Annotated in this window: 53 protein-coding genes and 4 pseudogenes (2 of these 57 only partly in view); 30 read left to right on the top strand and 27 right to left on the bottom strand. The window is 71.2% G+C overall.

Going from position 1 to position 56,318, the window contains the following annotated elements:
- From AB0K05_RS23275 to AB0K05_RS23290, 4 genes are all read left to right on the top strand, one after another.
- On the top strand, positions 1-579 hold the end of the coding sequence (locus AB0K05_RS23275; RefSeq protein ID WP_364231548.1) for a prolyl oligopeptidase family serine peptidase. 1,488 nt of this gene lie to the left of the window's left edge; the window shows 579 of its 2,067 coding nt (coding positions 1,489-2,067); its start codon lies beyond the left edge, outside the window; it ends in the stop codon at positions 577-579.
- 91 nt (positions 580-670) lie between these two features.
- Positions 671-2,047 carry an alpha/beta fold hydrolase gene (locus AB0K05_RS23280; RefSeq protein ID WP_364231551.1) on the top strand — a complete coding sequence of 459 codons (1,377 nt, stop codon included), beginning with the start codon at positions 671-673 and terminating at the stop codon, positions 2,045-2,047.
- A 193-nt stretch (positions 2,048-2,240) separates the two neighbouring features.
- The gene (locus tag AB0K05_RS23285; RefSeq protein ID WP_364231554.1) at positions 2,241-2,885 is read left to right on the top strand and encodes a hypothetical protein; all 645 of its coding nucleotides are present in this window, start codon (positions 2,241-2,243) and stop codon (positions 2,883-2,885) included.
- Positions 2,886-2,965: 80 nt separating this feature from the next.
- On the top strand, positions 2,966-3,259 hold the full coding sequence (locus tag AB0K05_RS23290) for a type II toxin-antitoxin system PemK/MazF family toxin (protein ID WP_364231557.1): 294 nt from the start codon (positions 2,966-2,968) through the stop codon (positions 3,257-3,259).
- 167 nt (positions 3,260-3,426) lie between these two features.
- Here the strand turns inward: AB0K05_RS23290 and AB0K05_RS23295 are convergent, their stop codons facing one another.
- Both AB0K05_RS23295 and AB0K05_RS23300 read right to left on the bottom strand, forming a co-directional pair.
- Positions 3,427-5,184 carry an ABC transporter ATP-binding protein gene (locus AB0K05_RS23295; RefSeq protein WP_364231560.1) on the bottom strand — a complete coding sequence of 586 codons (1,758 nt, stop codon included), beginning with the start codon at positions 5,182-5,184 and terminating at the stop codon, positions 3,427-3,429.
- Between the two features lie 803 nt (positions 5,185-5,987).
- Complete coding sequence (locus tag AB0K05_RS23300) at positions 5,988-7,676, bottom strand: ABC transporter ATP-binding protein (RefSeq protein ID WP_364231563.1); 1,689 nt, start codon at positions 7,674-7,676, stop codon at positions 5,988-5,990.
- Between the two features lie 145 nt (positions 7,677-7,821).
- Between AB0K05_RS23300 and AB0K05_RS23305 the strand changes: the two genes are divergently transcribed.
- Positions 7,822-8,442: a phosphotransferase gene (locus tag AB0K05_RS23305; protein WP_148029224.1), complete on the top strand. Its 621-nt coding sequence runs from the start codon at positions 7,822-7,824 to the stop codon at positions 8,440-8,442.
- Positions 8,443-8,492: 50 nt separating this feature from the next.
- Here AB0K05_RS23305 and AB0K05_RS23310 read toward each other — a convergent pair whose 3' ends face one another.
- Positions 8,493-9,992 (bottom strand): ATP-binding protein, encoded by a 1,500-nt coding sequence (locus tag AB0K05_RS23310; RefSeq protein WP_364231566.1) that lies wholly within the window; start codon positions 9,990-9,992, stop codon positions 8,493-8,495.
- Between the two features lie 123 nt (positions 9,993-10,115).
- Here AB0K05_RS23310 and AB0K05_RS23315 point away from each other — a divergent pair, with 123 nt between their 5' ends.
- Positions 10,116-12,839 (top strand): LuxR C-terminal-related transcriptional regulator, encoded by a 2,724-nt coding sequence (locus AB0K05_RS23315; RefSeq protein ID WP_364231569.1) that lies wholly within the window; start codon positions 10,116-10,118, stop codon positions 12,837-12,839.
- Between the two features lie 84 nt (positions 12,840-12,923).
- Positions 12,924-13,793, top strand: coding sequence for an alpha/beta hydrolase (locus tag AB0K05_RS23320; protein WP_364231572.1), 870 nt, complete (start codon positions 12,924-12,926; stop codon positions 13,791-13,793).
- A 37-nt stretch (positions 13,794-13,830) separates the two neighbouring features.
- Here the strand turns inward: AB0K05_RS23320 and AB0K05_RS23325 are convergent, their stop codons facing one another.
- The 5 genes from AB0K05_RS23325 to AB0K05_RS23345 all read right to left on the bottom strand — a co-directional run bounded on the left by AB0K05_RS23325 (position 13,831) and on the right by AB0K05_RS23345 (position 19,343).
- The gene (locus AB0K05_RS23325) at positions 13,831-15,261 is read right to left on the bottom strand and encodes an MFS transporter (protein ID WP_364231575.1); all 1,431 of its coding nucleotides are present in this window, start codon (positions 15,259-15,261) and stop codon (positions 13,831-13,833) included.
- A gap of 71 nt (positions 15,262-15,332) precedes the next feature.
- Positions 15,333-15,821 (bottom strand): MarR family winged helix-turn-helix transcriptional regulator, encoded by a 489-nt coding sequence (locus AB0K05_RS23330; protein ID WP_364231578.1) that lies wholly within the window; start codon positions 15,819-15,821, stop codon positions 15,333-15,335.
- 98 nt (positions 15,822-15,919) lie between these two features.
- Complete coding sequence (locus AB0K05_RS23335) at positions 15,920-16,660, bottom strand: succinate dehydrogenase/fumarate reductase iron-sulfur subunit (protein WP_148029219.1); 741 nt, start codon at positions 16,658-16,660, stop codon at positions 15,920-15,922.
- Positions 16,657-18,582, bottom strand: a complete 1,926-nt coding sequence (locus AB0K05_RS23340; RefSeq protein WP_364231581.1) for a fumarate reductase/succinate dehydrogenase flavoprotein subunit — start codon at positions 18,580-18,582, stop codon at positions 16,657-16,659. Before AB0K05_RS23340 ends, AB0K05_RS23335 begins: the two co-directional genes overlap by 4 nt.
- A complete protein-coding gene (locus tag AB0K05_RS23345) occupies positions 18,579-19,343 on the bottom strand; it encodes a succinate dehydrogenase cytochrome b subunit (protein WP_364231584.1) in 765 nt (254 codons plus the stop codon). Before AB0K05_RS23345 ends, AB0K05_RS23340 begins: the two co-directional genes overlap by 4 nt.
- Before the next feature lie 129 nt (positions 19,344-19,472).
- Between AB0K05_RS23345 and AB0K05_RS23350 the strand changes: the two genes are divergently transcribed.
- The 6 genes and pseudogenes from AB0K05_RS23350 to AB0K05_RS23375 form a co-directional block, all read left to right on the top strand.
- Positions 19,473-20,402: a LysR substrate-binding domain-containing protein gene (locus AB0K05_RS23350; protein ID WP_148034272.1), complete on the top strand. Its 930-nt coding sequence runs from the start codon at positions 19,473-19,475 to the stop codon at positions 20,400-20,402.
- A gap of 32 nt (positions 20,403-20,434) precedes the next feature.
- Positions 20,435-21,565 (top strand): SpoIIE family protein phosphatase, encoded by a 1,131-nt coding sequence (locus tag AB0K05_RS23355; RefSeq protein ID WP_148029216.1) that lies wholly within the window; start codon positions 20,435-20,437, stop codon positions 21,563-21,565.
- Positions 21,562-22,716, top strand: a complete 1,155-nt coding sequence (locus tag AB0K05_RS23360) for an ATP-binding protein (protein ID WP_364231588.1) — start codon at positions 21,562-21,564, stop codon at positions 22,714-22,716. Before AB0K05_RS23355 ends, AB0K05_RS23360 begins: the two co-directional genes overlap by 4 nt.
- Positions 22,709-23,158 carry a response regulator gene (locus AB0K05_RS23365; protein WP_271280052.1) on the top strand — a complete coding sequence of 150 codons (450 nt, stop codon included), beginning with the start codon at positions 22,709-22,711 and terminating at the stop codon, positions 23,156-23,158. The genes AB0K05_RS23360 and AB0K05_RS23365 overlap by 8 nt, the downstream gene beginning before the upstream one ends.
- Positions 23,159-23,349: 191 nt before the next feature.
- A complete protein-coding gene (locus AB0K05_RS23370; RefSeq protein WP_148029213.1) occupies positions 23,350-24,138 on the top strand; it encodes a hypothetical protein in 789 nt (262 codons plus the stop codon).
- A 24-nt stretch (positions 24,139-24,162) separates the two neighbouring features.
- Positions 24,163-24,357, top strand: a pseudogene (locus tag AB0K05_RS23375) (FAD-binding protein); the annotation flags it as partial.
- Positions 24,358-24,360: 3 nt separating this feature from the next.
- On the opposite strand, the pseudogene AB0K05_RS23380 reads toward AB0K05_RS23375, so the two are convergent.
- Positions 24,361-24,714 (bottom strand): annotated as a pseudogene (locus AB0K05_RS23380) (LysR family transcriptional regulator); the annotation flags it as partial.
- A gap of 230 nt (positions 24,715-24,944) precedes the next feature.
- On the opposite strand from AB0K05_RS23380, the gene AB0K05_RS23385 reads away from it, so the two are divergent.
- The 3 genes and pseudogenes from AB0K05_RS23385 to AB0K05_RS23395 all read left to right on the top strand — a co-directional run.
- Entirely contained in the window at positions 24,945-25,853 is a 909-nt protein-coding gene (locus AB0K05_RS23385; protein ID WP_364231591.1) for an EamA family transporter, read from the top strand.
- 25 nt (positions 25,854-25,878) lie between these two features.
- On the top strand, positions 25,879-26,103 hold the full coding sequence (locus AB0K05_RS23390) for a hypothetical protein (protein WP_364231593.1): 225 nt from the start codon (positions 25,879-25,881) through the stop codon (positions 26,101-26,103).
- Positions 26,104-26,112: 9 nt separating this feature from the next.
- Positions 26,113-26,385, top strand: a pseudogene (locus AB0K05_RS23395) (tyrosine-protein phosphatase); the annotation flags it as partial.
- A 319-nt stretch (positions 26,386-26,704) separates the two neighbouring features.
- Here the strand turns inward: AB0K05_RS23395 and hemL are convergent.
- The 7 genes from hemL to AB0K05_RS23430 all read right to left on the bottom strand — a co-directional run bounded on the left by hemL (position 26,705) and on the right by AB0K05_RS23430 (position 34,135).
- Positions 26,705-28,003: a glutamate-1-semialdehyde 2,1-aminomutase gene (gene hemL, locus AB0K05_RS23400; RefSeq protein ID WP_364231596.1), complete on the bottom strand. Its 1,299-nt coding sequence runs from the start codon at positions 28,001-28,003 to the stop codon at positions 26,705-26,707.
- A 10-nt stretch (positions 28,004-28,013) separates the two neighbouring features.
- Positions 28,014-28,643, bottom strand: a complete 630-nt coding sequence (locus AB0K05_RS23405; protein ID WP_148036355.1) for a bifunctional DNA primase/polymerase — start codon at positions 28,641-28,643, stop codon at positions 28,014-28,016.
- Positions 28,644-28,772: 129 nt separating this feature from the next.
- Complete coding sequence (hemB, locus tag AB0K05_RS23410) at positions 28,773-29,756, bottom strand: porphobilinogen synthase (protein WP_148036354.1); 984 nt, start codon at positions 29,754-29,756, stop codon at positions 28,773-28,775.
- Positions 29,753-31,297: a bifunctional uroporphyrinogen-III C-methyltransferase/uroporphyrinogen-III synthase gene (locus AB0K05_RS23415; RefSeq protein ID WP_271274783.1), complete on the bottom strand. Its 1,545-nt coding sequence runs from the start codon at positions 31,295-31,297 to the stop codon at positions 29,753-29,755. The genes hemB and AB0K05_RS23415 overlap by 4 nt, the downstream gene beginning before the upstream one ends.
- Complete coding sequence (hemC, locus tag AB0K05_RS23420) at positions 31,294-32,208, bottom strand: hydroxymethylbilane synthase (RefSeq protein ID WP_271274782.1); 915 nt, start codon at positions 32,206-32,208, stop codon at positions 31,294-31,296. Before hemC ends, AB0K05_RS23415 begins: the two co-directional genes overlap by 4 nt.
- Positions 32,205-33,461 (bottom strand): glutamyl-tRNA reductase, encoded by a 1,257-nt coding sequence (locus tag AB0K05_RS23425; RefSeq protein ID WP_219544838.1) that lies wholly within the window; start codon positions 33,459-33,461, stop codon positions 32,205-32,207. Before AB0K05_RS23425 ends, hemC begins: the two co-directional genes overlap by 4 nt.
- The gene (locus AB0K05_RS23430; protein WP_148036350.1) at positions 33,458-34,135 is read right to left on the bottom strand and encodes a redox-sensing transcriptional repressor Rex; all 678 of its coding nucleotides are present in this window, start codon (positions 34,133-34,135) and stop codon (positions 33,458-33,460) included. Before AB0K05_RS23430 ends, AB0K05_RS23425 begins: the two co-directional genes overlap by 4 nt.
- Before the next feature lie 128 nt (positions 34,136-34,263).
- On the opposite strand from AB0K05_RS23430, the gene AB0K05_RS23435 reads away from it, so the two are divergent.
- Positions 34,264-34,500, top strand: a complete 237-nt coding sequence (locus AB0K05_RS23435; protein ID WP_271274780.1) for a glutaredoxin family protein — start codon at positions 34,264-34,266, stop codon at positions 34,498-34,500.
- An 11-nt stretch (positions 34,501-34,511) separates the two neighbouring features.
- Here the strand turns inward: AB0K05_RS23435 and AB0K05_RS23440 are convergent, their stop codons facing one another.
- Positions 34,512-35,999 (bottom strand): antibiotic biosynthesis monooxygenase, encoded by a 1,488-nt coding sequence (locus AB0K05_RS23440; protein ID WP_364231601.1) that lies wholly within the window; start codon positions 35,997-35,999, stop codon positions 34,512-34,514.
- A gap of 177 nt (positions 36,000-36,176) precedes the next feature.
- Between AB0K05_RS23440 and AB0K05_RS23445 the strand changes: the two genes are divergently transcribed.
- From AB0K05_RS23445 to AB0K05_RS23455, 3 genes are all read left to right on the top strand, one after another.
- Complete coding sequence (locus AB0K05_RS23445) at positions 36,177-36,830, top strand: sigma-70 family RNA polymerase sigma factor (protein ID WP_148036347.1); 654 nt, start codon at positions 36,177-36,179, stop codon at positions 36,828-36,830.
- Positions 36,831-36,896: 66 nt separating this feature from the next.
- Positions 36,897-37,586 carry a DUF5667 domain-containing protein gene (locus AB0K05_RS23450; RefSeq protein ID WP_271274778.1) on the top strand — a complete coding sequence of 230 codons (690 nt, stop codon included), beginning with the start codon at positions 36,897-36,899 and terminating at the stop codon, positions 37,584-37,586.
- A 10-nt stretch (positions 37,587-37,596) separates the two neighbouring features.
- Positions 37,597-38,469, top strand: coding sequence for an HAD-IB family hydrolase (locus AB0K05_RS23455; RefSeq protein WP_148036345.1), 873 nt, complete (start codon positions 37,597-37,599; stop codon positions 38,467-38,469).
- Here the strand turns inward: AB0K05_RS23455 and AB0K05_RS23460 are convergent.
- The 8 genes from AB0K05_RS23460 to AB0K05_RS23495 form a co-directional block, all read right to left on the bottom strand.
- A complete protein-coding gene (locus AB0K05_RS23460) occupies positions 38,466-39,473 on the bottom strand; it encodes an LCP family protein (protein WP_364231604.1) in 1,008 nt (335 codons plus the stop codon). The two genes, AB0K05_RS23455 and AB0K05_RS23460, sit on opposite strands and share 4 nt — an antisense overlap.
- A gap of 2 nt (positions 39,474-39,475) precedes the next feature.
- Positions 39,476-40,060 (bottom strand): RNA polymerase sigma factor, encoded by a 585-nt coding sequence (locus AB0K05_RS23465; RefSeq protein ID WP_148036343.1) that lies wholly within the window; start codon positions 40,058-40,060, stop codon positions 39,476-39,478.
- A 77-nt stretch (positions 40,061-40,137) separates the two neighbouring features.
- Entirely contained in the window at positions 40,138-41,010 is an 873-nt protein-coding gene (locus AB0K05_RS23470) for a lysophospholipid acyltransferase family protein (protein WP_364232104.1), read from the bottom strand.
- A gap of 38 nt (positions 41,011-41,048) precedes the next feature.
- A complete protein-coding gene (locus tag AB0K05_RS23475; protein WP_364231606.1) occupies positions 41,049-42,044 on the bottom strand; it encodes an NAD-dependent epimerase/dehydratase family protein in 996 nt (331 codons plus the stop codon).
- A gap of 22 nt (positions 42,045-42,066) precedes the next feature.
- Positions 42,067-42,165: an AURKAIP1/COX24 domain-containing protein gene (locus tag AB0K05_RS23480; RefSeq protein WP_018654693.1), complete on the bottom strand. Its 99-nt coding sequence runs from the start codon at positions 42,163-42,165 to the stop codon at positions 42,067-42,069.
- 177 nt (positions 42,166-42,342) lie between these two features.
- A complete protein-coding gene (locus AB0K05_RS23485) occupies positions 42,343-42,546 on the bottom strand; it encodes a helix-turn-helix domain-containing protein (protein ID WP_026214222.1) in 204 nt (67 codons plus the stop codon).
- A 312-nt stretch (positions 42,547-42,858) separates the two neighbouring features.
- Positions 42,859-43,641: a phosphatase gene (locus AB0K05_RS23490; RefSeq protein WP_148036340.1), complete on the bottom strand. Its 783-nt coding sequence runs from the start codon at positions 43,639-43,641 to the stop codon at positions 42,859-42,861.
- A gap of 9 nt (positions 43,642-43,650) precedes the next feature.
- On the bottom strand, positions 43,651-44,814 hold the full coding sequence (locus tag AB0K05_RS23495) for an acetoin utilization protein AcuC (protein WP_271274775.1): 1,164 nt from the start codon (positions 44,812-44,814) through the stop codon (positions 43,651-43,653).
- A 107-nt stretch (positions 44,815-44,921) separates the two neighbouring features.
- Between AB0K05_RS23495 and AB0K05_RS23500 the strand changes: the two genes are divergently transcribed.
- The 4 genes from AB0K05_RS23500 (at position 44,922) to AB0K05_RS23515 (ending at position 48,433) form a co-directional block, all read left to right on the top strand.
- Positions 44,922-46,064, top strand: coding sequence for a histidine kinase (locus AB0K05_RS23500; RefSeq protein ID WP_364231610.1), 1,143 nt, complete (start codon positions 44,922-44,924; stop codon positions 46,062-46,064).
- Positions 46,061-46,726, top strand: coding sequence for a response regulator transcription factor (locus AB0K05_RS23505; RefSeq protein WP_271274773.1), 666 nt, complete (start codon positions 46,061-46,063; stop codon positions 46,724-46,726). Before AB0K05_RS23500 ends, AB0K05_RS23505 begins: the two co-directional genes overlap by 4 nt.
- A gap of 79 nt (positions 46,727-46,805) precedes the next feature.
- Positions 46,806-47,696, top strand: a complete 891-nt coding sequence (locus AB0K05_RS23510; protein WP_148036336.1) for an ABC transporter ATP-binding protein — start codon at positions 46,806-46,808, stop codon at positions 47,694-47,696.
- On the top strand, positions 47,693-48,433 hold the full coding sequence (locus AB0K05_RS23515) for an ABC transporter permease (protein WP_271274772.1): 741 nt from the start codon (positions 47,693-47,695) through the stop codon (positions 48,431-48,433). Before AB0K05_RS23510 ends, AB0K05_RS23515 begins: the two co-directional genes overlap by 4 nt.
- Before the next feature lie 7 nt (positions 48,434-48,440).
- On the opposite strand, the gene proC is transcribed toward AB0K05_RS23515, so the two are convergent.
- Positions 48,441-49,235, bottom strand: a complete 795-nt coding sequence (proC, locus tag AB0K05_RS23520) for a pyrroline-5-carboxylate reductase (protein WP_271274771.1) — start codon at positions 49,233-49,235, stop codon at positions 48,441-48,443.
- A 51-nt stretch (positions 49,236-49,286) separates the two neighbouring features.
- Positions 49,287-50,168, bottom strand: coding sequence for a proline dehydrogenase family protein (locus AB0K05_RS23525; protein WP_148036333.1), 882 nt, complete (start codon positions 50,166-50,168; stop codon positions 49,287-49,289).
- Between the two features lie 132 nt (positions 50,169-50,300).
- On the opposite strand from AB0K05_RS23525, the gene AB0K05_RS23530 reads away from it, so the two are divergent.
- From AB0K05_RS23530 to clpB, 6 genes and pseudogenes are all read left to right on the top strand, one after another.
- Entirely contained in the window at positions 50,301-50,759 is a 459-nt protein-coding gene (locus AB0K05_RS23530) for a hypothetical protein (RefSeq protein ID WP_148036332.1), read from the top strand.
- A gap of 151 nt (positions 50,760-50,910) precedes the next feature.
- Positions 50,911-52,782 (top strand): molecular chaperone DnaK, encoded by a 1,872-nt coding sequence (dnaK, locus tag AB0K05_RS23535; protein WP_148036331.1) that lies wholly within the window; start codon positions 50,911-50,913, stop codon positions 52,780-52,782.
- A complete protein-coding gene (gene grpE / locus AB0K05_RS23540) occupies positions 52,779-53,384 on the top strand; it encodes a nucleotide exchange factor GrpE (RefSeq protein WP_219544827.1) in 606 nt (201 codons plus the stop codon). Before dnaK ends, grpE begins: the two co-directional genes overlap by 4 nt.
- Positions 53,385-53,403: 19 nt before the next feature.
- Entirely contained in the window at positions 53,404-54,585 is a 1,182-nt protein-coding gene (gene dnaJ, locus AB0K05_RS23545) for a molecular chaperone DnaJ (RefSeq protein ID WP_148036330.1), read from the top strand.
- A 4-nt stretch (positions 54,586-54,589) separates the two neighbouring features.
- Positions 54,590-54,886: pseudogene (locus AB0K05_RS23550) on the top strand (helix-turn-helix transcriptional regulator); the annotation flags it as partial.
- 54 nt (positions 54,887-54,940) lie between these two features.
- Positions 54,941-56,318, top strand: the 5' portion of a protein-coding gene (gene clpB, locus AB0K05_RS23555) for an ATP-dependent chaperone ClpB (protein ID WP_271274770.1). Its footprint extends 1,193 nt past the window's final position; only the first 1,378 of its 2,571 coding nucleotides appear in the window; it begins with the start codon at positions 54,941-54,943; its stop codon lies beyond the right edge, outside the window.

Consider the following 56,318-nt stretch of genomic DNA (forward strand, 5'->3'; position numbering starts at 1 on the left):
TTCGCCGTGGTCGTGGTCGACGGGCGGGGCACCCCGGGGCGCGGGCCCGCGTTCGAGCGGGAGGTGCTCGGCGACCTGGCCACGCCCGCGCTGGAGGACCAGGTCGACGCTCTTCATGGGGTCGCCGAGCAGTACCCCGACGACCTCGACCTGGAGAAGGTGGCGATCCGCGGATGGTCGTTCGGCGGCTTCCTGGCGGCGCTCGCGGTGCTGCGCAGGCCCGACGTGTTCCACGCGGCGGTGGCGGGGGCGCCGGTGACCGACTGGCGGCTGTACGACACCTGCTACACCGAGCGCTACCTCGGGCATCCCGACGAGCAGCCTGAGGTGTACGACACGTCGTCGCTGTTCGGCGACGCGGCCAAGCTGGAGCGGCCGCTGCTGCTCATCCACGGGCTGGCCGACGACAACGTGGTGGCGGCCCACACGCTGCGCCTGTCGTCGGCGCTGCTGGCGGCGGGCCGGCCGCACACCGTGCTGCCCTTGTCCGGCGTCACCCACATGACGCCGCAGGAGATCGTGGCGGAGAACCTGCTGCTGCTCCAGGTCGACTTCCTGAAGAAGTCGCTGCACCTGTAGCGGGATGACAGACCACGGTCTGATTCGGCCCTCCTAGAACCAGACCGTGGTCCGATGTGGCAGGGCGAGGCGTTCGGCCATCGTGATCGGCATGCTGAAGTCAATCGCGATGGCCCTGACACTGGTGGTCTCGGGCGGCGCGCCCGCACAGGAGACGGCCCCACTCGACTGGGCCCCGTGCCCCGGCGACAAGATCGGCATGGAGTGCGCCGACCTGCGGGTGCCGGTCGACTGGTCCAAGCCCGAGGGGCGGCGGATCACGCTCAAGCTCGGCCGGCTCAAGGCCACCGGCCGGGCCGAGGGCTCCGCGCTCGTCGCCTACGGCGGCCCCGGCGCCCCCGGCATCGCCTACACCGAGCCGATCGTCGACACCTGGGCCGGGCTGCGCAAGCGGATGCACGTCGTGGTGTGGGACACCCGCGGTTACGGCGAGCAGTTCCGCGGCCGGAGCACGGGCCTGCCGTGCGTCTGGACCCGCGTCCCCATCCCTGCCGCGCCGCGCGACGACGCCGAGTGGGGGCGCCTGTCCGACACCAACCGCGGTCTCGCCGAGGCGTGCCGCCACAAGGACCCCGAGCTGTTCGCCAACATGAGCTCCGCCGACCACGCCCGTGACATGGAGGCGATCAGGAAGGCGCTCGGCGACGGCGGGCTCAACTACTACGGCGCCTCCTACGCCGGCTTCTACGGCCAGGCCTACGCCCGCCTCTTCCCCGGCCAGGTCCGCACCATGGTCCTCGACGGCACGTGGAACCACAGCCCGGCCGACTGGGGCAAGGAGGTGGAGGCGATGGCCAGGAGCAACGAGCGGTCGCTGACCCGTTTCTTCGACTGGTGCGCCACCGGCGGCTGCCGCGACGTCCCCCGCAAGTGGCGCTCATTGGTCGCCGGGGCCGACCGCGAGCCGGTCCGCGCCGCCGACGGCGTCGCCTACACGGGCCGCGATCTGCGCTCGTTCGCCGTCTCCTCGGCTCGCCAGGGCCGCGCCGCCTGGCCGGGCCTGGCCGCGGCGATCCGCAAGGCCCACGGCGGCGACGCCTCGGCCTTCCTCCCCGCCCGCGGCGCCCGCTACCCCGACCAGGCCACCGGGGTCACAGAGTGCACCGACTGGCCGCGCCCCACGAGCCGGTCCGCCCTCGACGCCATGACCGCCCGCCTGCGCAAGGCCGCCCCCAACGCGGGCGCCGCCAACACCATGGCCACCGCGGGCCTGGCCTGCGTCGGCTGGCCCGTCCCCGTCACCAACCCGCCCGCCCCACTGCCCAAGACCCTCCCACCCCTCCTGGGCGCCGGCGCCTGGGGCGAGTCCGACGCGGTCACCCGAGCCATGAGCACGGTCCCGGGCAGCGTCACCATCACCCACGACGGCCCCGGCCACACCCTCTACACCTCCAACCCCTGCGCCCGCACCCACATCGACCGCTACCTCACCGACAAGACCCTGCCCCCTACCCCGGCGAAGTGCTGACGGCGGGCCCATGGGCGCAGCCGTCAACCGCGGCTCACCGCCAGACGGCGGATCGAGACCTGGGGCCTTGACTCTGACCAACGGCCGACTTCTATCCACAGGATCCGGCATGCTCATAATCGAACAAGATTTCAATAGCAGGCCGAACGAGGAGGCACGGACTGTGACGTGGCCAGTGCCTACACTGGGAATCGTGTCGGTTCCTTCGCCTCTCCGCGGCCCCGCGGCGGCCATCGCCTATCTCCTGGCGACCGCACGGACCAACGGCATGCGCGTCAACCGCACCAAGCTGGCCAAGCTTCTCTACCTGGCCGACCTCCGTGCCGTCGAGCGTGGCCTCCCTCCGGGCTCTGGTGTGGAGTGGCGCTGGCGTCACCACGGCCCCCACAGTCTTCGTCTCGGCGAAGTGGAGCGCGATCTGCGCGAGGCGGGCGTCATCCTGGTGGAAGAGAGCGCCGACCCGTTCGGCGGCAACCGTGAGAGCGTCGTTCACCTGGTGGACGCACCGCAGCTGGCCATCGACGCGGAGTTCGCCCGGATGGTCGACGGCGTGCTGTCCGACTACGGGCGATGGTCCGCAGGTCAACTCCGCGACCTCACCTACCAGACGCCTCCCATGCAGGAGGCCGTCCAGCAGCACAGACGCGAAGCGCGCCTCGATCTGGCCGGCGGACCGCCACTACCCGATCTGGGATCGGGCCTGGCTCGCCTGCGCCAGTGGGCCAAGGACCATCCCCTCCCCGGCGACGAACCCGGCGGCGTCGAGGACCTCCTCGAAGAGAGCCAGGATCTCGCCGAACCCCGCGCGGAGGCGACCCGGCACCTACTGAAGGAATAGTGCCGGCTCCCTACGTGGCCGGAGGCGTCTACCTCGTCAGCGATAAGACTCTCCGTCTCATCCCTGAGGAAGAGCGGGTTGTGCACGACGAACGCCGTCCCGTGGTCGTGGTCACCGGCGGGCAGTCCAACGGCGACCCCGACTGGCCGTTCGTCCTCGTCTGTCCTGTTTCGAGCTCGACTTCGCGGCGGACCCGATTCGACGTGCAGCTTGCCAGGGGCCAGGGCGGCGTGATCAAGAAGTGCTGGATCCGGGTTCCCGCGGTGCAGCCTCTCATGAAGTCCGTGCCGGAAGATCGGACCGGCACTTTGGACGAGGACGTGCTGACGCAGATACAGGGACGGCTGGCCCAGTATCTCGGCCTGCTCGGCTGACCTTCCGGCGGTCAACAAGCAGTTCTCCATGGCCAAGGCGGGCTGAGCGGACCGTCAGGCACGCTCAGTCCGAGGGGGTTCTCCGAAGGGTTCTTCGTTCATGCCGGACAAAACGAGATGAACTGAACACCCTCGACCGAAGCACCACCTCGGACCTCAGCACCGGCTCAGACCGGAGCGCGGTCCGAGGTGCCGTGCCAGCTTTGCCAGAGAGCGGCGTAGGAGCCGCCTTCCGCCACCAGCTCGTCATGGGAGCCCAGTTCGATGATCCGTCCGTCCTCCACCACCGCCACCCGGTCCGCGTCATGAGCCGTGTAGAGCCGGTGGGCGATGGCGATGACCGTGCGCCCGTCCAGCACCGCCGCCAGCGAGCGCTCCAGGTTCCTGGCGGCCCGCGGGTCGATCAGCGACGTGGCCTCGTCCAGCACCAGCGTGTGCGGGTCGGCGAGCACGAGCCTGGCCAGCGCGAGCTGCTGCGAGTGCGCGGGCGAGATCGCCAGACCGCCGGAGCCGACCTCCGTGTCCAGCCCGTCCGGCAGGCCGAGCACCCAGTCCAGGGCGTCCACGGCCGCGAGCGCCTCACGCACCGACTCCTCGTCGGCGCCGGGCCTGGCGATCACGAGGTTGTCCCGCAGCGTGCCCTTGAACACGTGGTGCTCCTGGGTGACCAAGGCGACGTGCCCGCGCAGCTCGTCCAGCGGCAGGTCCACCAAGGGCACGCCGCCGACCGAGACGGTCCCGGCGCCGGGGCCGTGGATGCCGGCCAGCAGCCTGCCGAGCGTCGACTTCCCCGCGCCCGACGGCCCCACCATGGCCAGCCGCTCGCCGGGCCGCACGGTCAGCGACACGTCGTGCAGCACGTCCCGCCCTTCCCGGTAGGCGTACCTCACCTGGTCGGCGCTCAGCAGCTCACCGGCGGGCCGGGCGCCGGAGGGCTCGCGGTCGTCGGGCACGTTCGCGACCCCGAGCAGCCGTGCCATGGCCGCCCCGCCCACCTGGAGTTCGTCGATCCACATGAGAAACCGGTCGAGGGGGTCGACGAGCTGCTGTGCGTAGAGCGCGGCGGAGGTGACCTGCGCCAGCGTCACCCACTCGGCGCTGTAGAGGAACCCGCCGACGAGCAGCGTCGCCACGAGCGGCACCACATAGCCCAGCTCCACCGACGGAAACCAGACGGTGCGCAGCCCGAGCGTGTAGCGTTCGGCGGCGAACGAACCGGCGATGTCGCGGTCGGCCCGCTCACGCCGCCGCCTCTCCAGGCCGAGCGCCTCCACGGCCCTGGCGCCCTCGACGGTCTCGGCCAGCCCTTCGGTCATCTCCGCGTACGCGGCGTTCTCGCGAAGATAGCCGTCCCTGGCCCGCCGGAGATACCAGCGGGTGGAGAAGAACAGCAGCGGCGCGGCCAGCAGCATCGGCAGCATGAGCAGCGGGCTGACCAGAACGATCGCGCCCATGGTGATGACGAACGTGACGACCGCGATCAGGGTTTCCGGCACCGCGTGCCGCACCGTCCTCGACAGCGAGTCGACGTCGCGCGACGTGCGGGTGAGCAGGTCGCCGGAGCCGGCCCGTTCCACCGTCGACAGCGGCAGGGCCAGCACCCTTTCGACGAACTCCTCGCGCAGCTCCGCCAGCACCTTCTCGCCCAGCCGGGCCGAGGCCAGCACCGCATACCTGACCAGCACGCCCTGCAGCAGCAGGAACCCCGCGACCCCGGCTGCGAACAGCACCACGTTCACCGCGACGCCTCGCTCGACGTCCTCGACCAGCATGCCGAGCTGCCACGGCACCACCAGCCCGGCGACGGCGGCGAGCGCGTGCAGGGCGAGGGCGGTGGCGAGCCGCCGCGGATACTTCAACGTCAACCGCCGCGCGTAGGCGCGCACCTGCTTCCGATCGGCGACCGGAAGAATCTCGCGGGCCATCCCCGTCACCCCTCCCCTCTCAGCTCGACATCCACTTCTCGTCCCACTCCCTGCCGGCCCCCACCCGATCCCTCGGACTCCCGGCCAGCCCCTCCACCCGATCCCTCAGACTCCCGGCCCGGCCTTCGTCCTAACCCACCCCATCCGGCCTCCGCCGAGGCCGAGGCCGGCCCCTGCCCTCACCCCGAGCCGCCCCGTCCCGGCTCCGCAGCCACCCTCCAGCCGTTCACCCAGAGTCACCTCGTCCCGCCTTCGCAGTCACCGCGCCCGCCGCTCACGCGAGCCGACCCGCCCCGTCTTCGCCGCTCTCCCGTTCACCCGGAGCCGCCCCGTCCCATCTCCGCACTCACCGCTCCCCTGTCCACGCGAGCCGACCCGCCTCGCCTCCGCCGCCACCGCTCCGGCCGTTTCACCCGGAGCCCACCCCGTCCTATCTCCGCACTCACCGCTCCCCCGTTCACCCGGAGCCACCCCGTCCCGCCTCCGCAGTCACCGCTCCCGCCGTTCACGCGGGGCCGACCCGCCCTGCCTCCGCCGTCACCGCTCCGGCCGTTTCACCCGGAGCCCACCCCGTCCTATCTCCGCACTTACCGCTCCCCCGTTCACCCGGAGCCGCCCTACCCTGTCTCCGCTCTGCGTCGGGCTCCTCCTGCGGACGCCTAGCCTCCCGACGTGCGACCCTTCGTCTCCCGGGGGCCGTGCCGTCCGCGTAGCCCGTGGTCGGGGGCCGTTTCTCCTCTTCGCCGCTGATCCCTTCAGGATCACCTTTGGAGGTCCGAAACTCCGAAGGGTGCGGGATCTCGTCAGGTCTCCCCTCTTGTGACCGTGGCCGCGTATGCCGGGCAGGTGGTCAGGAGGTCGCGGTGGGTGCCCTCCGCCTGAACCCGGCCGTCCTCGACGTAGATCACGTGATCGACCCGGCCCAGCACCAGCGGGCTGGTCGTGCAGACCAGCGTGGCGCGGCCACGTCGCGCGGCCGCCAGCCGGCCGGCGATGCGCGCCTCGGTGTGGGCGTCGACGGCGCTGGTCGGCTCGACGAGGATGAGCACCTCGGGGTCCGCCAGCAGCGCCCGGGCGAGCCGGAGCCGCTGCTGCTGGCCGCCGGAGAACTCCCGCCCCGCCTCAGCCACCTGCGCGTCGAGCCCGTCGGGCAGCGCCTCGACGATGTCCTCCGCGCACGCCGCGTGCATGGCCCGGCTGATCAGCTCGGGGGTCGCGGTGCCGCGCACGTCCAGCTCGTCCCGGAGTGTCCCGGTGAACAGGCGGGCGCCGTTGTCCGCGACCAGGATGCGCGCCCGGACCTCCTCCACCGGCAGCGACGCCAGGTCGGCGGAGCCGAACGTGACGTCGCCGTCGGAGTAGTGGCCCAGCCGGTCGGCGATGGAGATGGCGTCCTCCGGCCGGGCCGCGGCGAGCGCGGTGAGAGACCCGGGCTGCAGGGTGACACCACTGTGGCTGTCGCGCAGCACGCCGCCCGCGGTGCTGCCCGTGCCGCCGGTCACCTCCGGCTCGATCGACAGGATCCGCACCACCCGGCGGGCGGCGACGTGTCCCTTGGTGAGCCGGTCGGCCGCCTCGGTGATCGTGCGCATCGGCGCGACCAGGAAGACCGCGTACGCGTAGAAGGTGACGAGCTGGCCGACGGTGATCCGGTCGTCGACGGCGAAGGCCGCGCCGACGCTGGTCACGAGCGCGATGAGCAGGCCGGGCAGCACGATCTGGGCGCCTTCGAGCAGCGACTCCACCCGGGCGACGCCGACGCCCGCGTGGCGGGCCCGCTGCGACTCCTCCCGGTAGCGCTCCGCGAACACCTGCTCGCCGCCGATGCCGCGAAGCACCCGCAGCCCGGCGACGATGTCGGCGGACCTGGTGGCCAGGTCGCCGGTCAGGTCGCGCTGCCGTTTCTGCCTGCGGTGCAGGGGCCGCAGCAGCGGCCCGACGGCCGCCGTCATCACGGGCACGCCGATCAGCACCATGAGCCCGAGTACGGGCGAGGTCGAGATGAGGATCACGGTGACCGCGACGATCGCCACGACGGACCCGGTGCCGCGCAGCAGGATGTCCATGGAGCTGCCGATGTGCGCGATGTCGGAGTTGCCGACGCTGACCACCTCGCCGGTCGACAGGCGCTTCGACAGGGTGGCGCCAAGCCTGGCCGCCTGCCGGGTGGTGAGCTGGACCGTGCGGTAGGCGGCCGACAGCCAGTTGTAGACGGCGAACCGGTGCCGCATGATCCCGGTGAACGCCTGCACCAGCCCCAGCCCGAGCAAAATGCCCGACCAGGCGAGCAGCGCGCCGGTGTCCTTCAGCCTGAGCGCGTCGATGCCCATGCCGAGCGCGGCCGGCACCAGCGCCTGCGCCAGCCACCAGGTGGTGGCGAAGGCGATGCCGGCCAGGAGGGCGCGGCTCTGCCGCCGCGCGTTCCACCACAGATAGCGGAACGGGCTGCGGATGTCGGGCAGGCCGGGGTCGGCGTCAGGAAGGGAGCGCATAGCCAGTCAACAGTGGCAAAGTCCCTGGTTGATCGGCAATTGATTTATCCCGCAGCGTGTCGATCACCCGACGTTTCGTACAAGATGGGTCAGTCTGGGCGTGCCCCCTCACACCGACCTCAGGAGTACGCCACAATCGTCTCTCGTGGAGCACGGGTACACCAACAGCACGGTCGGAGACGGCGCTCTCGTCGTCAAGTGCTACCAGGGGCCCGACGCCGCCGTCCGGCTCCGGACGGAGGCGCGGTTCCTGCGGCGGCTGCGCAGACGGATGCCGGTGCCGAAGCTGCACGCGGTGACCGACACGAGCGTGAGCATGCACTACATCCCGGGCGTCCACGGTCAGGACCTGCTCGACGAGGGTCACCCTGTCGAGGTGCTCGCAGAGTGCGGCCGCGCGCTGTCCCGGCTGCACCGGATGGGGTTCGTGCACGGCGACTACGGGCCGCAGAACATGCTGTTCGACCCGGAGACGTTCAAGGCGGTGGCGATCCTCGACTGGGAGTGGGCGCATCCCGGCCGGCCGGTGGAGGATCTGGCGTGGTGCGAGTGGATCGTGCGCGCCCACCATCCGGAGCACGTTCCCCACCTGCGTCACTTCTTCGAGGCGTACGGGGGGCCGGTGCCGTCGTGGGAGGAGCGTCACGCGGCGATGCTCAACCGCTGCCGCAACCTGCTGGACTTCGCCGCGCGGTGGGAGCCGGGCGGCGAGGGCGAGAAACTGTGGCGTCAGCGGATCGACGACACCGCCGACTGGGTCGCCTGACCGTTCCGGCCTCACCGGCCGCGGCAGCCGTCCGGCCCGGCCCGGCTCATTCAGCCTTCCCTGGGCGTGACCACCGGCTCGCGAATCCCGAAGAGCGTTTCCAGGTCGGCGAGGAGCACGTCGCCCCGGGCCCGGGCCGCCTCGATGAGATCCCGGTGGAATCCCGTCAGCGAGAAGATCGCGAGCGTGGCGGCCGAGGTGTCGTGACCGTGCTGTGAGAGCAGCCCCGCGAGCATGTCCAGCCGGTCGAGGTCGGCCATGCCCCTCCTGGTGATCGTCGCCTTCGCCTCGCCGACGAGGCCGACGACCGCTCGCCCGCCTAGCTTGTCCAGCGCGATGACGTCGATCTCGTGCCTGGCCCGGCCCTTCCCGTCGTTGACCACGGTCGAGGTGATCTGACCTGCGGCGCCACGCAGCGCGGTGGCCGTCTGACCCCGCAGCCACCCCCTGGCGCACTCCTCGAAGTGCGGGCCGAGGATCCGGGAGTCGAAGGCGGGTCGCGCCCTGCGCCAGGCCTCCGCTCCCTGCCCGGTCTCCACCAGGTCGCGCTGCGGCACGGTGATCAGGTTGTGGAACCGTACGATGGGGTCGACCACGCTGATCACCGGACGGCGCTCCCACAACGGATCGCTGTCGTACCGCAGGTAACCAGCGGTGACCAGCGCCTCGATGGGGCGAGTCAGCGACGTGCGCGACAGTTCAAGCAAGCCGCCGATCTTGCTGGGACTCGTCGCTCCACCGGCTACCGCGTTGATGATCGCGTAGTGCAGGGAACTGCCGGTGAAGCGGGGGTCCTCGCGGAGCAGATACTCGCTCTCGCTCTCCGAGAACAGCGCCTGGCTGGAGTCTAGAGCCGTGGCCGCGACCCAGTCGTCCACCTCCGCAAGAGACTGCGGCGGTGGCACGTTGGCCAGGTTGCGGTAACCCGGGGAGCCGCCGTAGACGGAGTGCACCCGCAGGGCCGCGTGCGGATCACCGATGCCCCAGTGGCGAGCCATGGTGGACAGGTTGAACGGATGCAGCCGCAGGTCGACGGCGGCGCGACCGCGGAGCGCCTTGGTGCCGGACAAGAGTTCGTTCATCACCGAGAGCGCCGAACCGCACACGATCACCCGGCCGCCCTCCGGCCCCTCCCCCGCCTGCGACCGGTCATCGAGCAGTCGCAGCAGGCCGGGCAGTTCAGGAGAGTGTGCCATCCAGTACGGCAACTCGTCGATCACCAGCAACCCGCCCCGGCCCGCTGTCAACTCGATGGCCGTGGTCAGGAGGGTCTCCCAATCGGCGTCCGCCATGAGCCTGGGGTCGATGCCCGCGTACCGCGCGATCTCCGTCGCGAACCGCCGCCTGGCGAGGACCACGCCCTCTTCCACGACCGCCGTGACGTAGAGACCATGCGCGGTTTCGGCCAGGGCGCGCAGCAGATAGCTCTTCCCCACCCGCCGCCTGCCGGACACCACGGCCAGCCGCAGCCGGCGATCCGGGTGCTCAAGAAAGCTGGTCAACGCCGACCATTCCATCTCGCGGGCCAGTACCCGCTGGGGCTTCTGCATCGTGTGCCACCTCAGTTGTACGCTCTGTAACATACTAATTAAGTCACGCGGCCTCATCGGCGATTTCGCCGACTTTACAGCTGGGCCCTTTTCCGGTTGACAAACGCGAGTCACACTCTGGTCATGTCAGAGGGGCTGCATGGCCGAGCCGCCGAGCTGGACGCCGTGCGGCTGTTGCTCGACGCGGCGCTGGCCGGCGACGGCGGCGCGCTGGTGCTGGCGGGACCGCCGGGCATCGGCAAGACCGCCGTGCTCGGCCGGGCCGCGTCCATGGCCGGTGGGTTCACCGTCCTGCGCGCCCGCGGCGTGCCGCAGGAGTCGCGGCTGGCCGGGTCCGGGCTGCACGCGCTGCTGCGGCCGGTGGCGCGGCTGGTCCGGTCGCCGGTGCTGGCGCGGGCGCTGCGGCGGGGCACGGCCGGGGACGGGATGGCGTTGCCCGCCGCGGTGCTGGAGTTCCTGGCCGAGCTGGCGGCGGCCGAGCCGGTGCTGGTGTGCGTGGACGACCTGCACCTGCTCGACGAGGTCAGCAGGGAGGCGCTGTGCTTCGCGGCCAGGAGGGTGGCGGGCGAGCGGATCGCCTTGCTGCTGGCGGTGCGGGACGCGGCCGGGCTGCCGGAGGACGTGCCCGTGCGGGTGCTGGAAGGCCTGGATCCCGCCGCGTGCCGGGCGCTCGCCCACGAGCTGGCGGCGGGCGCGCTCCCCGACGACCTGCGCACCTGCCTGGCGCGACTGGCCGGAGGCAACCCGCTGGCCTGGCGCGAGCTCGTCGGATCGCTGACGCCCGAGCAGCTCGCCGGGCTGGCCGCGCCGCCCACGGGCCTCCCGCCGGGCGGGCGTCTGCACCGCGCGCACGCCGAACGGCTGGCCCGGCTCCCGGAAGCCACCCGGTTCCTGCTCCTCCTGCTCGCCGCCCATCCGGGGCTGAACGCCGAGACTCTCCGCCGGCGACCCGCCCAGGAGTCCGGCGCCGAGGCGCGGCTGCACCGTGAACTCCTGGCCGCCGGGCCGCCCGCCGTCCTGGCGCCGGCCGAGCGCGCGGGGTTGATCAGGGCGGAGGGCGGGCGGTACGGGTTCGCGGACGAGACGGTGCGTGCCGTCGTCTACGCGGAGGCGCCGCCGGCCCGCAGGCGCGCGGCGCACGCCCTGCTGGGCAGGCTCCTCGACGGCGACCGGCACCGGCTCGCCCGCGCCTGGCACCGCGCGCACGCCCTGGACGGGCCGCCCGATCAGCTCGCCGCCGAGCTGGCCGCCGCCGCGTCCGCCGCCACCGCGCGGGGTTACCCGGGCAGGTCCGCCGCGTACGAGCACGCCGCCGAGCTGACCGGCGTCGAGGAGCGCCGGACGGAGTGGCTGGCCGCGGCCGCCCGCCACGCCTGGGTGTCCGGTGACGTGCCCCGGGCCAGGTGGCTGCTCGCGCAGCCGAGGCACCCTCTGGAGGGCCAGGCCCAGCTCATGCGCGGCAGGCTGGAGCTGCTGAGCGGTCACGCCGACAGCGCCAGGGACAAGCTGCTGACCGCCGCCTCCTGCCTGGTGCAGCGCGACCGGATCGACGGCGTCAAGGCGCTGCTGCACGCGGCCGAGGCCAGCTATCTGACCGGCGACATCCGTACCTTCCACGCCATCGCCGGGCAGGTCGCCCTGCTGCGCCGTCCTGACGACTGCGCGAACGCGCAGCTCATGTTCGAGTATCTGCAGGGGATCGCCGCCACGTTCAGCGGCGACCATCGCGCGGCGGCGGGGCCGCTGCGGCGGGTGGTGCGGCTCGCCCCGGCGGTGCGCAGCCCCGTCCCGCTGGTGTGGGCGTGCGTGGCGAGCCTGCTGCTGGGCGAGGACGCGACCGCGCTGGAGCTGTCGGCGCGCGCGGTCGACACGGCGCGCCGGCGCGGCGCGGTCACGCTCGTGCCGCAACTGCTGGAGTCGGTGGTGCAGGCGCACTTCTGGCTGGGCCGCTACCCGTCGGTGGCCGCGCACGCCGCGGAGGGGCTCCGGCTGGCCGAGGCGTCCGGCCAGCCCAACGCCGCCGCCCAGCATCTCGCCTGGCTGGCGCACGCCGACGCGGTACAGGGCGACGCCGACGCCTGCCGCGACCGCGCCCACCGCGCGCTCGACCTGGCCGAGTCGCACGGCCTGGGCATCGCCGGCGCCCTCGGCACCTGGGCGCTGGCCCACCTCGACCTGGCCGCCGGCAGGCTCGCCGACTCCGCCGCCCGGCTGCGCGGCCACCGCGACAACGACCATGTCGTCGTACGGGTCATGGCCAGCCCGCACTTCATCGAGGCCGCGGCCCGTACAGGCGACGACCGGCGCGCCACGGCGGCGCTGCGGGTGCTGGAGCGGTGGGCCGGGAGCACCAGCAGCCCGGACCGGCGCGCGCTCGTCGCGCGCTGCCGGGCACTGCTCTCCGCGCCCGGCGAGGCGGGCGAGCGTTTCCAGGAGGCCCTGGAGCTGCACCGGCAGGGCGCGTGCCGGTTCGAGACGGCGCGCACCCAGCTCCTGTACGGGGGCGCGCTGCGCAGGGAACGCCGGCCGGGGGCCGCGCGGGAGCACCTGCACGGCGCGCTGGAGACGTTCGAGCGGCTGGGGGCGCGGCTGTGGAGCGAGCGGGCCCGCGCCGAGCTGCGCGCGGCCGGCGAGACCGTGGCCCGCCCGGCGCCCGGCGGCGGCCCCGAGCAGGTGCTGACGGCCCAGCAGCTGCGCATCGCCCGGCTGGTGGCGGAGGGCGCGACGAACCGCGAGGTGGCCGCCCAGCTCTTCCTCAGCCCGCGCACCGTCGACCATCATCTGCGCAACGTGTTCGCCAGGCTGGGCGTGCGGTCCCGGGTGGAGCTGGCGCGGCTGCTGTTCTGACACCGGCGATTCACGCGATGCGGGGACGCGCCGCCCGGTCTGACAATGGCGGCGTTCGCACCCCCCACAGATGGAGTTGCCGACGTGTATCCCCGCAACGCGATCGCCAGACTCGCCGTGGCCGCAGCCCTCGCCTGCGGCGCCCTCACCCTGGCCCAGCCGGCTAGCGCCGCCGGACCGTTCGAGCGCGGCCCGAACCCGACGGACTCCCTCCTGGAGGCGAGCCGCGGCCCGTTCAGCACCTCGGACCAGTCCGTGTCCTCGCTCGTGACCGGGTTCGGCGGCGGTCGCGTCTACTACCCGAACGACACCAGCCAGGGCACGTTCGGCGCGATCGCCATCTCGCCCGGCTACACCGCCTCCTGGTCGAGCCTGTCGTGGCTCGGCCCGCGGATCGCCTCGCACGGCTTCGTGGTCATCGGCATCGAGACCAACAGCCGCTACGACCAGCCGGCCAGCCGCGGCCGCCAGCTCCTGGCCGCGCTCGACTGGCTGGTGGAGGACAGCCCGACCGCCGTGCGCAGCCGCATCGACCCGTCCAGACTGGCGGTGGCGGGCCACTCGATGGGCGGCGGCGGCAGCCTCGAAGCCGCCGAGGACCGCCCCAGCCTGCAGGCGGCCGTGCCGCTGGCCCCGTGGAACCTGACCAAGAACTGGTCGGGCGTCCGCGTCCCCACGATGATCATCGGCGGTGAGAACGACTCGGTCGCCTCGGTCACCACCCACTCCCAGCCGTTCTACGAGAGCATCCCCGCCTCGTCGGAGAAGGCGTATCTGGAGCTGAACGGCGCCAGCCACTTCTTCCCGCAGACCACCAACACCACGATGGCCAAGTCGATGGTCGCCTGGCTGAAGCGCTTCGTGGACGACGACCTCCGCTACGACCCCTTCCTCTGCCCGGCCCCCCGGGGCACCGCCATCGAGGAGTATCGCGACACCTGCCCGCACAGCTGAGCCGCTCTTCGACGGCCTCCCCACCCCGGGGAGGCCGTCAGACCGGCCTGCGCTCCACGAGGTCCTCCGTGGCCGGTGCGGGCGAGCGGAGCACGGTCACCGCGACCACGAGGGCCGACAGCAGCAGGGCGGCCGCGATGCCGAACGCCAGCCGGTAGCCGCCGGTGAGGGCCGCCGCGTCCGTCATGCCCCGGGCCAGCAGGTCCCCCGTGCGGGACGCGGCCATCGTGGACAGCACGGCCACGCCCAGCGCCATGCCGATCTGCTGGGTGGTGTTGAACAGCCCCGAGGCGAGCCCCGCGTCGTCGGCCCTGGCGGCCGACATGCCCAGCGTGGCCAGCGCGGGCAGCACCAGCCCGCCCCCGGCGATCAGCAGCATGGCCGGCAGCAGGTCGGTGACGTACGACGCCTGGACCGGCACCCGGGAGAGCCAGCCCATCGCGGCCATCAGCAGCGCCAGGCCGGCGATGAGCACGGCACGCGCCCCGAACCGCTCGTTCAGCCGCGCGGAGAGGAACAGCGAGATCCCGCCGATCGCGACCGCCGCGGGCAGCATCGCCAGGCCCGTCTCCAGCGCGCTGTAGTCGAGGACCTTCTGCATGTAGAGCGCGACGAGGATCTGGAAGGCGAACATCGCCGACAGGCCCAGCATCTGGGTCAGGTTCGCGCCGGAGACGTTGCGGGAGCGGAAGACGCGCAGCGGCATGAGCGGGGTGCGGGCCGTGGCCTGCCGGACGAAGAAGCCGGCCAGCAGGGCGAGCGACAGCGCTCCCAGGCCCAGCGTGTGGGCCGCCGCCCAGCCGTACTCCTCGATCTTGATGACGGTGTAGATGCCCAGCATCAGGCCGCCGGTGACCAGCGCGGCGCCGAGGGCGTCGGCGCCCGCCGAGAGCCCCGTGCCGCGGTCGGCGGGCAGCACGCGGGCGGCCAGCGCGACGGTGGCCAGCCCGATCGGCAGGTTGATGAAGAAGATCCAGTGCCAGGAGAGCGCGTCGGTGAGCACGCCGCCGAGCACCTGGCCGATGGAGGCGCCGGCCGCGCCGGTGAAGCTGAACACGCCGATCGCCTTGGCCCGCTCGCCCGGCTCGGTGAACAGGGTGACCAGGATGCCGAGGACCACGGCCGCCGCCATGGCGCTGCTCGCGCCCTGCAGGAAGCGGGCGGCGACCAGCATGCCGGGCGTGGTGGCCAGGCCGGCAAGCAGTGACGCGACGGTGAAGAGCGTGTTGCCGGCCAGGAACATCGTCTTGCGGCCGATCAGGTCGCCCAACCGCCCGGCGAGGAGCAACAGGCCGCCAAAGGGGATCAAGTAGGCGTTGACGGTCCAGCTCAGCCCGGCGGGCGTGAAGCCCAGGTCGTGCTGGATGGCCGGCATCGCGACGGTGACGATGCTGCCGTCGAGGATCGTCATCAGGCTCGCCGCGGACAGCACGATCAACGCGAGCCGGCGGTGCGGGGTGGGCGACATGGCCCCTCCTGTTCATGGGAAACAGGGGAGACCTTAACATATAGTTTTGTTGTAGACGATCCTTTACAGAACTACTTCCGGGACTGCCTGGCCCTGCGCGCGCCGGGCGCGACCTCCACCGGGGTGGCGAGATGGCCCTCCGCCAGCCGCTTCATCGCCGACAGGAGCATCTCCCGCTCCTTCTCCGGCAGGGCGTCCAGCGCCTCCCGGTGCACGCCGTCCACGATCCGCTGGCTGTGCCGGGCGACCTCGGCGCCCTTCTGGGTGACCGCGATGATGCGGGCCCGCCGGTCGGTGCTGGAGGGGCGGCGCTCCGCCAGGCCCGCCTTCTCCAGGGCGTCGACGGTGACCACCATGGTCGTCTTGTCCATGTCGCCGATCTCGGCGAGCTGGATCTGCGTGCGCTCCTCTTCCAGGGCGTGGACGAGCACGCAGTGCATGCGCGCGGTCAGGCCGATCTCGGCCAGCGCGGCCGCCATCTTCGTACGCAGCACGTGACTGGTGTGGTCGAGCAGGAACGACAGGTCAGGCTCGGAGCGGCCCGGTGCCATGGCGGTCATGCCGCCAGCCTACTCAACCGTCCCGAACCGGATTATCCCCAACAGGAGCAGGAAAGGGCCGCGCGGTGGGAACCGCGCGGCCCTTCCGGAGAAGCGGGCTACTTGGCGTTGGCCTTGAGGTAGTCGCTGTTCATCTGGGCGATCGTGTCCAGCGGGATGCCCTTCGGGCAGACGGCCGTGCACTCGCCGGTGTTGGTGCAGCCGCCGAAGCCCTCGGCGTCCATCTGGTCCACCATGGCCTTGGCGCGGGACAGGCGCTCGGGCTGGCCCTGCGGGAGCAGGCTCAGGTGGGTGATCTTGGCCGCGGTGAAGAGGGACGCCGACCCGTTGGGGCAGGCCGCGACGCAGGCGCCGCAGCCGATGCAGGTGGCGGCGTCGAAGGCGGCGTCGGCGTCCTCCTTGCGGACGGGCACGCTGTGCGCGTCGGGGGCGGAGCCGGCCGGGACGGAGACGAAGCCGCCGGCCTGGATGATGCGGTCGAAGGAGCTCCGGTCGACGACCAGGTCCTTGATCACGGGGAACGGCGCGGCCCGCCACGGCTCGATGGTGATGGTGGCGCCGTCCTCGAAGTGCCGCATGTGGAGCTGGCAGGTGGTGGTGGCCACCTGCTCGCCGTGCGCGACGCCGTTGATGACCATGCCGCACATGCCGCAGATGCCCTCGCGGCAGTCGTGGTCGAAGGCGATCGGGTCGTCGCCTTCGAGGATGAGCCGCTCGTTCAGCACATCCAGCATTTCGAGGAAGGACATGTCGGGCGAAACATCCTCCACCCGATAAGTCACCATGCGTCCGCGGTCCTTGGGGCCGCTCTGACGCCAGACCTTCAGGGTCAGGTTCACTTGTAGCTCCGCTGGCTCATCTTGACGTACTCGTACTCGAGCGGCTCCTTGTGCAGCACCGGCGTGCCGTCCGGCGAGTGCTCCCACGCCGAGACGTGCGCGAAGTTCTCGTCGTCGCGCAGCGCCTCCCCGTCGGAGTCCTGCGACTCGGCCCGGAAGTGGCCGCCGCACGACTCGCTGCGCACCAGGGCGTCCAGGCACATGAGCTCGGCCAGGTCGAAGAAGTCGGCCACCCGGCCGGCCTTCTCCAGCGTCTGGTTCAGCTCCTCGGCGACGCCGGTGACCTTGACGTTCTCCCAGAACTCCTGGCGCAGCTCAGGGATGCGCTCCAGGGCCTTGCGCAGCGACTCCTCGGTGCGGTCCATGCCGCAGTAGTCCCACATGAGCTTGCCCAGCTCGCGGTGGAAGGAGTCGGGGGTGCGGGTGCCGTTCACCGACATCAGCCGGTCGATCTTCGTGCGCACCGCGACCTCGGCCGCCGCGACGGCCTCCTCGTCGACGTCACCGAACGGCCCGTCGGCCAGGTAGTCGCCGATCGTGGTGGGCAGCACGAAGTAGCCGTCGGCCAGGCCCTGCATCAGCGCGGACGCGCCGAGCCGGTTGGCGCCGTGGTCGGAGAAGTTGGCCTCGCCGATCACGAACAGGCCGGGGATCGTCGACTGCAGGTCGTAGTCCACCCACAGTCCGCCCATCGTGTAGTGGACGGCCGGGTAGATGCGCATCGGCGTCTCGTACGGGTTCTCGCCCGTGATGCGCTCGTACATTTCGAACAGGTTGCCGTACTTCTTCTCCACGGCGTCGCGGCCGAGCCGGCCGATGGCGTCGCGGAAGTCGAGGTAGACGCCCAGGCCGCCGGGTCCGACGCCGCGGCCCTCGTCGCAGACGTTCTTGGCGGCGCGGGAGGCGATGTCACGCGGGACCAGGTTGCCGAAGGCGGGGTAGATCCGCTCCAGGTAGTAGTCGCGTTCGGCGTCCGGGATGTCGCCGGGGGCGCGGGAGTCGTTCTTGCGCAGCGGCACCCACACGCGGCCGTCGTTGCGCAGCGACTCCGACATGAGCGTGAGCTTCGACTGGTGGTCGCCGGAGACCGGGATGCAGGTCGGGTGGATCTGCGTGTAGCAGGGGTTGGCGAAGTACGCGCCGCGCTCGTGCGCCCGCCAGATGGCGGTGGTGTTGCAGCCCTTGGCGTTCGTGGACAGGTAGAACACGTTGCCGTAGCCGCCGGTGGCGAGCACCACGGCGTCGGCGAAGTGCCGCTCGATGTCGCCGGTGACCATGTCGCGCACGATGACGCCCCGCGCCCGGCCGTCGGAGACGATCAGGTCGAGCATCTCGTGCCGGGTGAACATCTCGACGGTCCCGGCCGCGATCTGCCGCTCCAGCGCCTGGTACGCGCCGAGCAGGAGCTGCTGGCCCGTCTGGCCGCGGGCGTAGAAGGTCCGCGACACCTGGGCGCCGCCGAACGAGCGGGTGTCGAGCAGGCCGCCGTACTCGCGGGCGAACGGCACGCCCTGGGCCACGGCCTGGTCGATGATGTTCACCGAGACCTCGGCCAGGCGGTACACGTTCGACTCGCGGGCGCGGAAGTCGCCGCCCTTCACCGTGTCGTAGAACAGGCGGTAGATCGAGTCGCCGTCGCCGCGGTAGTTCTTGGCGGCGTTGATGCCGCCCTGGGCGGCGATGGAGTGGGCGCGCCGGGGCGAGTCCTGGTAGCAGAACGACTTGACGTTGTAGCCGAGCTCGCCGAGCGTCGCGGCGGCGGAACCGCCGGCCAGGCCGGTGCCCACCACGATGACGTCGAGCTTGCGCTTGTTGGCGGGGTTGACCAGGCGGGCGCCGAACTTGCGCTTCTCCCACCGCTCCTCGATGGGACCGGCCGGTGCCTTGGTGTCGCGGATCTCCGCGCCTTCGACGAAATTCACTGGACCACTCCGAACGTGATGGCGAGCGGCGGCGCGAGGAAACCGATGACCAGGACGGCGGAGCCGAGCCCCGCGACCGCGCGCAGCGCCCTGTTCCTGTCGCGGTTGGCCACGCCGAGCGTCTGGAAGGCGCTCCAGATGCCGTGCCGCAGGTGCAGGCCGACCATGGCGACGGCGACGATGTAGAGAAGCGTCACGTACCACCGGGACGGGTCGAACCCGGCGATCATCCGGTCGGCCGGTGAGGAGTCGAAGCCCTTCGGGTTCACCACGCCGAAGGTCAGGTCGAGCAGGTGCCAGACCACGAAGAGCGCGATCGTGATGCCGCCGAACCGCATGATGTGCGTCGCGTACCCCTTGGCCTGCGACTTCTTCCTGGCCGCGTACTTCACCGGCCGGGCCGCGGCCGCGCGGCGGGACAGCGAGATCGCGGCCCACATGTGCAGGACGACCGAGACCACGAGGACGATCTCGACGAGGGTGAGCAGGGTCCGGTACGGGGCGATCGGCTCCAGCAGGGTGCGCAGCGCGAGCGCGTACTCATTGAATGAGTCGCGGCCCGCGAAGATCTTGAGGTTGCCGAGCATGTGGCCGACGAGGAAGAGCACCATGACGGCCCCCGTGACGGCCATGACGGCTTTCTTGCCGTTGGACGAGGTCAGGAATCCGCCAGGCCTCTTGGCTCTGGGCTTCTCTTCACCCTTGGGGGGGATAACGGGCGCGGTGGCGGCGCCGCGCTCTATCGTGGCAGTCACGTTCATCGACGCTAGGTAGCCTGCGATGATCCGTCCAAGTCATGAGGGGCCTGGTTTCGATAGCCAGCGGCTATGATGTCTGGTTTGTACGGCATAAGCACGTTCACCGGGCTGGCCGGTTGCGAGGAAAATCACATGCAGTTCCAGCAGTTGGCGTACTTCGTCACCGTGTCCGAGACCAGGCACTTCACCCACGCGGCTGAGCGGATGCGGGTCGCGCAGCCGTCGCTCAGCAAGCAGATCAAGGCGCTGGAGCACGAGCTGGGCGCGCCGCTGTTCTCCCGGGCGCGCGGCAACGTCACGCTGACCCCGGCCGGGGAGGCGCTGCTGCCGCTGGCCCGCCGGATGCTGGCCGACGCCGACACCGCCAGGCAGGCGGTCGCCGAGCTGGCCGGGCTGCGCCGGGGCCAGGTGCGGCTGGGCGCGACGCCCTCGCTCTGCGCGGGGCTCATGGCCGACGCCCTGGCCCGCTTCCATCACTCGTACCCGGGGATCGGCCTGCTGGTCGAGGAGGGCGGCTCGCGCGACCTGGTGCGCGCGCTGGCGCGCGGCCAGCTCGACATGTCGCTGATCATCATGCCGCTGCAGCACGACGACCCGTCGCTGGTGACGGAGGAGATCCTGCGCGAGAACCTGGTCGTGGCCTCGCCCGCCGCCGAGCGGCCGCGCAAGCCGTACCTGCGCATCGACGAGCTGCGCGGCAGGCCGCTGGTGATGTTCAGGACCGGCTATGACCTGCGCGACGCGACGCTGGCGGCCTGCCGGCAGGCCGGGTTCGAGCCCCGGTTCGCGGTCCAGGGCGGCGAGATGGATGCGGTGCTGCGGTTCGTGGAGGCGGGGCTGGGCGTGGCCGTGGTGCCGTCGATGGTGCTCGACGGGCGGCCGGGGCTGGCCGGCACGCCGCTGGCGCCGCCCGGGCTGAGCCGGACCATCGCGCTGGCGCACCGCAAGGACGTGGAACCGATCAGGGCCGCGCAGGCGTTCCGGGCGACGCTTCTCTCTTACGTGATCGAAGCAGGGCAGGAAGGCACCCTTCCACAAGGGGTCGAGCTCATCGCAGAATGAGCAGCACGGCCTCAATCTGCGGAAGGGCGTGCGTGACCGCGACTCTGAACGAAACGCTGACGCTGCTCCTGGTCGAGGACGACGCGGGAGACGCGTTCCTCGTGGAGGAGTTGCTGAAGCAGGCCGAGGCGCCGCCCCGGATCACCTGGGTGCGGAGCCTGGAGGAGACGAAGGCCCAGCTCGGCCCGCAGATCCAGTGCGTGCTCGTCGACCTCTCGCTGCCCGACGCGACCGGCCTGGAGGCGCTGGAGCACGTGCTCGACCTGGCGCCGCACGCCGCGGTGCTGGTGCTGACGGGGTTACGCGACGTTCACGTCGGGGTCGCGGCGGTGCAGGCGGGCGCCCAGGACTACCTGGTGAAGCAGGACGTCGACGCCCGGCTGCTGGCCAGGGCCATCCGCTACGCCATGGAGCGCAAGCGCGCCGACCTGGCCCAGCGCCGGCTGGTGGAGGCGGAGCTGACCGCCAAGGAGAACGCCCGCCTGGAGAACGGCCTGCTGCCCGTGCCGCTGCTGCGCACCCGCGAGCTGCGCCACGCCACCCGCTACCTGCCCGGCTCGCAGGGGCAGCGGCTGGCCGGCGACTTCCTGGACACGGTGCAGACGCCCGACGGCTCGGTCCACGTGATCGTCGGCGACGTGTGCGGCCACGGGCCCGACGAGGCCGCGCTCGGGGTGGCGCTGCGCATCGCCTGGCGCACCCTCGTCCTCGCCGGGCAGACCGGCGACCTGCTGCTGCGCACGCTCGACACGCTGCTGCGGGCCGAGCGCAGGGCCCCGGAGATCTTCACCACGCTCTGCATGGCCACGATCGCGCCCGACCTGGCGAGCGCCCGGATGCGGGTGGCCGGCCACCCGCCCCCGGTGCTGGTGCGCGGCGGGGTGGTCGAGGTCGTCGAGGGCGCGCCGTCCGGCCCGCCGCTCGGCATCTTCCCGGACGCCCAGTGGGCGGTGCTCGACGTGCCGCTGGGCGAGCGCTGGTCGATGATGCTCTACACCGACGGGCTGATCGAGGCCGCCGTCGGCGGCGAGCTGCTCGGCGTGGAGGGGCTCGTCGAGCTGGTACGGCTGCACGGCGCGATCGACATCGACCGGCTCATCGGCGAGGTCGGGACTCTCAAGGACGATCTGGCGGCCGTGATCGTCAGCAGGGGCGAGACATGAGCATCAATCCGCTTCCCCCCGCCAAGCCGCCGACCGGCGTCGGCAGGGTGCCGATAGCGCGCTGGTTCGTCTTCGCCGGGGCGGCCACCGCGGTGGCGTTCCTGGCCGGCGTGGCGCTCATCATGCTGTTGATCGCCCAGGCGCGCGAGCTGGCCCCCAAGCCTGAGGTGGCCGCGCAGATCGACCGGCTCAACGTCGCGCTCGTGGTGCTGTTCGTGGTGATCCTGGTCGCCGGCGTGGCGCTGGCGTTCATCGTGCGCTTCACCGTGCTCGACCCCATCGCCCGGCTGACCGAGCAGGTGCGCACGGTCGCGGGCGGCGACTTCGACCACCGGCTCGGGGTCGAGCGGCCCGCGGAGCTGGCCGAGCTGTCGAGCCACATCGACTCCATGCGCAGGCGCATCCTGTCGGCCTGGCGCACCGCCTCCGACCAGGCCGACGAGCTGCGCCGCTCCAACGGCGAGCTGGAGCAGTTCGCGTACGTGGCCAGCCACGACCTCCAGGAGCCGCTGCGCAAGGTGGCGAGCTTCACCCAGATGCTGGAGCAGCGGTACGAGAACGAGCTGGACGATCGGGCCAGGCAGTACATCCACTACGCGGTCGACGGCGCCAAGCGCATGCAACTGCTCATCAACGACCTGCTCGACTTCTCCCGCGTGGGCCGGGTGGGCGGCGAGAAGGCGCCCATGGACAGCGGCGTGGCGGTGCGGGCGGCGCTGGACAACCTGTCGGCGGCCATCGAGGACGCCGGGGCCACGGTCACCACGGGCGAGCTGCCCCGGGTGACGGGCAGTCCGAGCCAGCTCACCCAGCTGTTCCAGAACCTCATCGAGAACGCGGTCAAGTTCCGCGGCGACGAGCCGCCGCACGTCCGGATCGAGGCGGTCGAGAGAGACGGCATGTGGGAGTTCAGCTGCTCCGACAACGGCATCGGGGTCGATCCCAAGTACGCCGACCGCATCTTCCTGATCTTCCAGCGGCTGCACCCGCGCGACGTCTACGCCGGCACCGGCATCGGCCTGGCGCTCTGCCGCAAGATCGTCGACTATCACGGCGGCCGGCTCTGGCTCGACGGCGACTCGGGCGAGACCGGCGGCCGCGGCACCACGTTCCGCTGGACGCTGCCCGCCGCCGGTGACGACGATGCCTGACTGGCGGCCTGTCGAGGTGCTCCTGGTGGAGGACGACCAGGGCGACGTGCTGATCACCCGGGAGGCGTTCGACCTCGGCAAACTGCGCAACCGCCTGCACGTGGTGGGCGACGGCGAGCAGGCGATGGCGTTCCTGCGCCAGGAGGGGGCCCACGCGGGCGCGCCGAGGCCGGACCTCGTCCTGCTCGACCTCAACCTGCCCAGGAAGAGCGGCCTGGAGGTGCTCAGGGAGGTGAAGGCCGACCCGGTACTCAGGACGATCCCTGTGGTCGTCCTGACGACGTCGAAGGCCGAAGAGGACGTCGTCCGGAGTTACCGGCTGCACGCCAATGCATACGTGGCTAAACCCGTAGATTTTGGGCAATTCATAAGGGTTGTCCGTCAAATCGATAACTTTTTTGTGACTGTGGTGAAGTTGCCTTACCAGGGACAGCGCCCCTGACGGGATACGTGACAGGAATCACAGCCTGAGCAGGAGAAAGTGAGTGACCGTCCTCACAAATCGCGATGCGCTCGTCGTAACGTATGCCACACCAACTGCGCGCCCGCGCGGCATAGTCACCGCCGAACGCGCCTAGAAGAACGACCCGGACCCCAGGCGTGCGGGGTCCGCGGGAGGTGGAGAGGTCCGCGATGACCCAGACGACGCCCGATGCCCCAGCGAGAAAGCAGCGTGCCCAGGTCAAGGTGCGCACGCTGCGCACCGACCGGTGGTGGCTCACCCCGCTGCTGGTATTCCTCGGGCTCAGCTCATTTCTGATCTACGGTGTGTGGGCGATCCTCGACACGAGCAACTTCGCCGAACCCTACATCGCCCCCTTCGCCGCACCCTGTCTGACCACGCAGGAGGTCTGTGACGGCGCGCGGCTGTTCGGGTGGGCGCCCGTCGGCGACTGGTACGCGCTCCCGCCGGGGCTGCTGATCCTCGGCCTGCCGGGCGGGTTCCGGCTGACGTGCTACTACTACCGCAAGTCCTACTACCGCTCGTTCTGGCTGTCGCCCGCCGCGTGCGCGGTGCAGGAGCCGCACGGGAAGTACACCGGTGAGACCCGCTTCCCGCTGATCATGCAGAACATCCACCGCTACTTCTTCTACTTCGCGCTCCTGATCGGCGCCATCCTCACCTACGACGCCGTGCTGGCCGTCGTGCACAAGCCGATCGGCCTCGGCAGCTGGATCCTGATGCTCAACGCCGTGCTCATCCTCGGCTACACGCTCGGCTGCCACTCCTGCCGTCACATCACCGCGGGCCGGCTCAACCACTTCTCCCGTCACCCGCTCCGCTACCGGGCCTGGACCTTCGTCTCCAAGCTCAACGCCAAGCACCAGCAGTGGGCGTGGGCCTCGATGTTCTCCGTCATGGGCGCCGACCTCTACGTCCGCCTGGTGGCCAAGGGCATCATCGCCTTCCCGTTCGCGTAAGGATCAGTTCAAGTGGATAACTCGATCAACATCGAGCGTCACGAGTACGACGTGGTCGTCATCGGCGCGGGAGGCGCCGGGCTGCGTGCCGCCATCGAGGCCCGCCAGCAGGGCAAGCGCACGGCGATCGTGTGCAAGTCGCTGTTCGGCAAGGCCCACACCGTCATGGCCGAGGGCGGGGCCGCCGCCGCGATGGGGAACGTCAACTCCGACGACAACTCGGTGGCGCTGCCGGAGCTCGGCGAGGGTGAGCGGCATCAGGCCGCGGGCGGCGGTCGGGAACGCGCCCACGTTGAGCCGGCCGACGACCTGGCCGCGCAGCGCCTCGAAGTCGGCCTCGGCGGTCTCGACCAGGGCGAGGATGCGCTCGGCGTGTTCGGCGAGCAGCCCGGCGGCGTCCGTCAGCCGCACCCCACGCCCGTTGCGCTCGACCAGCCGCGCGCCGGTCTCCCGCTCCAGCTTGGCTATCTGCTGCGACACGGCGGAGGGGGTGACCATCAGCGCGTCGGCGGCGGCTCCGACGGAGCCGTAGACGTGCACGGCGTGGAGGGCCTTGAGCCGGTTGAGGTCCAACATGTAAGCGAGTCTAAAGCGTTAAGCGTAGAAAGTCTCGCTTGTCCTTCACTCTGTAGCGTTGGAAAATAGTTGCATGCGAATCCTTAAGCCGAAGCAGAAGTCGTTCCAGTCCACCTCGTACCTGAAGACCCTCGCCGAGCAGGCCCGCGAGCAGCGCGCCGCCCGGGTCCGCAAGACCGCCTAGATCCCCGCGTGAACCCCGGGGCCGAGCCGCGATCCACAGGATCGCCGTGAACACGCTGAGACCCCCTCATCTGGCGCTCGCCATCGGGCTGGCCGCCGTCTGGGGGGTCAACTTCGTCGTCATGCAGGTGGGGCTGGAACACTTCCCGCCCCTGCTGTACGCGGGCCTGCGGTTCGCGATGGCGGCCTTCCCCGCCCTGCTCCTGGTCGGCCGCCCGGCCGTGCCCTGGCGCTGGATCGCCGCGGTCGCCGCGACGACAGGCGCCGGCCAGTTCGCCCTGCTGCTCGTGGGCATGCGGGCCGGCATGCCGGCCGGGCTGACCTCGCTGGTCCTGCAGATGCAGGTGCTGTTCACGATCCTGTTCGCGGTGACGCTCCTCGGCGAGCGCCTCACCGCGCGCCGGGTGACGGGCCTGGCCGTCGCGTTCGGCGGCCTGGCCCTGGTGGCGCTCGACTTCGGCGCCTCCGGCCCGATCGGCGCCTTCGCCCTGTGCGTCGCCGCCGCCGCGGCCTGGGGTCTCGGCAACATCGCCCAGCGCAAGGCCGCCCCGCCCGACTCGCTGCGCTTCATGGTCTGGGTCAGCGCCCTGTCGTCGCCGCCGCTCCTGCTCCTGTCACTCTGGCTGGAGGGCGTCCCCACCCTGACGGCCCCGCTGGAGGGCTGGCTGTCCCTCCTGTACGTGGCCTTCGTCTCGACACTCGTCGGCTTCGGCGTCTGGGGCTTCCTCCTGCGCCGCTACGACGCCTCCACCGTCGCCCCCTACACGCTCCTCGTGCCGGTCTTCGGCATGACCTCGGCCGCCCTCTTCACCGGCGAACCCTTCACCTGGCTCCGCATCGCCGCCGCCGTCCTCATCGTCACCGGCGTCCTGTACGCGGGCACCCGCCCACGCCGGCTGACGGCAGAGCCGGCGGGCCGCTCGGAGGTCACCCCCGCGAACTCCGGCAGAACATAGTCGGCGCTGTGCGCATCTATCTGGCATGGGCGATATCGATGTCGACCCGGCGCCCACGGATCGGCACCTCGACTGGGACGGCTGCATCAACCACGCGACCTCGGCGGTATCCCGGTCCCCGGGGGCGGGACCACCCGGCGGAAGGCCGGCGGGTCTCGTCACCGTGCGCGTGCCGCTGGACGACGCGGACGACTCCGCGTTCTGGGCTCATGTACGGGACGACGAGCTGGACGGGTCGCCCCTCTGCTAACGGCCGTTCCTGGAACGTAAGGCATCGCGGTGCGCCGAGGCCGTCGCCGCCGTCGCCCGTGCCCAGCCGGGCGGCGTCCTCGTCCACTGCGGCATCGGCCACGACCGGACCGGGCTGGTCACCATGCTGCTGCTCGCCCTGGCCGACGTCGACCCCGGCGACATCGCCGCCGAGCTGAGCGCCCCGCGCCTGCCACCGTTGTTCGCCGCTCTGGGGATGGATGACCAGAACGATCTGATCCAGGACATCCTGGACCGCAAGAACACCACGGCCCGTGCCGCCCTGCCGGCCGTCCTGGACGAGACAACCTGGGCGACCGCTTCCACGCTGGGTACGTGCTCCACCTCGGTGACACGAACCCGTCGTCGGGCGACCGGATCTTCTTCACCCCGCTGTCGGCGCTCTGGGAGCATGCGGCACCAACGAGTCTCACCCCGCCGTTTCCTGCCTCACGTGTTCCGGTCAGACCCGCCTCACACTCGGGGGTGCAGGGGGCCGGGAGGCCCCTTGCCAAGGGGAGCTGGGCTCCCCGCTGAGAGGAGCCCGAGCTCGGTGGCGCGGAGCGCCTGGGGGGCGAGGACCTTGGCCGGGAGGGCCTCTGTCACGTGCGGGTCAGGGCCGCGGCGGCGGCCTTGGCGGCGGCCGGGAGGGCGTCGGCCACCAGGCTCAGCGCGTCGTCGTCGTGGGAGGCGGACAGGAACCACGCCTCGTACGCCGACGGCGGCAGGTAGACGCCCTGGTCCAGCATCGAGTGGAAGAACGCCTTGTAGGCCGCGGTGCTCTGGGTCTGGGCGTCGGCGAAGTCGGTGACCTGCCGGTCGGTGAAGAAGATGGAGAACAGGTTGCCCGCCGTCTGCAGCCGGTGCGGCACGCCGGCGGCCGTCAGCGCCGAGGTGGCGGCCTCGGCGACGGCGCGGGCGGCGGCGCCGACCTCGGCGTAGGCGGCGTCGTCGAGCGCGCGCAGTGTGGCCAGCCCGGCGGCGCAGGCCAGCGGGTTGCCCGACAGGGTGCCCGCCTGGTAGACGGGACCCTCCGGAGCCAGATGCGCCATGACGTCGGCGCGCCCGCCGAACGCCGCCGCCGGGAGCCCGCCGCCCATGACCTTGCCGAACGTCATCAGGTCGGCGTCGACCGGGTCCAGCCCGTACCATCCGGAGCGCGAGACGCGGAAGCCCGTCAGGACCTCGTCCACGATGAGCAGCGCCCCGTGGCGGGTGCACAGCTCGCGCAGGCGGCTGTTGAAGCCGTCGAGCGGCGGCACGATGCCCATGTTGGCCGGGCACGCCTCGGTGATGACGCAGGCGATCTCCGCCGCCTCGAAGGCCTGTTCGACCAGGTCAATCGCGTTGTAGGGCAGCACGATCGTGTCGGCCGCCGAGGCGCCGGTCACGCCAGGCGTGTCGGGCAGCCCGAACGTGGCCACCCCCGACCCGGCCGACGCCAGCAGCGCGTCGACGTGACCGTGGTAGCAGCCCGCGAACTTGACGACCTTGGACCGGCCGGTGAACCCGCGGGCCAGCCGCACCGCGCTCATCGTCGCCTCGGTGCCGGAGCTGACCAGCCGCACCTTCTCCACGGGCGCCACCCGGGCCACGATCTCCTCGGCCAGCTCGACCTCTCCCGGGGTCGCGGTCCCGTACGAGAAGCCGCGCGAGGCCGCCTCGGCCACCGCCTCCACGACCGCGGGGTGCCGGTGACCCAGGATCATCGGACCCCACGAGCACACCAGGTCGACGTAGCGGTTGCCGTCGGCGTCGGTGATGTAGGGCCCCTGGCCGGAGACCATGAAGCGCGGCGTGCCGCCGACCGCGCCGAACGCGCGGACCGGAGAGTTCACCCCGCCCGGCACGACGGCGCTGGCGCGGGCGAACAGATCGTCGGAGTTCTTTGTACGGCTCACGCGAAACAGGTTAGTCGGCGAGCCACTCCAGCACGCGGAGCGGGTCGGGGAGCGGGCGGCCGTCGGGGGTGCGCAGCCAGGAGACGGGCTGTCCGGTGGTGAGGGTGGACGGCGGGGCGAGGACGTAGCTGTCGCGGCAGTGCCAGCGCAGGCCAGGCGTGTCCTCGATGGTGGCCGGGTCGCAGTCGAGCTGACAGGACCACCACTCGTCCTCGTCGTCGGGGTTGCCGCGGGTGGCCACATAGAACAGGACCCGGTCGCCGTTGGCGGCGACCGGGCCTGAGGGAGCTCCGGCGGCGTCGATCCTGGCGAGGGCCGACAGGCCGGTGGAGAGCGGCACGTCGAACACGTCGAACACGCGGCCGGTGGGCAGGATGACGTTGGCCTCGGGGTCGTTGCGCCACCAGCGGGTGAGCTGCGCCGTGTCGGTCGTGGCCTGCATGTTCCAGGCGGGCGACAGCGGGTGGGCGCCCGGGTCGGGACAGCCGACGCGGTCACACGAGCAGGCGCGGGGGCCGTTGCGCAGCGGGTGAGCGCCCGGCACGGCCGGCCATCCCAGAGCGGCGTAGCCGAGGACGGCGTCGAGCCGCGAATGCCGCGGCTTCCTTCTGGTACGGCGAGCCAGAGGTACCCCCACCATGGTGTCTCCCGTCGAAGTCACCGTGCCTGAGGCAGTCCCGTCTCCTGGCCTGGCGCACACGCGGGACACACCAGCACGTCTTATGGCACTCTAACGCACACGTCTCAGGACATGACCCGAACCCCATGGTTAGAGGCGGCGTGCCACCTCGGTCGCCCAGTAAGTGAGGATCAGGTCGGCCCCGGCGCGCTTGATCGACACCAGCGACTCCATGATCATGCGGTCGCGGTCGACCCAGCCGTTGGCGGCGGCGGCCTCGATCATCGCGTACTCGCCGCTCACCTGGTAGGCGGCGACGGGCACGTCCACCTCGTCACGGAAGCGGCGGATGACGTCGAGGTAGGCGAGCGCGGGCTTCACCATGACGGCGTCGGCCCCTTCGGCCAGGTCGAGCCTGGCCTCGCGGAGCGCCTCCTCCAGCGGGCCCGCCGGGTCCTGCTGGTGACTGGCCCGGTCGCCGAACTGGGGCGCGCACTCGGCGGCGTCCCTGAACGGCCCATAGAAGGCCGAGGCGTACTTGGCCGTGTAGGCGAGGATCGGGACGCCGGTGAACCCGTCGGCGTCGAGCGCCGCCCTGATGACCCCGACCTGGCCGTCCATCATGCCGCTCGGCGCCACCATCTGGGAGCCGGCCCTGACCTGCGCGACCGCGATGGACGCGTAGCGCTCCAGGGTGGCGTCGTTGTCGACCTCGCCGCTCTCGGTGAGGATGCCGCAGTGGCCGTTGTCGGTGAACTCGTCGAGGCAGGTGTCGGCCATCACCACGATGGCGTCGCCGACCTCGGCGCTCACGTCGCGCAGCGCCACCTGCAGGATGCCGTCGGGGTCGTCGGCGGCCGAGCCGCGGGCGTCCTTGACGGCGGGCACGCCGAACAGGATCAGCCCGCCGACGCCGGCCTCGGCCGCGTCGAGCGCGGCCTTCCGCAGCGAGTCGCGGCTGTGCTGGTAGACGCCGGGCATGGAGCCGACCGGGTGGGGCTCCGCGATGCCCTCCTTGACGAACAGGGGCAGGATCAGGTCGGCGGGGTGCAGGCGGGTGCCGGCCACCATCCTGCGCAGCGCCGGGGTGCGGCGCAGCCTGCGCGGGCGGGCGACGGGGAACTCGGCGCTCACTTGGCCCTCCTTCTGGCGCCCCTGCGGTTCTGGGACGGCTTGCGCGGGGTGTCGCCGGCGGAGAGCGCCGCCGACCGCTGCTTGGCGCCGAACTCCGCCAGCGCTGTCGCCAGGGCCGAGGCGGAGGGCTTGCTCGCCATGACGTCCACGCGCAGCCCGAACTCCTCGGCCGTCTTGGCCGTCTGCGGCCCGATCACGGCGATGATCGTGACGTTGTGCGGCTTGCCGGCGATGCCGACGAGGTTGCGTACGGTCGAGGACGAGGTGAACAGCACGGCGTCGAAACCGCCGCCCTTGATCGCCTCGCGGATCGGGGCGGGCGGCGGCGCGGCCCGCACGGTGCGGTAGGCGGTGACGTCGTCGCACTCCCAGCCGAGCTCGGTGAGCCCGGCGACGAGCGTGTCGGTCGAGATGTCGGCCCTGGGCAGCAGCACCCGGTTGATCGGGTCGAGCATCGAGTCGTACGGCGGCCACTCGTCCACGAGCCCTTCCGACGACTGCTCGCCGGAGGGCAGCAGGTCGGGCCGGACGCCGAACTCGATCAGCGCCCGCGCGGTGGCGTCGCCGACCGCGGCGACCTTGAGCCCGGCGAAGGCACGCGCGTCGAGCCCGTACTCCTCGAACTTCTCCCGCACCGCCTTGACGGCGTTGGCGCTGGTGAAGGCCACCCACTCGTAGCGGCCGGTGACCAGGCCCTTGATGGCGCGGTCCATCTGCTGCGGGGTGCGCGGCGGCTCGACCGAGATGGTCGGCACCTCCTCCGGCACCGCGCCGTACGAGACGAGCTGCTCGGACAGGGCCTGGGACTGCTCCCTCGTGCGCGGGACCAGCACCCGCCAGCCGAACAGCGGCTTGGTCTCGAACCACGACAGCGTGTCGCGCATGCGGACGGCCTCGCCCACCGTGATCAGGGCGGGCTCGGCCAGCGCGGCGTGCTTGAGGTCGGCCTGCAGCCTGCCGAGGGTGGACACCACGGTGTGCTGCTCGGTGGTGGTGCCTGAAGCGGTGACGGCCACCGGAGTGGTGTCGGGCCTGCCCCCGCCGATCAGCGCCTTGCCGATGGCCACGGCCTCGGGCAGGCCGTTGTAGATGACGAGCGTGCCGGGGCAGGCGGCGTGGGAGGCCCAGTCCTGCTCCCGGGCGGCGTCGACGACGCGGAACTCCGGCGTCGACATCGCGGAGGGGATGCCCGCGTAGGCGAGCACGGCGGTCGCTGACGGCACGCCGGGCACGATCTCGAAGTCCACCTCAGCCGCGGCGCAGGCCGCGACCTCCTCGGAGACCGAGGAGAACAGCATCGGGTCGCCCTCGCACAGGCGCACGACGAGCCGGCCGGCGGCGGCGTGGCCGAGGTAGTCGCCCTCGGTCACCTCCACCTCGGGCCGGCTGTGACGGAGCAGGGACCGGTGGGCCTCCACACCCGGCACGACGACGTCTGCCTTGCCGAGCAGCTCGGCGCCACGCAGCGTGAGGAGGTTGGGATCACCGGGCCCGGCGCCAACGAACGCGACGAAACCGGAGGTAGGACTATCGGAGCTCAATGGGAATGCTCCCCCATCAATCTGTCGGCCCCTTCGCGAAGCATCTCGGCCGCGAGCCGGCGACCCAGATCTTCCGCCTCCGAAGGAGAGCCGGCGGTGGACTTGCGCACCGCCTGACGGCCGTCGACAGCGACGACCGCGGCGGTCAGGTTGAGAGTCTGCCCGTCATCGAGCCCGAAAGCACCCACAGGGGCAGAGCAGCCCGCTTCGAGCGCGGCCAGGATGGCCCGCTCGGCGGCCACCGCGGAGCGGGTCCGCGGGTCGTCGAGCTGACCGAGGAACTCGACCATGTCGGCCCGGTCGGCGAGGCACTCCACGGCCAGCGAGCCCTGGCCCGGGGCGGGCAGCACCCGGTCGACCTCGAAGATCTCGGCGATCTCGGCGGTCCGCCCGATCCTGGTGAGACCGGCCGAGGCGAGCACGACCGCGTCCAGCTCGCCGGCGGCGATCTTGCCGATGCGGGTCTCGGCGTTGCCGCGGATCGGCACGTACTCCAGGTCGGGACGGAGCGCGCGGAGCATGGCGACGCGGCGCGGCGAGCCCGTGCCGACGCGGGCGCCCGACGGCAGGTCGGCGAACTTGGCCGGGCCGACGAGCGCGTCGCGGTGGTCGTGGCGGGTGGGGAGCGCGGCCAGCTCGATACGCGGGTCGGGCTTGGTCGGCAGGTCCTTCAGGGAGTGGACGGCGAAGTCGATCTCGCCTTCGAGCAGCTTGTCGCGCAGCGCGCTGACGAACACGCCGGTGCCGCCGAGCTGGGCCAGGTGGGCCTTGCTCACGTCGCCGAACGTCGTGACGCCGACGAGCTCGATGGCGCGTCCGGTGTGTTCTGTGTAGGCGTCGGCGACCATCCGCGACTGCGTCGTGGCCATCAGGCTGCGACGGGTGCCCAGCTTCAAGGGCTGCGGGGTCACAGCTCTACCTCCCTTACGGCTTCGGGCATCTTCGGATCCAGGTCGAACAGCTCGCGCAGCGCTTCCGCATAATGATCGCCTCCAGGAGAGGTGGCGAGCCGCTTGACACGCACAGTGGGCTCGTGCAGCAGCTTGTCGACGACCCTCTGCACGGTCAGGGTCACCTCGTCCCTGGTCTTCTCGTCCAGGCCGGGCACCCTCATCATGAGCCTGCCCAGCTCGGACTCGACCACCCCCGCGGCCTTGCTGCGCAGCGCCACCACCGTCGGGGTGACGCGGGAGGCGCGGGCGGCGTCGAGGTAGGCGGTCAGCTCCTCGGCGAGGAGCCAGCGCGCGGAACGCACCGCGTCGCCCTCACGGTAGCCGATGCCTGACTCGTGGATGGTCTCCAGGTCGACCAGGGTGACGCCTGGGACGGCACGGACGGCCGGGTCGATGTCGTGGGGCAGCGCCAGGTCGAGCAGGAACGCGCCGCGCGTCACCATGTCGGCGGTGATCACGTGGCGGCCGGCGCCGGTGCAGGTGATGACGAGGTCGGCGTCGGCCAGCTCGCGGCCGACCGCGCCGAACTCCACCGCCCGGCCGCCGACGGACGCGGCCAGCCGGGCGCCGCGCTCGTACGTACGATTGGCGATGACGATGTCGGTCACCCCTGCGCGCGCGAGCGTCACGGCGGCCAGGGAGCTCATCGAGCCCGCGCCGACCACCAGCGCGCGCCGTCCGGCCAGCTCGCCGGCCAGCGCCAGGCCGGCGCTCACCAGGGAGGCGCCGGCCTTGTCGATGCCGGTCTCGGTCTGGGCCCGCTTGCCGACCCGCAGCGCGTGCTGGGCCAGTTCGTTCAGGGTGGCGCCGACGGTGCCGTGCTTCTGGGCGAGCTTGAGCGCCTGGCGCACCTGGCCGAGGATCTGACCCTCGCCGACCACCATCGAGTCGAGGCCGCACACGACGGAGAACAGGTGCTCGACGGCCTGCTCCTCGTAGTGCACGTAAAGGTGCGGGGTCAGCTCGTCGACGGGCACGCCGGAGTGGCGGCTGAGCAGCCCGGTGACGGCGGAGACGGCCGCGTGGAAGCGGTCGACGGCGGTGTAGACCTCGACCCTGTTGCAGGTCGAGACCACGAAGGTCTCCGCCACGCACAGGTCTTCCTGCACGTCGTGCAGCAGCTTGGTCAGCGCGTCGCCGGTCACGGACACGCGTTCCAGCATGGCCACCGGGGCGGTCCGGTGGCTCAGGCCGATCGCCAGAACGCTCATTGCGTGTCCACTGCCATGAGTGGCCCCCCAGCCTTGCGTTGCTCGTGGAACGCCAGAATCTGCAGCTCGATGGAAAGGTCGACCTTCCGGACGTCGACGGTGTCCGGGACGGTGAGGACCACCGGAGCGAAGTTGAGGATGCTGGTGACGCCAGCGGCAACCACACGATCGCACACTTCCTGTGCCGCCGCCGCCGGTGTAGCCAGAACCACGATCGAGACTCCACGCCGCTTGATCGCGGCTTCTAGCGCATCAATATGTTCAACATTCAACCCCGCAATGGTGTCGCCCACGACTTCGGGGTCGGCGTCGAACATCGCGGCGACGCGGAAACCCCTGGAGACGAAGCCGCCGTAGTTGGCCAGCGCGCGGCCGAGGTTGCCGATGCCGACGATGGCGACGGCCCAGTCTTGGGTCAGGCCCAGCTCACGGGAGATCTGGTAGACGAGGTACTCCACGTCGTAGCCGACGCCGCGGGTGCCGTAGGAGCCCAGGTGCGACAGGTCCTTGCGGAGCTTGGCCGAGTTGACCCCGGCCGCGGAGGCGAGGTCCTCCGAGCTGACCGTCGCGATCCCCCGCTCCGCCATCAAGTGCAGCGCCCGCAGGTACAACGGCAGCCTGGCGACCGTAGCCTCGGGGATGCCGCGATCGCGGGGGTGGGACGGACTCTTCACCTGCGGGAGCTCCAGGGGAACGGGCGGCGGTGAGCCGCGTGGCGGGATGGAACCGTCTTTCAGGTTAATCCCTTTGTGAACCGATGCACAAAGTCAGCGCTCTGGCAAGGGGCGCTACGGTGGGTGACATGCATCGCATCACCCTCATCGGCAAGCCTGGCTGTCACCTGTGCGAGGACGCCCGGGAGATCATCGCCCGGGTCGCCGGCGAGCTGGGCGTACCGTGGTCCGAGGTGAACATCGAGACCTCCGACGAGCTGCGCGAGCGCTACTGGGAGATGATCCCGGTGACCCTGGTCGACGGTGTCCAGCACGACTTCTGGCGCGTCTCCGAAGACCGGCTGCGCGCGGCCCTGGCCGACTAGAACATCACCGACTAGAACATCACCGTCGGCAGCGGCACGACCTTGGCCGCGCTGATGTCCAGCTCGATGACGTTGGTGGCGAGCACCATCGCCTGACGCTCGCTGACGAACCGCTCGACGTGCGGCTGGCGCTGGTGGTCGCGGTAGGCCACCTCGTCGCGGTAGATCTCGTAGACGATGCGCTGCAGGGGCGCCGACTTGACCGCGTGGCAGGCGTACACCAGCGTGTCGGGCTCGCCCCTGCGCACCGCCTCGACGGTCTGCTCGGCCAGCCGGTCGAACGCGGCGCCGACGCCGTCCATGAGCGTGAAGACGGTGAGCATGCCGTAGATGTTCGGCGACAGCCTCCCGGAGGAGCCCTGCCCGGCCGGCTGGGCGGAGGGCTGGAGGGTGGGCTGCGGGCCGGTCACCGGCACGCGCGGCGCGAACACGTCGGCCCCCGGGTAGAAGGCGCCGGTGGCGGGCCCGTCGGCGGCCATCGGCGAGGACTGGGGCGGCCTCGCGTGGTCCGTGCGGCCGTTCATCACGTATCCGGTCGAGGGGCCGGCGTCGGCCGGCGGCATGCGGGCCGCGTAGCCGGTCTCGGGCGGGCCCATGCGCCCGGTCTCCCCCGTGGACGGGCCCCGGCCGCCCGACGTCATCCGGGCCGCGTAGTCGGTCTCCCCCGTCGCGCGGTACTCGGCCACCAGGTCGCCCAGCCCCGACCGGCGCGGCCGCGGCGGGACCTGGGCGTGCCCCTGCGGGCTCGCGGTGACGGGCTCGGGCTCCGTCCGCCGCCCCACCGGCCGCCGCTCCTCCAGCGGCTCGTCGTCGAAGTCGTCGTCGTCCTCGTACGGGGCCAGCGGGCGCAGCACCGTGTACCAGATCGCGGCGGCGGCGACGACCAGCAGCACGGTCGTGAACACGCCGGGCACCGAGAACCGCATCGCGCCCACCAGGGCCAGCCCGGACGGCACGACGACCAGCGACGCGTGCAGGTTGTCGGTGTCGTACTCGTCGCCGTCGCGCCACCGCAGCGCGGCGATCACCACGCCGGCCGCCATGATCAGGGCGGTCAGCACGTGCGCGCCGATCAGCAGGTAGTGGGGGAATATCGCCCAGTGGGCGCCCCCCGTGGGGAGGGTCTTGCCCATCTCGTCGGAGATGAGCGGGTCGACCATGAGGATCACCGAGGCCGTGAGCGTGTAGGCGATGCCGAACAGCCACGCCACGAACCTCGGCGGCGTCTTCTCCGCCAGGAGCTGAACCAGCCCGACCGCCATCCAGAGCGGCGCCACCAGCGACCCGGTCAGCTGGTAGATCCTGAACGTCGCGGCCCCGAACCCGACCAGATGTCCGATCCCGATCACGCCGAGTGACAGGCACAGCGCCGCGGCCGCGACGGTCCAGGCGATCAACCAGCCCTCTGGCTCCTCACGCAGCCGCCTGACCAGGGCGCCGGTGGCGATGGCGGCCAAGAGCGAACCTGCGAAAGCGATGACGGCGACGAGGATCTCCATGGTGTCTCCCATGCTGCCGGACAAAGCCTCCGAGCCGGTAGCCGAAGAGGGAACGGGTTGGACCACACCGTATCTGCCGCTTACTGGAAGTCATGCCATGGGCAAGTGGATTGTGCAATTTCCGGTTGATTTCTAGAGTGTTCGAGCACGCCGCACCCTTACCCGTAGGGATTCCGGATGCCTGACTCATGGCCGTTCTCCGGGTTGCTCGCGCCGGCCGTCGCCGCGCCCGCCCGGACGACCGAGCCTGACGTGCGCGAAAACCGTGACACGACCGCCGCCGACGACGACCTGCGCACCCTGGTGCTGCATGCCAAGACCGGAGATTCGGACGCCTTTGGCACGCTCTACGACCGATATGTGGACCTCGTCTACCGCTACATCTATTTCCGGGTCGGCTCCCACCCGCTCGCCGAGGACCTGACCAGCGAGACCTTCCTGCGCGCGCTCCGCCGGATCACCGACTTCACCTGGCAGGGCCGCGACTTCGGCGCCTGGCTCGTGACGATCGCCAGGAACCTGGTGACCGACCATTACAAATCCGGCCGCTACCGGCTGGAGATCTCCACCGGCGAGGTGCTCGACGTCCCGCTCGACGGGGCCCACATCCCGGAGAACGCGGTGGTGAACGCCATCATCAACGACCGGGTGCTGCGCGCGGTCCGCGATCTCAATCCGGAACAGCAGGAGTGCGTGGTGCTGCGTTTCCTGCACGGCCTGTCCCTCGCGGAGACCGCGCTGATCATGGGGAAGAAGAGTGGAGCGATCAAAGCGCTGCAGTTCCGGGCCGTGCGCGCGCTGGCCAGAGCGCTCAAGCACGACCTTGCGTAACCCGCTGCCACGCACCGTCGTTAGGCAGGTGTCACGGCAACGCCGCCAGGCGTCGAGGGAGCGGTCATGAACAGGGCGCGCAGATCGCGCGAACGGGTGCTCGGCCATCTCACCGAGCTGAGCGGGCTCCCGCTCGGCGGTGGTCCCGACCCGGCCTTCCGCGAGCGCCTGCGCGCCGATCTCGCCTCCGCCGACCGTGCCTCCTCCCGTGCCGCCTCCCGTGCGGTCTTGCGTGCCGCCACGCCCGCCTCCGGCCCGCCGCCGCGGCGCGGCAGGCACGCGCACCGGCGGCCCCGGCGCAGGCGCCCCTGGCTCGGGCAGCTCGCCTCCGCCGGGGTGGCCGTCACCATGATGGTGTCGATGATCTCCACCTACCGGGCGGTGCCCGGCGACACGCTGTACCCGCTCAAGCGCGCCGCCGAGAGCACGCTCGTCCGTCTCAGCACCGACGACGTGGTACGGGCCGAGCGCGAACTGGTGTCGGCCAACACCCGCGCCAGGGAGGTCGCCCAGCTGCTCGGCGAGGCCGGTGAGGGCCCGCTGGTGGGCCGGACGCTCAAGGAGATGGAGCAGTCGACCCGCGCGGGCGTCACCCGGCTGGAACGGGCCGAACCCCGCTCCCCCAAGATCAGCGAGTTCGCCGAAGAGCAGAAGAACATGGTCGAGCCGATGATCGAGCAACTCGACGGTGACGAGCACGACCAGGCCGTCGGGTACCTCGACTACATCGAAGGTCTCGTGCCCCCATCTGGGTAAGCTGAAGCGCATGTGGCGGGTAATACGACGACGGCACGGTGCCCAGGCCGAGATCGCCGGCGAGGCCGCGGCGGCGGCAGCGGTCGTCGTGCCGCCGGCCGAGCCCGATCTGGAGGCGGCGGCCTTCTTCGACGTCGACAACACCATGATGCGCGGCGCCTCCATCTACCACTTCGCCAGGGGCCTGGCCACCCGCGGCATGTTCGACACCGGCGACCTGTTCAAGTTCGCGATCGGCCAGGCGGCGTTCCGGCTGCGCGGCAGCGAGAACCCCGAGCACATCGCGGTCGCCCGCGAGACCGCGCTGGCGTTCGTCGCGGGCGCGAAGGTCGACGACGTGGTGCGGCTCGGCGAGGAGATCTACGACGAGGTCATGGCCGACCGCATCTGGGCCGGCACCCGCTCGCTCGCGCAGAGCCACCTCGACCGCGGCCAGCGCGTGTGGCTGGTGACCGCCACCCCCGTCGAGCTGGCCCGCGTGATCGCCCAGCGGCTGGGCCTGACCGGCGCGCTCGGCACCGTCGCCGAGACCAGCGAGGGCGTCTACACCGGCCGCCTGGTCGGCGACCTGCTCCACGGCCCGGCCAAGGCCGAGGCGGTGCGCGCGCTGGCCCGCCGCGAGGGCCTCGACCTGACGCGCTGCACCGCCTACAGCGACTCCTCCAACGACCTGCCGATGCTGTCGCTGGTCGGCAACCCGGTGGCCATCAACCCCGACAGCGAGCTGCGCGAGCACGCCAAGAAGCACGACTGGCCGATCAAGGACTTCCGCACCGGCCGGAAGGCGACGCTGACCGCGCTGCCCATCGCGGCCGGGCTGGGCGCGGTGGCCGGCGGGGTCGCCGCCGGCATCGCGCTGCGCAGGCTCTACCGCGACCGCTAGCGCAGCGAGGCGAACAACTTCTCCGCCTCGGGCTGCTTCCAGGCGATCCTGTTCCGGTCCTCCGGGTGGGGGATCCACGGCACCGTGACCAGCTTGACGGTGCTGTCGTGCAGGCTCATGGCGATCCCGATCATCCGTTCGACGTCGAGCTCGGTGTCGGTCGTGACCGACTCGGCCACCACGGACGCCAGCCTCTTGAGCTTGGCGGGCTCGTCCAGGACCTGCCCGGCCTTCTTCGCCATGGCCCGGATGACGGTCTGCTGGCGCTTGATCCGGGCGATGTCGGAGCCGTCGCCGACGGAGCGCAACCGCATGTAGCCGACGGCCCGCTCGCCGTCCAGCAGGCTCTTGCCCGCCGGGAGCGTCAGCTTGGCCTTCGGATCGTCGACGGCCCGCTTCAGCGTCACCTCGATGCCGCCGAGCGCGTCGACGAGCCGCCCGAACCCGGCGAAGTCCACCTCCGCCATGTGGTCGATCCGCACGTCCGTCAGGCTCTCCACGGCCTTCACGGTGCAGGTCAGCCCTCCCCTGTTGTACGCGGAGTTGATCAGGTCGGTGCGGGCGGGCGCCGATCCGCAGGCGGGAAGCTGGACGAGCGAGTCGCGCGGGATGCTGACCGCCGTGGTCCGCTTCCTGTCGGCGGGCAGGTGCAGCAGGATGATCGAGTCGGTGCGCCCCTTGTCGTCGGCCATGCGCGGGGCCGACCCCTTGTCGGTGCCCACCAGCAGCACGTTCAGCGCCTCCGTCACCTTGGCGGGTCGCGCTCCCACCGGATGCTGCGCCGTCCGCCGCAAGTCCCCGAGCAGCAGCGCCGGCACCGCCACGGCGGCGACCGTGGCCACGGTGGCGACGGCGACCAGCCCGGCGGCCATCCAGCCGAACCACCGGCGGCGCGGCCGGCCCTCCACCGCGCCCAGCAGCCGCTCCCGCTGGCGCACCAGCGTCGCCGGGGGTTCGTGCTCCAGCCGCCTGCCGAAGTCCCTGAGCAGCTTGAGGTCGTCCATCGTCACTCCTCTCCCAGCATCGGATTGGTGTCGCCGAGCGCCGCGCGGACCTTCCGCCTGCCCCTGTTGAGGCGGGAGCGCACGGTGCCGATCGGGACGCCGAGCGCCCGCGCGGCTTCCTCGTACGTGAGATCGCCCCAGGCGATGAGCAGCAGCACGTCGCGGTCCTTGGCGGGCAGCGCGGCCAGGGCGCTGGCGAGCCCGGGACCGGCGGCCTGCGCGGTCACCCCGGCGGCCACCCGGTCGGCCGGCGACTCCACGTCCGGTTCGACGGGGGCGCGCCGCAGGGCCCGGTAGCGGGCGGCCTCGGTGCGGTGGTGCCGGGAGACGAGCTTGGTGAGGATGCCGAACAGCCACGGTCTGGCGTCCGCGTGGGCGAGGTCGTAGCTGCCTCGGCGGGAGAAGGCCACCAGGAACGTCTCGCCGACGAGGTCCTCGGCGGGACCGCCGGGGCCCAGGCGGCGTGAGACGTACCTGTAGAGCATGCCGGAGTAGCGGTCGAACAGCTCGGCGAAGGCCTCGGGTTCGGTCAGCGAGGCGCTGATGAGCTCGGCGTCCGCATCCCGGGTGGCGGGTTGAGTGATCATCTCCGCCCTTCTGTGGGGGATCGGTCGGAGATGTCTTGCCACAACCCGCCGTCCGGGTTCACGCCGGGCGGCCGTCGCTAGAGGAAGGGCGGGAAGGCGTGGCCGCGGCGCAGCCTGAGCTGGTCGAGCATCTGCTGGATGACCTCGCGGACGCGGTCGGTGAGGTTGAACACCAGCATCGGGTCGTCGGCCGCGCCGGGATCGTACTCGTCCGTACGGATCGGCTCGCCGAACTCGATCAGCCACTTCGACGGCAGCGGCACCAGCCCGAGCGGGCCCAGCAGCGGGAAGAACGGGGTGATCGGCACATAGGGCAGCCCGAGCAGCCGCGACAGGAACGGCACCTCGCCGATCTTCGGGTAGATCTCCTCCGAGCCCACGATCGCCGTAGGCACGATCGGCACCCCGGCCCTGATGGCGGAGGCGACGAAGCCGCCGCGGCCGAACCGCTGCAGCTTGTAGCGCTCGGAGAACGGCTTGCCGACGCCCTTGAAGCCCTCGGGGAACACCCCGACCAGCTCGCCCTTGCGCAGCAGCCGGTCGGCGTCCTCGGGGCAGGCGAGCGTGTGGCCCGTCTTGCGCGACAGGTGGCTGAGCAGCGGCAGCTGGTAGACCAGGTCGGCGCCGAGCAGCCGCAGCGCCCTGCCCGCCTCGTCGTGCAGGGCGACCTGCATCATCAGCGCGTCGACCGGGAGGGTGCCGGCGTGGTTGGCCACGACCAGCGCGCCGCCCTCCACGGGGACGTTCGCCACCTCCAGCGCCTCGACCCTGAACCAGTGGTGGTAGATCGGCCGCAGCAGCTCCAGCAGCACCTTGTCGGTCAGCTCGGCGTCGTAGCCGAACTCGTCCACCTCGTAGTCGCCGGTCAGCCGCCGCCGCAGGAACTCCAGCAGCCCGGCGAGCGGGCCGTCGTCGCCGGCGTCGCGGGGATAGGACGGGGCGGCGCTGATCGGGACGACCGTGGCGTCCTCCGCCTCGTGGGGAACGCTCACCAGCGGGCACCTCCGACGGCGTGCAGCCCCCGCGAGCTCAGGAAGTCGTCGAACGCCGCCGCGGTGGTGAACTTGGGCCGCCAGCCCAGCTCCGACTCCAGCGCGCCGGTGTCGACCGCGCGGCCGTGGCGCATCAGGCGGAGCTGCTCGGGCGAGTACTCCACCAGCCCGGCGCCGCGCGCGACGTTGCCCAGCAGCTGGAACGCGGGCGACGGCATCGCCAGGGCCGGCCGCCCGGCCCGGCGCACGCACTGCGACAGCAGCAGCACGCCGGCCCCGGCCACGTTGAACGTGCCGGGGTGGTCTTCGGTCGCCGTCCGGCGCAGCACCTCGACCGCGTCATCCTCGTGGACGAACTGCAGCCGCGGGTCGAAGCCGAGCACCGTCGGCAGCACCGGCTGGGTGAAATATCGGGTCAGCGGCGAGTCGACGCCCGGGCCCATGAAGTTGACGAAACGCAGCAGCGAAACGCTGACGTCGGGACGCCGGCGCGCGAAACCCCGCACGTAGCCCTCGACCTCCACGGCGTCCTTGGCGTAGCCGTGGCTCGGGCTGTCGGGCGGCTCCAGGTCCTCGGTGAACACCGCGGGGTCACGGGGCGAGGAGCCGTAGACGGCCGTGGTGGAGCGGACCACCACGCGCCGCACGGTCGCCGACCGCTGGCAGGCGCCGAGCAGCTGCATGGTGCCGATGACGTTGTGCTCTTTCATGGCTGCCCGGCCGGTGCTCCTGGACGGAGCGCTCACCAGGCTCATGTGCACGACGGTGTCGACGTCGGCGGCCGCGAACACCCCGGCGATGTCGGGGCTGCGCAGATCCACCCGGACGAACTCGGTCCGGCCGAGGGGGATGCCGCCGTCTCGGGTGAGCGAGGGGGGCGGCACGGTGTCCACTCCGATGACACGACTGATGTCAGGATCGGCGGCCAGAACGCTCGCCACCCGGGCGCCGATGTGGCGCGAGACCCCGGTGACGAGCACGGTGTGGGTCATCTGCGCCTCGCAGCTGCGTCGTCTACTTCTTGTTACGCCGCTGGATGCGCGTCTTCTTGAGCAGCTTGCGGTGCTTCTTCTTGGCCATCCGCTTGCGGCGCTTCTTGATCACAGAGCCCACGGGACCCCCAGGTCTTGGTAGCACGTCGAAAACAGCGTGCGAGCGCACGCAGGCTCACAGACTACCGGCGATCCATGGTAGATCGCCCCTTGGGGGTGAAAGCCCGGCCGCGCGCCGCGGCCGGGTCTCTCCCGCGACTGCATTCACGGCATGCCGCGGCACACCGCTACTCGTGACTCATCCGGCCTCGATGTAGGCCTCGCGAAGATAGTCGTGCACCGCCTGCTCCGGCACCCGGAACGAGCGGCCGACACGGATGGCCGGCAACTCTCCCGAGTGCACCAGTCGGTAGACAGTCATCTTCGACACTCGCATGACTGTGGCCACTTCAGCCACTGTCAGGAACTTCACCTCACTGAGAGGTCTTTCGCCTGCACCCATCGGACGCCTCTTCCGCACGTGTTTCCGGGTTATCCCCACTGGTGCCATTGCTCACGCACGTGTACTGCTGTCAGCGTAAGTCGGGACTCCGAGTGCGCAAACCCCCTAGTTTCTCAGCCGATGGATCCGCCTGTCAGGCGAATCCGCGAAAATGCTGGCCAGCCGCCCTCTTCAGCCGCCCGCACACCCGTTGGACCTGTCCAAACGGTCACCTATAAGAGTCGCCCACGCCTCATCAAAAGTTGGCAAAGTGACAGTGAGTCCCTGGGAATGCAGGGGCGAAACGACGGTATGAGGATGACCGATTTCAACTCATAGGGCAGCTGTGACTCGTGTGACGAGGCGCTCCGTGAGCGGTGCGTAGTAGCGGGGTAGCACGTTGTCGTCCAAGGGCACCACCACTTCGATCTTGCCCTCGGCCTCCCCCACGAAGAGGCCGGGGTCGTTGCTGTCGGCGAATGCCACAGTGGGCACTCCCGCCTCTCCCGCTGCCCCTGCCCACCCGTGGTCGGCGATAACCAGATCAGGCCTCTCGTCTCCCAGCTCGGCCAGCATGTGCTCCATCGGGGCCGCGTCGTGGGTGTGCACGAACGCGCCCTTGTCGTCGAGCATGGCGACGTCGCCGAGATAGCGGAGCCGGCGCGGGCGGCCGAACCCGGACCCCGCGTAGGTCCAGCCCTCGGCCGGGCACAGCAGCGTCGCCCCGCGCTCCAGCGCCAGCCGCGCCAGCGGCAGGTGGATGGCCAGCAGCCCGGTGGGGTGGCCGGTGGCGAACAGCAGCCGCGGGCCGGGCCGCGACAGCGCGGCGGCGATCCGGTCGGCCATGGCGTCGAGCGCGTCGACGGTGAGGTCGGGGTCGATCGTGTCCTGGCCCCAGCGGTGGCCCGGGTCGGCGACCACGCCCGCGGCCTTGGCCATGAGCGCGAGCACGTCGCGGAAGCGCCACGGCTGCTCGAACGTCAGCCCCAGCATGTAGTAGGGGTCGCGGTTGGCGAGCGAGCTGTAGTGGTCCAGGTTGTTCTCGCGGGAGGTCGCGACCTCCCCGGCGATGCGGGTCTGGACGAGATGCTCGCGGAGTCGATCGCGGCTCAGCACTGGTCTTCCTTAGGGCATCGGATCGAGGCCGTGCAGCGGGAACACCGCGTTTCTGGTCGCCATGATCGCACGGTCGATGGGGTCCGCTGGATCATAACCACCGGATAGATCCTGGAATTCCGGGGTCCGTCCGTCGGTCATGGTCAGCGGCGGCAGCTCGCCCGTGCGCTCGCGTACGAGACGCCGCCAGGCCTCGCTGGTCGGCGTGGCCGGGTCGATCGGGTGGCCGGCGACCTCGGCGATCAGGTGGGTCCAGATCCTGGGCACCACCTGGACCAACTCGTAGCCCCCGCCGCCGGTCGCGATCCAGCGGCCGCCCGCCGTCTCGTGGGCCAGCCGGTGGAGGTAGGCGTAGGCGGTGCGCTGGCCGTCGACGCTCAGCATCAGATGGGCGAGCGGGTCGAGCGCGTGGCTGTCGCAGCCGTGCTGGGTGACCAGGATGTCAGGCCGGAACTCGCGCAGCAGCGGCGGCACCACCGAGTCGAAGGCGCGCAGCCAGCCGGTGTCGCCGCAGCCCGCCGGGAGCGCCACGTTGACGGCGGTGCCGTCGGCGCCGGTCTCGCCGGGGAACCCGGTGCCGGGGAAGAGCGTGCGCGGGCTCTCGTGCAGGCTGATCGTCAGCACCCGCGGGTCGTCGTAGAACAGCGCCTGCACGCCGTCGCCGTGGTGGACGTCGACGTCCACGTAGGCGACACGGCCCGCGCCCTGCCGCAGCAGCCAGGCGATGGCCAGGGCGGGGTCGTTGTAGACGCAGAACCCGCTGGCCGTGGCGGCCATCGCGTGGTGCAGCCCGCCTGCCACGTTGACCGCGTGCCCGGCCGTACCCTCCCAGACCGCGCGGGCGGCGGCGAGCGAGGCGCCGGCGATCAGCGCGGACGCCTCGTGGACGCCCGCGAAGGCGGGGTTGTCGGAGGTGCCGAGCCCCGCCGACAGGTCGGGCCGGCCGGTGGCCGAGACGCGCTTGACGGCCTCGATGTAGCCGGGGTCGTGCACCATCGCCAGCTCGTCGTCGGTGGCGGGGGCGCACGGCGCGACCTCGACCTTGTCGAGCACGCCGAGCTCCCTGGCCAGCGCCATCGTCAGCTCGACCCGGACGGGCGCCAGCGGATGGTCGGGGCCGAAGTCGTAGGAGATGAGGGCGTCGTCCCAGATGACCCGCGCCGGCTGGCTCATGCATGCTCCCGTTTCCCTCGCCTTGAGGTGACGTTACCGCAGCGTCAACGGCAGGCGTCCAGACACCTCCCCCGGCAATGGCGGAGAAAATTCCGTAACATCGGATCATGGGCGTTCGGCAGCGGGCCCGGGACGCGTGGTTGTTCTTACGACGCCCACGGGTCTTCGACGTCACGCTCGTGGTCGTGCTCGCCGCGCCGGGGGTCGTCGCCGCCCTCGCCATCTGGCTGACCCGGGGCGAGGGCCTGATCTTCGCCACGCTCTACCTGATCACCGTCCCGGTCCTGCTGATGCGGCGCGAGCGGCCGGTCCTGACCGCCGCCCTGCTGCTCGGGCTGGACATCACCGCCACCTTCCTCGGGGTCGCCTCCGGCAGTCCGATCCTGCTGATCGGCCTCTACAGCCTGGGCCGTTACCTGGACGGGCGCAGGGCCGCGATCGCCGGCGGCGCCGGCGCCCTCCTGTACGCGGCCGCGCTGATCCTCGTGGCCAGGCCGTCCCCGGCGGCCGACCCTCTGGGGATCCTGCTGGCAGGCCTGTTCACTGTCGGGATTCCGGTAGGGCTGGGCCAGTTCGTCCGGATCCGCGCGGAGCTGCGCGAGCGGGCGCAGCGGGAGGCGGCCGACTCGGCGGTGCGGGCCGAGCGGCGGCGCATCGCCCGTGAGCTGCACGACGTGGTGGCCCACCACCTGAGCGTGATCAACGCGCTGGTGGGCGGCGCCAGGGCCACGCTCCCGCCGGAGCAGGAGGTCGCCCGTGACGCCCTCCAGGGCGCCGAGCAGACGGCCCGCCAGGCGCTGGCCGAGATGCGCCAGCTCCTCGACGTGCTGCGGGCCGACGGCGGCGGCGGCGCCGACGCGGCGACCGGGGTGGGCACCGACCGGCTGCCCGCGCTGGTCGAGGAGGCGGGGACCGCGGGGCTGCCCGCCCGCCTGACCGTGCGGGGCGAGCCGGTGGCGCTGCCCACCGCGGTCGACCACGCGGTCTACCGGATCGTGCAGGAGGCGCTCACCAACACGCGCAAGCACTCGGTGGGCGCCCGCGCGACCGTGCGCCTGTCGTACGAGAGCGCGGCGATCGAGGTCGAGGTGCTCGACGACGGCGCGTCCAAGCAGCCGGCCGCCCCGGCCGGGTTCGGGCTCGGCGGCATGGCCGAGCGCGTGGCGCTGTGCGGCGGGCGGTTGTCGACCGGCCCCCGTGAGGAAGGCGGTTTCCGCGTGCACGCGCGCATCCCCCTGGAGAAGACGTGATCTCTGTGTTGCTGGTGGACGACCACGCGCTGGTCCGCAAGGGCTTCCGGCTGATGCTGGACGCGCAGCCGGACCTGACCGTGGTGGGCGAGGCGGGCGACGGCGCGGAGGCCGTGCGGCTCAGCGCTGAACTGCGGCCCGACGTGGTGGTGATGGACCTGCACATGCCCGGCCTGGACGGGGTGCGCGCCACGGAGCTGATCATCGGCGGGCAGCCCGGCGTGCGGGTGCTCGCGCTGAGCACCTTCGACCTGGACGAGAACGTGGTCGCGGCGCTGCGCGCGGGCGCCTGCGGGTTCCTGCCCAAGGACGTCTCGCCGGAGGAGCTGGTCGAGGGCGTGCGGGTGGTGCACAGCGGGGAGGCGGCACTCGCGCCCCGGCTGCTCACCCGGCTGATCGGCACGTTCGTGCGGGCTCCCGAGCCCCGGCGCTCCGCGTCGCGCGGGGCCGGCAGGCTGGACGCGCTCACCGACCGCGAGCGGGAGATCCTGACGCTGATCGCGCGCGGCCTGTCCAACGCGGAGATCGCCGCCGGGCTGGGCGTCTCCCCGTCCACGATCAAGAACCACGTGACGAGCCTGTTCGCCAAGATCGAGGTGCGCGACCGCGCCCAGGCGGTGATCGTGGCGTACGAGGCCGCGCTGGTCAGCCCGGGAGAGTAGGACCACGGTCCTATGGGGCCGGGCCGGAACCGTACCTCGGGCCGACGATAACGATCTTCAGGGCGATCATGCTGGGTCCATGACCGCGATTCGGGCAACCAACCTGAGCAAGCGCTACGGCAAGACCATGGCGGTGACCGACCTGTCGTTCGACGTGGAGCCCGGCCGGGTGACCGGGTTCCTGGGGCCCAACGGCGCGGGCAAGTCGACGACGATGCGCATGGTCCTCGGCCTCGACCACCCGTCGGGCGGGTCCGTGCTGGTCGACGGCAAGCCCTACCAGGAGCTGCGCCACCCGCTGCGCAAGGTGGGCGCGCTGCTCGACGCCAAGGCCGTCCACGGCGGGCGCAGCGCCCGCAACCACCTGCTGGCCATCGCGCAGAGCAACGGCATCCCGGCCGCCCGGGTCGAGGAGGTGCTGGAGCTCGTCGGGCTGGGCAACGTCGCCGGACGCCGCGTCGGCGGCTTCTCGCTGGGCATGTCGCAGCGGCTCGGCATCGCCGCGGCCCTGCTCGGCGACCCGGAGATCCTGCTCTTCGACGAGCCGGTCAACGGGCTCGACCCCGACGGCATCCTGTGGATCCGCACGTTGATGCGCGGGCTCGCCGCCGAGGGCCGCACGGTCTTCGTCTCCAGCCATCTGATGAGCGAGATGTCGCAGACCGCCGACCATCTGATCGTCATCGGCAAGGGCCGGCTGATCGCCGACACGAGCGTGCCGGAGTTCATCGGGCGCAGCTCGCAGGGCTACGTGCTGGTGCGCTCGCCCCGGCTGGCCGAGGTGGCCGAGCTGGTCAAGGTGGGCGAGCTCCACACCGACCACCTGCGGGTGACCGGGGTGTCGCCGCTGGAGATCGGCACGATGACCGCCAGGGCGGGGCTGCCGCTGGAGGAGCTGACGTTCGTCAAGCCCTCGCTCGAAGCCGCCTACATGGAGCTCACCAAAGACAGCTTGGAGTACACGTCATGACCGATGTCCTCCGGTCCGAGTGGACCAAGATCCGATCGGTGCGGTCCACGCTGTGGACCCTCGCCACCACCGTCGTGCTGATGCTGGGCGTCTCCGCCCTTCTCAGCGCCTCGGTCAGGAGCACGGCCGACGGGCCGGTCCCGGGCGAGCAGGCGATGATCGTCAGTTTGCAGGGCGCGTCGCTCGCCGCGCTGGCCATGGCCACCCTGGGTGTTCTGGTGATCTCCGGCGAATACCGCACCGGGGCCATCCGCACCTCGCTGATGGCCGTGCCCCGGCGGATGAGCCTGCTGACCGGCAAGATCGTGGTGTTCACGGCGGTCTCGCTGGTCGTCTGCCTGCTCGCGTCGGCCGGCGCGATCGGCGTCGGCTTGGCGATCTTCCAGCCGGCCTCCGTCGAAGCGGGCGAGATGGCGCGGTCGGCGCTCGGGTCCTCCCTCTACCTGACCGCGTGCGGGCTGTTCGGGCTGGGGCTGGGCACGCTGATCCGGCACACGCCGGGCGCGATCGTGTCGGCCATCGCGCTGATACTGGTGCTGCCCCCGCTGACCACCCAGCTCCCCGGCGAGTGGGGCAGGACCGTGTCCGAACACTTCACCACGAACGCCGGCGCGCTGATCGTGTCCGGCCAGAGCACCGGCTCCCTGGGCCCGTGGAGCGGGTTCGCGGTCTACCTCGTCTGGGTCGCCGCGGCCATGCTGGCGGGCGCCGTGCTGATGCGGCGGCGCGACGCCTGACCTCGGGTCAGCCCGACGCGAGCTCGCGGCCCCGGTCGCGGGCCGCTTCGATGGCCGCCAGGAAGGCCGCGCGCACGCTGTGGCGCTCCAGCTCGGCGATGGCCGCGATCGTGGTGCCGCCCGGGGAGGTGACCGCCTCGCGCAGGATCACCGGGTGCTCGCCCGAGTCGCGGAGCATGACGGCCGCGCCCACGATCGACTGGGTGACCATGTCGAGCGCCGCCGCCCGGGGCATGCCCAGCAGGATCCCGGCGTCGACCATGGCCTCCACCAGGTAGAAGAAGTAGGCCGGCCCGCTGCCCGACAGCGCCGTGGCGGCGTCCTGCTGCGACTCGGGGATGCGCAGCACCTTGCCGACCGGCCGCAGCAGGTCTTCGGTGCGCCGCAGATGGTCCTCCCCCGCGTACGCGCCCGCGGAGATCACGCTCATCGCCTCGTCGAACTTGATGGGCGTGTTGGACATGACCCTGACCACCGGCGTCTCGTGCCCCAGCCGCTGCTCCACGAAGGCCGTGGTGATGCCGGCCGCGGCGCTGATCACCAGGCGGTCGGCGGGCAGGTGGGGGGCGATCTCGTCGAGCAGCGCGCCCATGTCCTGCGGCTTGACCGCCAGGATGAGCGTGCCGGCCGACTTGGCGGCCTCGGCGTTGGAGACGGCGCGCACCCCGTAGGTCTCGGCCAGCGCCCGCGCCCGCTCCGGCCGGCGCACCGTGGCCAGCACGTCGCCCGGCTTGAACCCGGCCCGCAGCATCCCGGACAGCAGGGCCTCGCCCATCTTGCCGGTGCCGAGAATCGCGATCATCAGATGCCCCTCACGCATTAGACGCCGGTCGCAGCCTACCGGCGTCTCCGGTCAGCCCCGCGACAGCAGCGACCGGGCGAAGAACGCCAGGTTGGCGGGGCGTTCGGCGAGCCTGCGCATGAGGTAGGCATACCAGTCGGCGCCGTACGGGACGTAGACCCGCATCCGGGCGCCCTGCGCGGCCAGCCTCTCCTGCTCGTCCGGGCGCACCCCGTACAGCATCTGATACTCGAACCCGTGGTGGTCGCGCCCCTCCAGCACGGCCAGGGTGGCGGCGATGCCGATCAGCCGCGGATCGTGGGTGGCGACCATCGGATAGCCGGTGCCGCCCATCAGCACCCTGAGGCAGCGCGCGTACGAGCGGTCGATGTCGGCCGCCGAGGTGTAGGCGCCCGGCGCGGTGTAGGCCCCCTTGCACAGCCGCACCCTGGCCCCGTCCAGCTTGACGCAGCGCTCGGCCGAGTCGCGCAGGTAGGCCTGCACCACCACGCCCACGCCGGGGTGCTCCTTGCGCAGGGTGGTGTGGATGGAGTGGAGGCCGGGGATGGTGTCGTGCTCCTCGGCGTCGAGGGTCAGCGTGATGCCCCGCAGCGCGGCGGACTCGCAGATGGTGGCGGCGTTGTCGAGCGCGAGCTGCTCCGACAGCCGCAGCCCGAGCGCGGTGAGCTTGACCGACACGTCGGCGCCTTCGGGCAGCACCCGCAGCAGCTCCAGATAGGCCCGGACGGCACCCTCCGCCTGCGCCCTGTCGTGGACGTCCTCGCCCAGGTGGTCGACGGTGACGAGCAGGCCCCTGCGGGTCAGCTCGGCGACCGTGCGGGCGATGTCGTCGGCGACGTAGCGCCTGACCACGTCGCGGGTCAGCGGCGAGGTGGAGATGACGCGCTCGGCGCGCGCGCTCCGGGAGACGGCGAGTAGAGCCTGACGCAGCACGGCTCAACACTACTCACCGCGCCTGCGCCTGCCGCCCACTCCGGTGTCGCCGTACGGCCTGATTTCCCAAGGGGCCTCCACAACGGGGTCAACCGGCTGAACCGGAGGCCTGTCACATCCGTCGTAGGGGTTATGCGCACAGCGACAGCGACTCTCATCGCCGGATGTCTCGTCCTCGCCGCCGGGTGCGGCGCCGAGCGGCCCGCCGAGCAGGCCGCGTCCCCCGGGCCTGACACGCCGGTGTCCAGCACACCCGTGGCCGACGTGGTCACGACCACCCCGCCGGCCACGCCCAAGCCGGTCAAGCCGACGGGCGACGCGCTCAACCCGCGCAAGGTGCGCTTCACCGAGGCGACGCCGGTGTCGAAGGGGCGCCAGGTGCGGCTCACGTGGTGGTCAGGGGTGGAGCCGTGCACGGTGCTCCACCGGGTGAAGGTCAAGGAGACGAAGAAGCGGGTGACGGTCACCCTGTACGAGGGCACGTCGCCGAAGGCGAAGAACGTCTCCTGCATCATGATCGCCATCGAGAAGAGCACGACGGTCAAGCTCAAGTCCCCGCTGGGCAAGCGGAAGATCGTGAGCGGCGTATGACGGGGTAAGCGGGAACCCCTAGGGGAGATCTCAGGGGAACAGAACGCCCTTGTCAGGGGTTGAGTCGAGTACGCTCAAGGCGTTTGACAAAGCACGCCTCCATTCGTAGGTTGAGCGTAACCGACTCAACTTTGACTACAAGGACGTACTCATGGCACGTGCGGTAGGTATCGACCTGGGGACGACCAACTCCGTCGTCTCGATTCTCGAGGGCGGTGAGCCCACCGTCATCGCCAACGCGCAGGGCTCGCGGACCACGCCGTCCGTGGTCGCGTTCGCGAAGAACGGCGAGGTCCTGGTCGGCGAGGTCGCCAAGCGACAGGCCGTCACCAACGTGGACCGGACGATCCGGTCCGTCAAGCGGGAGATGGGCACCAACTGGTCCCAGGAGATCGACGGCAAGAAGTTCTCCCCGCAGCAGATCAGCGCCTTCGTCCTGCAGAAGCTCAAGCAGGACGCCGAGGCCTACCTGGGCGAGAAGATCACCGACGCGGTGGTCACCGTCCCGGCCTACTTCAACGACGCCCAGCGCCAGGCCACCAAGGAGGCCGGCACGGTCGCGGGCCTCAACGTGCTGCGCATCATCAACGAGCCGACCGCGGCCGCGCTCGCGTACGGCCTCGACAAGGAGGAAGACCAGACGATCCTGGTCTTCGACCTGGGCGGCGGCACCTTCGACGTGTCCCTGCTCGACGTCGGCCAGGAAGACGGCCACGGGTTCGTCGAGGTCAAGGCCACCAGCGGCGACAACCACCTCGGTGGTGACGACTGGGACCAGCGCGTCGTCGACGAGCTCGTCAAGCGCTTCCAGAACGCTCACGGCGTCGACCTGTCCAAGGACAAGATGGCTCTCCAGCGCCTGCGCGAGGCCGCGGAGAAGGCCAAGATCGAGCTGTCGGCCCAGTCCGAGACCTCGATCAACCTGCCCTACATCACCGCCTCCTCCGAGGGCCCGCTGCACCTCGACGAGAAGCTGACCCGCGCCGAGTTCCAGCGGCTCACCGCCGACCTGCTCGAGCGCTGCAAGGGCCCGTTCCACCAGGTCATCAAGGACGCCGGCATCAAGGTCTCCGACATCGCCCACGTGGTGCTGGTCGGCGGCTCGACCCGGATGCCCGCCGTCACCGACCTGGTCAAGGAGCTGACCGGCGGCAAGGAGCCCAACAAGGGCGTCAACCCGGACGAGGTCGTCGCCATCGGCGCCGCCCTGCAGGCCGGTGTGCTCAAGGGCGAGGTCAAGGACGTCCTGCTGCTCGACGTTACCCCGCTGTCGCTGGGCATCGAGACCAAGGGCGGCATCTTCACCAAGATCATCGAGCGCAACACGACGATCCCGACCAAGCGCTCCGAGGTCTTCACCACGGCCGAGGACAACCAGCCGTCGGTGCAGATCCAGGTGTTCCAGGGCGAGCGCGAGATCGCGGCCTACAACAAGAAGCTGGCCACGTTCGAGCTCACCGGCATCGCGCCGGCGCCCCGCGGCATCCCGCAGATCGAGGTCACCTTCGACATCGACGCCAACGGCATCGTCAACGTCTCCGCCAAGGACCTGGGCACGGGCAAGGAGCAGACGATGACGATCACCGGCGGCTCCGCGCTGCCGAAGGACGACATCGACCGCATGATGCGCGAGGCCGAGTCGTACGCGGAGGAGGACCGCAAGCGCCGCGAGGAGGCCGAGGTCCGCAACAACGCCGACGGGCTCGCCTACCAGACCGAGAAGTTCCTGCGAGAGAACGACGACAAGGTCCCCGGCGACATCAAGACCGAGGTCAACGACGCGCTCGCCGAGCTGAAGAAGGCTCTGGAGGGCACCGACACCGACACGATCCGCAACTCGGCGGAGAAGCTCGCCACGGTCAGCCAGAAGATGGGTTCGGCGATCTACGCGCAGAGCCAGGGCCAGACCGCGGGCGGCCCCGAGGGCGCTCCCCAGGACGCGTCCGCCACCCAGGAGCAGAAGGCCGACGACGACGTCGTCGAGGCCGAGATCGTGGATGACGAGCCGAAGAAGGACAAGTGAGGCCGTTGCGTGAGAACGGGCACGAAGAGCCGGTGATCCGCGACAACCGCAAGATCGACCCGGAGACGGGGGAGGTAAGGGTGCGAGCCGAGAACGATTCGGCCAAGCAGGACCAGCAGCAGGCGCCGGCGGAGTCCGCTCCGGCCGACGCCGAGCTCCAGGCCCAGCTGGACGAGCGGACGGCCGACCTGCAACGTGTTCAGGCCGAGTACCAGAACTACCGCCGTCGCGTGGAGCGCGACCGGGTGGCCGTGCGAGAGCAGGCCACCGCCAACGTCCTCTCGGAGCTGCTGCCCGTGCTCGACGACATCGGCAGGGCCCGCGACCACGGTGAGCTCACCGGCGGCTTCGCGGCGGTGGCCGAGTCGCTGGAGGCGGTGCTCACCAAGCTGGGGCTCAGCCCGTTCGGTCAGAAGGGCGACCCGTTCGACCCGGTGATCCACGAGGCGCTGATGCACAGCTACTCGCCCGAGGTGACCGAGCCGACCGCGGTCGAGGTGCTGCAGCTCGGCTACCAGATGGGCGACCGGGTGCTGCGCCCGGCGCGCGTGGCCGTGGCCGAGCCGGGCGACTCACCCGCGTCCGATGACGACGACAACTGACGAGGACGAAGGGCCGTAGATGAGCACCAAGGACTACCTGGAGAAGGACTACTACGCCGTCCTTGGTGTGCCCAAGTCAGCCACCGCCGACGAGATCAAGAAGGCGTACCGGAAGCTGGCCAGGCAGTACCACCCCGACACCAACCAGGGCGACACGGCCAAGGAGAAGAAGTTCAAGGAAGTCTCCGAGGCCTACGACGTCCTGTCCGACAGCAAGCGCCGCAAGGAGTACGACGAGGCGCGCACGCTGTTCGGCTCCGGGGTGGGCGGCCAGCGTCCGGGTGGTGGCGGCGGCGGTTTCCCGTTCGACTTCGGCGACCTGTTCGGCGGCACCGGTCAGCAGACCTCCGGCCAGGGGGCGGGCGACCGCTTCAGCGACCTGTTCGGCGGGCTGTTCAACCGGGGCGGCACGACCCGCCCCGGCACCGCCACCAGGCCGCGCCGCGGGCAGGACATCGAGTCGGAGGTGACGCTGTCGTTCACGGAGGCCGCCGAGGGCACCACGGTGTCGCTCAGGCTGACCAGCTCGGCGGCCTGCACCGCGTGCAGCGGGACCGGCGCCAAGGCCGGCACCACCCCGCGGGTCTGCCCGACCTGCGAGGGCACCGGCGCGGCCAGCCGCAACCTGGGCAACTTCGCCTTCTCCGAGCCGTGCCGCGACTGCAAGGGCCGCGGGCTGCTCGTGGACGACCCCTGCCCCGTCTGCGAGGGCAACGGCCGGGCCAAGAGCACCCGCACGATCCAGGCGCGCATCCCCGCGGGGGTGGCCGACGGGCAGCGGGTCAGGCTCAAGGCCAAGGGCGCACCGGGCGAGAACGGCGGCCCATCCGGCGATCTCTACATCGTGACGCACGTCAAGCCGCACACCGTCTTCGGCAGGTCGGGTGACAACCTGACCGTCACGGTCCCCGTGACGTTCTCGGAGGCGGCGCTAGGCGCCGAGATCAAGGTGCCGACGCTCAAGGGACTGCCGGTGACACTGCGCATCCCCTCGGGCACGCCGAACGGGCGCACGTTCCGCATCCGCGGCCGGGGTGTCACGCGCAAGGACGGCACCAAGGGCGACCTGCTCGCCAGCGTCGAGGTCATGGTGCCGAAGACGCTCGACGACAAGTCTCGTGAGCTGCTCACGGAGTTCAACACCGCCACAGCGGCCGAGGACCCGCGGGCCGATCTCATCTTGAGAGCCAGAAGCGAGTGAGCCCATGGACGCCAACTACTTCGACCTGTCGGACGACACTCCTGTTTACGTGATCTCGGTGGCCGCGCAGCTGTCGGGTCTGCATCCGCAGACCCTTCGGCAGTACGACCGGCTCGGTCTGGTCTGTCCGGGCCGTACGGCGGGGCGCGGCCGCCTCTACTCCACAAGAGACATCATCCAGCTGCGCGAGGTCCAGCGCCTCTCCCAGGAGGAGGGCATCAACCTCGCCGGCATCAAGCGGATCCTGGAGCTGGAGAACGAGTCGTTGCGGCTGCGTGAGGAGGTTCACCGCCTCCGCGCCGAGCTACAGATGATCAAGGCGCTGATCCGTTACGAGCTGCCACCGGGGGCGTAGATGGAATACAAGCTCACTCAGAAGAGTCAGGAGGCGCTCTCGGGCGCCATGCGGCGGGCCGCCGCCGAGGGCAACCCCGAGATCTCCCCGCTTCACCTGCTGACCACGCTGCTCTCGCAGACGGGCGGCACCGCCGTCCCGCTGCTGGAGGCGGTCAGCGCCGACTGGCGGACGCTGCGGGCCAAGGCCGAGGAGCAGCTCGCGGCGCTGCCCAAGGCTCAGGGCGCGACCGTGGGGGCGCCGACGAGCTCCCGCCACCTGCTCACGGTGATGAACACCGCCGCCCAGCACGCCAAGCGGCTGGAAGACCAGTACGTGTCGACCGAGCACCTGCTGGTGGGCCTCGCCGCCGACGGCGGCCAGGCCGCCGACCTGCTGAAGTCCGCGGGCGCCACCCCGCAGGCGCTGCTCGACGCGTTCGAGAAGGTACGCGGCCACGCCCGGGTCACCAGTGAGACGCCCGAGGACACCTACCAGGCGCTCGAGAAGTACGGCATCGACCTGACCGGGCAGGCCCGCTCGGGCAAGCTCGACCCGGTCATCGGCCGCGACTCGGAGATCCGCCGGGTGGTGCAGGTGCTCAGCCGGCGCACCAAGAACAACCCGGTGCTGATCGGCGAGCCCGGCGTCGGCAAGACGGCCGTGGTCGAGGGCCTGGCCCAGCGGATCGTGGCCGGCGACGTGCCGGAGTCGCTGCGCAACAAGCGGCTGATCGGGCTCGACCTGGGCGCGATGGTGGCGGGCGCGAAGTACCGCGGCGAGTTCGAGGAGCGGCTCAAGGCCGTGCTCGCCGAGATCAAGGAGAGCGACGGCCAGGTCGTCACGTTCATCGACGAGCTCCACACCGTCGTCGGCGCGGGAGCCGCCGAGGGCGCGATGGACGCGGGCAACATGCTCAAGCCGATGCTGGCCCGCGGCGAGCTGCGGATGATCGGCGCGACCACGCTCGACGAGTACCGCGAGCGCATCGAGAAGGACCCTGCGCTGGAGCGCCGCTTCCAGCAGGTGTACGTGGGCGAGCCGACGGTGGAGGACACCATCGCGATCCTGCGCGGGCTGAAGGGCCGCTACGAGGCCCATCACCAGGTGCAGATCGCCGACAGCGCGCTCGTCGCCGCCGCAGCGCTCTCCGACCGCTACATCACCAGCAGGTTCCTGCCCGACAAGGCCATCGACCTGGTCGACGAGGCCGCCTCCCGGCTGCGCATGGAGATCGACTCCCGTCCGGTGGAGATCGACCAGCTCCAGCGGACCGTCGACCGGATGAAGATGGAGGAGCTGGCGCTCTCCAAGGAGACCGACGAGGCGTCCGTACAACGCCTGGAGCGGCTCCACCAGGAGCTGGCCGACCGCCAGGAGGAGCTGAACGCCCTGGTCG

The organism is Nonomuraea sp. NPDC049486 (assembly GCF_040676925.1).
Classification (GTDB): Bacteria; Actinomycetota; Actinomycetes; order Streptosporangiales; family Streptosporangiaceae; genus Nonomuraea; species Nonomuraea ferruginea.

Excerpts from the sequence above, each read along its gene's own strand:
- AB0K05_RS23280 (WP_364231551.1), top strand. The coding sequence starts at position 671 with ATGCTGAAGTCAATCGCGATGGCCCTGACACTGGTGGTCTCGGGCGGC.
- AB0K05_RS23295 (WP_364231560.1), bottom strand. The coding sequence starts at position 5,184 with ATGGCCCGCGAGATTCTTCCGGTCGCCGATCGGAAGCAGGTGCGCGCC.
- AB0K05_RS23300 (WP_364231563.1), bottom strand. The coding sequence starts at position 7,676 with ATGCGCTCCCTTCCTGACGCCGACCCCGGCCTGCCCGACATCCGCAGC.
- AB0K05_RS23310 (WP_364231566.1), bottom strand. The coding sequence starts at position 9,992 with ATGCAGAAGCCCCAGCGGGTACTGGCCCGCGAGATGGAATGGTCGGCG.
- AB0K05_RS23315 (WP_364231569.1), top strand. The coding sequence starts at position 10,116 with ATGTCAGAGGGGCTGCATGGCCGAGCCGCCGAGCTGGACGCCGTGCGG.
- AB0K05_RS23325 (WP_364231575.1), bottom strand. The coding sequence starts at position 15,261 with ATGTCGCCCACCCCGCACCGCCGGCTCGCGTTGATCGTGCTGTCCGCG.
- AB0K05_RS23330 (WP_364231578.1), bottom strand. The coding sequence starts at position 15,821 with ATGACCGCCATGGCACCGGGCCGCTCCGAGCCTGACCTGTCGTTCCTG.
- AB0K05_RS23345 (WP_364231584.1), bottom strand. The coding sequence starts at position 19,343 with ATGAACGTGACTGCCACGATAGAGCGCGGCGCCGCCACCGCGCCCGTT.
- AB0K05_RS23350 (WP_148034272.1), top strand. The coding sequence starts at position 19,473 with ATGCAGTTCCAGCAGTTGGCGTACTTCGTCACCGTGTCCGAGACCAGG.
- AB0K05_RS23360 (WP_364231588.1), top strand. The coding sequence starts at position 21,562 with ATGAGCATCAATCCGCTTCCCCCCGCCAAGCCGCCGACCGGCGTCGGC.
- AB0K05_RS23365 (WP_271280052.1), top strand. The coding sequence starts at position 22,709 with ATGCCTGACTGGCGGCCTGTCGAGGTGCTCCTGGTGGAGGACGACCAG.
- AB0K05_RS23370 (WP_148029213.1), top strand. The coding sequence starts at position 23,350 with ATGACCCAGACGACGCCCGATGCCCCAGCGAGAAAGCAGCGTGCCCAG.
- AB0K05_RS23390 (WP_364231593.1), top strand. The coding sequence starts at position 25,879 with ATGGGCGATATCGATGTCGACCCGGCGCCCACGGATCGGCACCTCGAC.
- AB0K05_RS23405 (WP_148036355.1), bottom strand. The coding sequence starts at position 28,643 with ATGGTGGGGGTACCTCTGGCTCGCCGTACCAGAAGGAAGCCGCGGCAT.
- AB0K05_RS23425 (WP_219544838.1), bottom strand. The coding sequence starts at position 33,461 with ATGAGCGTTCTGGCGATCGGCCTGAGCCACCGGACCGCCCCGGTGGCC.
- AB0K05_RS23435 (WP_271274780.1), top strand. The coding sequence starts at position 34,264 with ATGCATCGCATCACCCTCATCGGCAAGCCTGGCTGTCACCTGTGCGAG.
- AB0K05_RS23440 (WP_364231601.1), bottom strand. The coding sequence starts at position 35,999 with ATGGAGATCCTCGTCGCCGTCATCGCTTTCGCAGGTTCGCTCTTGGCC.
- AB0K05_RS23445 (WP_148036347.1), top strand. The coding sequence starts at position 36,177 with ATGCCTGACTCATGGCCGTTCTCCGGGTTGCTCGCGCCGGCCGTCGCC.
- AB0K05_RS23450 (WP_271274778.1), top strand. The coding sequence starts at position 36,897 with ATGAACAGGGCGCGCAGATCGCGCGAACGGGTGCTCGGCCATCTCACC.
- AB0K05_RS23455 (WP_148036345.1), top strand. The coding sequence starts at position 37,597 with ATGTGGCGGGTAATACGACGACGGCACGGTGCCCAGGCCGAGATCGCC.
- AB0K05_RS23460 (WP_364231604.1), bottom strand. The coding sequence starts at position 39,473 with ATGGACGACCTCAAGCTGCTCAGGGACTTCGGCAGGCGGCTGGAGCAC.
- AB0K05_RS23465 (WP_148036343.1), bottom strand. The coding sequence starts at position 40,060 with ATGATCACTCAACCCGCCACCCGGGATGCGGACGCCGAGCTCATCAGC.
- AB0K05_RS23475 (WP_364231606.1), bottom strand. The coding sequence starts at position 42,044 with ATGACCCACACCGTGCTCGTCACCGGGGTCTCGCGCCACATCGGCGCC.
- AB0K05_RS23485 (WP_026214222.1), bottom strand. The coding sequence starts at position 42,546 with ATGGGTGCAGGCGAAAGACCTCTCAGTGAGGTGAAGTTCCTGACAGTG.
- AB0K05_RS23495 (WP_271274775.1), bottom strand. The coding sequence starts at position 44,814 with ATGAGCCAGCCGGCGCGGGTCATCTGGGACGACGCCCTCATCTCCTAC.
- AB0K05_RS23500 (WP_364231610.1), top strand. The coding sequence starts at position 44,922 with ATGGGCGTTCGGCAGCGGGCCCGGGACGCGTGGTTGTTCTTACGACGC.
- AB0K05_RS23510 (WP_148036336.1), top strand. The coding sequence starts at position 46,806 with ATGACCGCGATTCGGGCAACCAACCTGAGCAAGCGCTACGGCAAGACC.
- AB0K05_RS23515 (WP_271274772.1), top strand. The coding sequence starts at position 47,693 with ATGACCGATGTCCTCCGGTCCGAGTGGACCAAGATCCGATCGGTGCGG.
- proC (WP_271274771.1), bottom strand. The coding sequence starts at position 49,235 with ATGATCGCGATTCTCGGCACCGGCAAGATGGGCGAGGCCCTGCTGTCC.
- AB0K05_RS23530 (WP_148036332.1), top strand. The coding sequence starts at position 50,301 with ATGCGCACAGCGACAGCGACTCTCATCGCCGGATGTCTCGTCCTCGCC.
- dnaK (WP_148036331.1), top strand. The coding sequence starts at position 50,911 with ATGGCACGTGCGGTAGGTATCGACCTGGGGACGACCAACTCCGTCGTC.
- dnaJ (WP_148036330.1), top strand. The coding sequence starts at position 53,404 with ATGAGCACCAAGGACTACCTGGAGAAGGACTACTACGCCGTCCTTGGT.